At 39.2% G+C, this 57,671-nt stretch carries 50 protein-coding genes and 1 pseudogene (2 of these 51 cut by a window edge); 5 read left to right on the top strand and 46 right to left on the bottom strand.

Features of this window, described 5'->3' with window-relative positions:
• The 13 genes from MLOOGBEN_RS23155 to MLOOGBEN_RS23215 form a co-directional block, all read right to left on the bottom strand.
• A protein-coding gene (locus tag MLOOGBEN_RS23155) for a 3-hydroxyacyl-CoA dehydrogenase family protein (RefSeq protein ID WP_179160642.1) crosses the window boundary here: on the bottom strand, nt 1–730 show its 5' portion. 206 nt of this gene lie to the left of the window's left edge; the window shows 730 of its 936 coding nt (coding positions 1–730); the start codon lies at nt 728–730; its stop codon lies off the left edge, out of view.
• A gap of 107 nt (nt 731–837) precedes the next feature.
• Complete coding sequence (locus tag MLOOGBEN_RS23160; protein WP_256989236.1) at nt 838–1,296, bottom strand: hypothetical protein; 459 nt, start codon at nt 1,294–1,296, stop codon at nt 838–840.
• A gap of 731 nt (nt 1,297–2,027) precedes the next feature.
• Nucleotides 2,028–3,002, bottom strand: a complete 975-nt coding sequence (locus MLOOGBEN_RS23165; RefSeq protein ID WP_179160644.1) for a PfkB family carbohydrate kinase — start codon at nt 3,000–3,002, stop codon at nt 2,028–2,030.
• A gap of 174 nt (nt 3,003–3,176) precedes the next feature.
• Nucleotides 3,177–4,190 carry an SIS domain-containing protein gene (locus tag MLOOGBEN_RS23170; RefSeq protein ID WP_179160645.1) on the bottom strand — a complete coding sequence of 338 codons (1,014 nt, stop codon included), beginning with the start codon at nt 4,188–4,190 and terminating at the stop codon, nt 3,177–3,179.
• 13 nt (nt 4,191–4,203) lie between these two features.
• A complete protein-coding gene (locus MLOOGBEN_RS23175) occupies nt 4,204–5,217 on the bottom strand; it encodes an SIS domain-containing protein (protein WP_179160722.1) in 1,014 nt (337 codons plus the stop codon).
• A 96-nt stretch (nt 5,218–5,313) separates the two neighbouring features.
• Complete coding sequence (locus MLOOGBEN_RS23180; protein ID WP_179160646.1) at nt 5,314–6,279, bottom strand: SIS domain-containing protein; 966 nt, start codon at nt 6,277–6,279, stop codon at nt 5,314–5,316.
• Between the two features lie 3 nt (nt 6,280–6,282).
• Nucleotides 6,283–7,515 (bottom strand): MDR family MFS transporter, encoded by a 1,233-nt coding sequence (locus MLOOGBEN_RS23185; RefSeq protein ID WP_179160647.1) that lies wholly within the window; start codon nt 7,513–7,515, stop codon nt 6,283–6,285.
• Nucleotides 7,516–7,576: 61 nt separating this feature from the next.
• Nucleotides 7,577–8,410: a TIM barrel protein gene (locus MLOOGBEN_RS23190; RefSeq protein ID WP_179160648.1), complete on the bottom strand. Its 834-nt coding sequence runs from the start codon at nt 8,408–8,410 to the stop codon at nt 7,577–7,579.
• Between the two features lie 156 nt (nt 8,411–8,566).
• A complete protein-coding gene (locus MLOOGBEN_RS23195) occupies nt 8,567–9,466 on the bottom strand; it encodes a carbohydrate ABC transporter permease (protein ID WP_256989237.1) in 900 nt (299 codons plus the stop codon).
• A gap of 3 nt (nt 9,467–9,469) precedes the next feature.
• The gene (locus MLOOGBEN_RS23200; protein WP_179160649.1) at nt 9,470–10,357 is read right to left on the bottom strand and encodes a carbohydrate ABC transporter permease; all 888 of its coding nucleotides are present in this window, start codon (nt 10,355–10,357) and stop codon (nt 9,470–9,472) included.
• A 152-nt stretch (nt 10,358–10,509) separates the two neighbouring features.
• Nucleotides 10,510–11,802 carry an ABC transporter substrate-binding protein gene (locus MLOOGBEN_RS23205; protein WP_179160650.1) on the bottom strand — a complete coding sequence of 431 codons (1,293 nt, stop codon included), beginning with the start codon at nt 11,800–11,802 and terminating at the stop codon, nt 10,510–10,512.
• A gap of 105 nt (nt 11,803–11,907) precedes the next feature.
• A complete protein-coding gene (locus tag MLOOGBEN_RS23210; protein ID WP_179160651.1) occupies nt 11,908–12,750 on the bottom strand; it encodes a fructoselysine 6-kinase in 843 nt (280 codons plus the stop codon).
• 65 nt (nt 12,751–12,815) lie between these two features.
• Nucleotides 12,816–13,553: a GntR family transcriptional regulator gene (locus tag MLOOGBEN_RS23215; protein ID WP_256989238.1), complete on the bottom strand. Its 738-nt coding sequence runs from the start codon at nt 13,551–13,553 to the stop codon at nt 12,816–12,818.
• 633 nt (nt 13,554–14,186) lie between these two features.
• Between MLOOGBEN_RS23215 and MLOOGBEN_RS23220 the strand changes: the two genes are divergently transcribed.
• Nucleotides 14,187–15,026 (top strand): hypothetical protein, encoded by an 840-nt coding sequence (locus tag MLOOGBEN_RS23220; protein WP_179160652.1) that lies wholly within the window; start codon nt 14,187–14,189, stop codon nt 15,024–15,026.
• Nucleotides 15,027–15,100: 74 nt separating this feature from the next.
• On the opposite strand, the gene MLOOGBEN_RS23225 is transcribed toward MLOOGBEN_RS23220, so the two are convergent.
• The 22 genes from MLOOGBEN_RS23225 to MLOOGBEN_RS23330 form a co-directional block, all read right to left on the bottom strand.
• Nucleotides 15,101–15,667, bottom strand: a complete 567-nt coding sequence (locus tag MLOOGBEN_RS23225) for a Uma2 family endonuclease (protein WP_179160653.1) — start codon at nt 15,665–15,667, stop codon at nt 15,101–15,103.
• Between the two features lie 289 nt (nt 15,668–15,956).
• Nucleotides 15,957–16,931: a carbohydrate kinase family protein gene (locus tag MLOOGBEN_RS23230; RefSeq protein WP_179160654.1), complete on the bottom strand. Its 975-nt coding sequence runs from the start codon at nt 16,929–16,931 to the stop codon at nt 15,957–15,959.
• 26 nt (nt 16,932–16,957) lie between these two features.
• Nucleotides 16,958–18,433, bottom strand: coding sequence for a glycoside hydrolase family 32 protein (locus MLOOGBEN_RS23235; protein WP_179160655.1), 1,476 nt, complete (start codon nt 18,431–18,433; stop codon nt 16,958–16,960).
• 57 nt (nt 18,434–18,490) lie between these two features.
• Complete coding sequence (locus MLOOGBEN_RS23240) at nt 18,491–19,942, bottom strand: sucrose-specific PTS transporter subunit IIBC (protein WP_179160656.1); 1,452 nt, start codon at nt 19,940–19,942, stop codon at nt 18,491–18,493.
• Between the two features lie 183 nt (nt 19,943–20,125).
• Nucleotides 20,126–21,124: a LacI family DNA-binding transcriptional regulator gene (locus MLOOGBEN_RS23245; protein WP_179160657.1), complete on the bottom strand. Its 999-nt coding sequence runs from the start codon at nt 21,122–21,124 to the stop codon at nt 20,126–20,128.
• Between the two features lie 395 nt (nt 21,125–21,519).
• The gene (locus tag MLOOGBEN_RS23250) at nt 21,520–22,167 is read right to left on the bottom strand and encodes a ThuA domain-containing protein (protein ID WP_179160658.1); all 648 of its coding nucleotides are present in this window, start codon (nt 22,165–22,167) and stop codon (nt 21,520–21,522) included.
• Between the two features lie 19 nt (nt 22,168–22,186).
• The gene (locus MLOOGBEN_RS23255) at nt 22,187–22,882 is read right to left on the bottom strand and encodes an SDR family oxidoreductase (RefSeq protein WP_179160659.1); all 696 of its coding nucleotides are present in this window, start codon (nt 22,880–22,882) and stop codon (nt 22,187–22,189) included.
• Nucleotides 22,883–22,943: 61 nt separating this feature from the next.
• On the bottom strand, nt 22,944–23,402 hold the full coding sequence (locus MLOOGBEN_RS23260; protein ID WP_179160660.1) for a VOC family protein: 459 nt from the start codon (nt 23,400–23,402) through the stop codon (nt 22,944–22,946).
• A 93-nt stretch (nt 23,403–23,495) separates the two neighbouring features.
• Nucleotides 23,496–25,595 (bottom strand): alpha-glucuronidase family glycosyl hydrolase, encoded by a 2,100-nt coding sequence (locus MLOOGBEN_RS23265; protein WP_218781307.1) that lies wholly within the window; start codon nt 25,593–25,595, stop codon nt 23,496–23,498.
• A gap of 45 nt (nt 25,596–25,640) precedes the next feature.
• The gene (gene uxuA / locus MLOOGBEN_RS23270) at nt 25,641–26,696 is read right to left on the bottom strand and encodes a mannonate dehydratase (RefSeq protein ID WP_179160661.1); all 1,056 of its coding nucleotides are present in this window, start codon (nt 26,694–26,696) and stop codon (nt 25,641–25,643) included.
• 40 nt (nt 26,697–26,736) lie between these two features.
• Nucleotides 26,737–27,531 carry a Nif3-like dinuclear metal center hexameric protein gene (locus MLOOGBEN_RS23275; RefSeq protein ID WP_179160662.1) on the bottom strand — a complete coding sequence of 265 codons (795 nt, stop codon included), beginning with the start codon at nt 27,529–27,531 and terminating at the stop codon, nt 26,737–26,739.
• Nucleotides 27,532–27,623: 92 nt separating this feature from the next.
• Nucleotides 27,624–28,613: an endo-1,4-beta-xylanase gene (locus tag MLOOGBEN_RS23280; protein ID WP_179160663.1), complete on the bottom strand. Its 990-nt coding sequence runs from the start codon at nt 28,611–28,613 to the stop codon at nt 27,624–27,626.
• A 69-nt stretch (nt 28,614–28,682) separates the two neighbouring features.
• Nucleotides 28,683–29,612: a carbohydrate ABC transporter permease gene (locus tag MLOOGBEN_RS23285; protein WP_179160664.1), complete on the bottom strand. Its 930-nt coding sequence runs from the start codon at nt 29,610–29,612 to the stop codon at nt 28,683–28,685.
• Nucleotides 29,613–29,624: 12 nt separating this feature from the next.
• Nucleotides 29,625–30,602 (bottom strand): ABC transporter permease, encoded by a 978-nt coding sequence (locus MLOOGBEN_RS23290; protein ID WP_256989240.1) that lies wholly within the window; start codon nt 30,600–30,602, stop codon nt 29,625–29,627.
• 172 nt (nt 30,603–30,774) lie between these two features.
• On the bottom strand, nt 30,775–32,430 hold the full coding sequence (locus tag MLOOGBEN_RS23295) for an ABC transporter substrate-binding protein (RefSeq protein WP_179160665.1): 1,656 nt from the start codon (nt 32,428–32,430) through the stop codon (nt 30,775–30,777).
• Between the two features lie 121 nt (nt 32,431–32,551).
• A complete protein-coding gene (locus MLOOGBEN_RS23300) occupies nt 32,552–34,303 on the bottom strand; it encodes a sensor histidine kinase (protein WP_179160666.1) in 1,752 nt (583 codons plus the stop codon).
• The gene (locus MLOOGBEN_RS23305; RefSeq protein ID WP_179160667.1) at nt 34,300–35,901 is read right to left on the bottom strand and encodes a response regulator transcription factor; all 1,602 of its coding nucleotides are present in this window, start codon (nt 35,899–35,901) and stop codon (nt 34,300–34,302) included. The genes MLOOGBEN_RS23300 and MLOOGBEN_RS23305 overlap by 4 nt, the downstream gene beginning before the upstream one ends.
• A 305-nt stretch (nt 35,902–36,206) precedes the next feature.
• Nucleotides 36,207–37,010, bottom strand: coding sequence for a carbohydrate ABC transporter permease (locus tag MLOOGBEN_RS23310; RefSeq protein WP_256989254.1), 804 nt, complete (start codon nt 37,008–37,010; stop codon nt 36,207–36,209).
• A gap of 108 nt (nt 37,011–37,118) precedes the next feature.
• On the bottom strand, nt 37,119–37,994 hold the full coding sequence (locus tag MLOOGBEN_RS23315) for a carbohydrate ABC transporter permease (RefSeq protein ID WP_179160669.1): 876 nt from the start codon (nt 37,992–37,994) through the stop codon (nt 37,119–37,121).
• Nucleotides 37,995–38,086: 92 nt separating this feature from the next.
• Complete coding sequence (locus tag MLOOGBEN_RS23320; RefSeq protein ID WP_179160727.1) at nt 38,087–39,379, bottom strand: extracellular solute-binding protein; 1,293 nt, start codon at nt 39,377–39,379, stop codon at nt 38,087–38,089.
• Between the two features lie 137 nt (nt 39,380–39,516).
• Nucleotides 39,517–40,305, bottom strand: coding sequence for a response regulator transcription factor (locus MLOOGBEN_RS23325; RefSeq protein WP_483296400.1), 789 nt, complete (start codon nt 40,303–40,305; stop codon nt 39,517–39,519).
• Nucleotides 40,271–42,040 carry a sensor histidine kinase gene (locus MLOOGBEN_RS23330; RefSeq protein ID WP_179160670.1) on the bottom strand — a complete coding sequence of 590 codons (1,770 nt, stop codon included), beginning with the start codon at nt 42,038–42,040 and terminating at the stop codon, nt 40,271–40,273. Before MLOOGBEN_RS23330 ends, MLOOGBEN_RS23325 begins: the two co-directional genes overlap by 35 nt.
• A 312-nt stretch (nt 42,041–42,352) precedes the next feature.
• On the opposite strand from MLOOGBEN_RS23330, the gene MLOOGBEN_RS23335 reads away from it, so the two are divergent.
• Nucleotides 42,353–42,970: a YesL family protein gene (locus MLOOGBEN_RS23335; RefSeq protein ID WP_256989243.1), complete on the top strand. Its 618-nt coding sequence runs from the start codon at nt 42,353–42,355 to the stop codon at nt 42,968–42,970.
• Between the two features lie 16 nt (nt 42,971–42,986).
• Here the strand turns inward: MLOOGBEN_RS23335 and MLOOGBEN_RS23340 are convergent, their stop codons facing one another.
• The 4 genes from MLOOGBEN_RS23340 to xylA all read right to left on the bottom strand — a co-directional run bounded on the left by MLOOGBEN_RS23340 (nt 42,987) and on the right by xylA (nt 47,627).
• Nucleotides 42,987–43,589, bottom strand: a complete 603-nt coding sequence (locus tag MLOOGBEN_RS23340; RefSeq protein WP_179160671.1) for a polysaccharide deacetylase family protein — start codon at nt 43,587–43,589, stop codon at nt 42,987–42,989.
• 13 nt (nt 43,590–43,602) lie between these two features.
• Nucleotides 43,603–44,586, bottom strand: a complete 984-nt coding sequence (locus MLOOGBEN_RS23345; protein ID WP_179160672.1) for an aldo/keto reductase — start codon at nt 44,584–44,586, stop codon at nt 43,603–43,605.
• A 132-nt stretch (nt 44,587–44,718) separates the two neighbouring features.
• Nucleotides 44,719–46,218: a xylulokinase gene (xylB, locus tag MLOOGBEN_RS23350; protein WP_179160673.1), complete on the bottom strand. Its 1,500-nt coding sequence runs from the start codon at nt 46,216–46,218 to the stop codon at nt 44,719–44,721.
• Between the two features lie 77 nt (nt 46,219–46,295).
• Nucleotides 46,296–47,627 carry a xylose isomerase gene (gene xylA / locus MLOOGBEN_RS23355; protein ID WP_179160674.1) on the bottom strand — a complete coding sequence of 444 codons (1,332 nt, stop codon included), beginning with the start codon at nt 47,625–47,627 and terminating at the stop codon, nt 46,296–46,298.
• A gap of 345 nt (nt 47,628–47,972) precedes the next feature.
• Between xylA and MLOOGBEN_RS23360 the strand changes: the two genes are divergently transcribed.
• Together MLOOGBEN_RS23360 and MLOOGBEN_RS23365 are read left to right on the top strand one after the other, a co-directional pair.
• Nucleotides 47,973–49,133, top strand: a complete 1,161-nt coding sequence (locus MLOOGBEN_RS23360; protein ID WP_368737819.1) for an ROK family protein — start codon at nt 47,973–47,975, stop codon at nt 49,131–49,133.
• A 154-nt stretch (nt 49,134–49,287) separates the two neighbouring features.
• A complete protein-coding gene (locus MLOOGBEN_RS23365; RefSeq protein ID WP_179160675.1) occupies nt 49,288–50,274 on the top strand; it encodes a glycoside hydrolase family 43 protein in 987 nt (328 codons plus the stop codon).
• Between the two features lie 199 nt (nt 50,275–50,473).
• Here MLOOGBEN_RS23365 and larC read toward each other — a convergent pair whose 3' ends face one another.
• From larC to MLOOGBEN_RS23400, 7 genes and pseudogenes are all read right to left on the bottom strand, one after another.
• Nucleotides 50,474–51,382 (bottom strand): nickel pincer cofactor biosynthesis protein LarC, encoded by a 909-nt coding sequence (larC, locus tag MLOOGBEN_RS23370; RefSeq protein WP_179160676.1) that lies wholly within the window; start codon nt 51,380–51,382, stop codon nt 50,474–50,476.
• Nucleotides 51,379–52,137: a nickel pincer cofactor biosynthesis protein LarB gene (larB, locus tag MLOOGBEN_RS23375; RefSeq protein ID WP_179160677.1), complete on the bottom strand. Its 759-nt coding sequence runs from the start codon at nt 52,135–52,137 to the stop codon at nt 51,379–51,381. Before larB ends, larC begins: the two co-directional genes overlap by 4 nt.
• A 112-nt stretch (nt 52,138–52,249) precedes the next feature.
• Nucleotides 52,250–53,062: an ATP-dependent sacrificial sulfur transferase LarE gene (gene larE, locus MLOOGBEN_RS23380; protein ID WP_179160678.1), complete on the bottom strand. Its 813-nt coding sequence runs from the start codon at nt 53,060–53,062 to the stop codon at nt 52,250–52,252.
• Nucleotides 53,063–53,076: 14 nt separating this feature from the next.
• Nucleotides 53,077–53,181: pseudogene (locus MLOOGBEN_RS28990) on the bottom strand (4-hydroxythreonine-4-phosphate dehydrogenase PdxA); the annotation flags it as partial.
• Nucleotides 53,182–53,204: 23 nt separating this feature from the next.
• Complete coding sequence (gene larA, locus MLOOGBEN_RS23390; RefSeq protein WP_179160679.1) at nt 53,205–54,467, bottom strand: nickel-dependent lactate racemase; 1,263 nt, start codon at nt 54,465–54,467, stop codon at nt 53,205–53,207.
• A 106-nt stretch (nt 54,468–54,573) separates the two neighbouring features.
• Nucleotides 54,574–55,689, bottom strand: a complete 1,116-nt coding sequence (locus MLOOGBEN_RS23395; protein WP_179160680.1) for a 2-keto-3-deoxygluconate permease — start codon at nt 55,687–55,689, stop codon at nt 54,574–54,576.
• Nucleotide 55,690: 1 nt separating this feature from the next.
• Complete coding sequence (locus MLOOGBEN_RS23400; RefSeq protein WP_179160681.1) at nt 55,691–56,851, bottom strand: glycerate kinase; 1,161 nt, start codon at nt 56,849–56,851, stop codon at nt 55,691–55,693.
• Nucleotides 56,852–57,002: 151 nt separating this feature from the next.
• On the opposite strand from MLOOGBEN_RS23400, the gene MLOOGBEN_RS23405 reads away from it, so the two are divergent.
• Nucleotides 57,003–57,671: the 5' portion of a CdaR family transcriptional regulator gene (locus MLOOGBEN_RS23405; RefSeq protein WP_179160682.1), read on the top strand. Its footprint extends 432 nt past the window's final position; only the first 669 of its 1,101 coding nucleotides appear in the window; it begins with the start codon at nt 57,003–57,005; its stop codon lies beyond the right edge, outside the window.

Below are 57,671 nucleotides of genomic sequence, written 5' to 3' on the forward strand. Positions count from 1 at the left end.
AAATGTCAAGTCCCCCAAAATCAGCAGTTTCTAAAGGACCAATAAATGCCCATCTGAATCCTGGACCATCTGTAATGGCTAAATCAATATCCTCCGGAGAAGCAATCCCTTCATTTAATAAATAAAAAGCTTCACGGACTAGTGCTGCTTGCAAGCGATTGGCAATGAAACCAGGGATATCCTTTTTCAGAACTACTGGTTTTTTCCCTATACTTTTCAGTACTTCTACAGTTCGGTCAATCATTTCTTGTGCCGTATCAGGTCCCTTCACCACTTCCACTAACGGAACAATCTGTGCTGGATTAAAGAAGTGGGTGATAATTAATCGGTCTTTCTTCTGAAGTCCTTCTGATAATTGTCTTAGTGAAAATGTCGAAGTATTAGAGGCAATAACGGTATCTTCCTCGATTAATTCTTCCAATTGTTTGAACAAGCTAAATTTAATATCTAAATTCTCTGAAGCAGCTTCGGTAACAAAGGATGTATTCTTAACACCCTCTTCTAAATCAGTCGTTGTAAAAATATGGGACAGTGCGCTTTCTTTATCCTCTTCACCAATAATTCCCTCATCAATTAGCATATTTAAATTCGTTGAAATTCTGGTGACCGCATTAGATAAAAATTCAGCTTTTATATCATATAAAAAAACATCATATCCTGCCTGTGCATATAGTTGAGCAATTCCATGCCCCATTGTACCTGCACCTAATACAGTAACTTTTTCAGACATAAGTATCCCACCTTGGTCAATATTTTATTAATCTATTTTTTATTTTACTATAAATCTGTTAAACTCTATTAATTGCATAATGCATCATCCGACATCCGACATTTTCATCAAAATGGTAAGTCCTCATCTTCATAACGCCATTCAGAAACAACCGGCTTTTCTTGCGTATCGACTTTCCCCATTAATTCCCTGCTGAGGACGCGCTTAACTGGTAGAACCCTATCGAACTTCTTCTCATATAGATCCCGAATCCATACTTTTACAGGTGCTTTCCATTGCTGATTAGGTGCAGGGATATTTTTAATTAAACTCTTTGGTGTCATCCCCAACTCCTTAGCCATTTGTATATCAGTCTCATTCAACCGGCATCGTTTTTTTGCCTCTGCCCAAGCTTGTGAATTCTTTTTTGTTGCCATCGCCCTATCCTCCTGCTGTATTGCCGTTCTCAAATCAACAATCACTGAAATTTCCTCAATAACTCTTTCTTTTCCTCTTGTGTCTAATTTTAAAGCCTCCACTAAGACACACCGTTCTGGAAAATGCTTACGAACTTCAGACTGGTTCATTTTTACTTTTATATTTATTATATCATCGATACCTTTAAAAATTTTTCCACCATTTTTACTAGATTCTTTTTACGACAATATTCTTCCTACTAAGTAGAGATAATCACAGGTTTGACAGCATTTAAAGGTTTTCTAATCAATCGTTTGGTTAATACCAATTCAACTAATTAAACGTTTAATTAAATACCGACTAAACCCTTTTAACAAAAGAATTTTTGGCTGTTTTCAAGAGAATTTATTGTCGTATAAAAATTGTGGTTGTTAGGAATTAACTTAAAACCTGACAATAGAAACTAACGAAATACACTTTTTAACAAATAGAAACAAATTTTATACTAATTAATCGTTTAATTGAAAGTGCAGTAAACCCTTTCAGACCAGGATTCTTCCCGTTTTCAAGAAAAATTTTTTGTCGAGGAAAACACCTGTATTTCCCTATCGGTGAAACGATTGTGGAACTAATCTATGATCCAAAAATATCCGGGTGATGAGTAGGGACGCTATACGTCCTACCTACCAACCATCCTTATAATTCGTGCCTGTCACTCCCCGAATAATCTTGTTTCACACAAGGTTCCCTAGATTATGAAGAAATGTTTAATTTTGCCAAAAAAGCTCCTCGTATGTTCAATAAACTTATGAGAAGCTTCTTAATTATTTTAGGATTTATTACATCATGCCACCCGTAGCGCATCTCCCCAGTTCAGCAGCATCATTGGGGAGGAGACTTCCTAATTTTGATTCTCTATAAGTTCCTCAACTTCCTTCTTTGTCGGCAGAGCAGAGATCGCTCCTTTTCCTGTTGTAGTGAGAGCACCGCAAGCATTGGCAAATTGGAGGATAACGGCCTGGTGGTCTCGCAGTACTTCTTCAAGGTTTTCCGGATTTGCATGCAATTCTAGTATTTGATATAAAAATCTGCCAATGAACGCATCACCTACTCCGGTTATGTCCACAGGTTCAACAGAGTATCCGCTCGATTTAAACTTTTGATCTATTAAAATCAAATCTGCTCCAGCAGCTCCCTTTGTGTAGACAACTGCCTTCACGTTTCCAACGAACAAAGATTGTATCGAATCCGACTCCTCTTTTATTCCCGTAATAAAACTAAGCTCTTCATCGGAAACCTTTACGATATCTGCAGTCGGTAAAAATTCAAGAATTGCCCTACGGCAGTCCTCCGGATCTTCCCAAAGCGGAAGCCGCACATTTGGGTCAAAGCTGACCAAGCCATCCGCAGCTGAAACAGCGGCAATCGCTTTTTTATGAGCCTGTTTCATCGGGCTTTCCACCAGATCAACTGAGCAAAAGTGAAGTATATCCCCCGCTTGGAACCATGTTGGCTCGACCTCCTCCTCGCTTAACAGCAAATCAGCGGAAGGATTACGGTAAAATGAAAAGTCACGTTCCCCGTTTTCTTTTAACGAAACAAAAGCCAAGCCCGTATTCGCCTCCCTAGTCCGGTATACCTCGTCCGTCTCAACCCCGGCCTCGACTAGCCTTTCAACTAAAAAGTCGCCAAACGCATCCTTTCCTAATTTAGAAATCAACGCTGCTTTCTGCCCATATTTGGAAACGGCAGCTGCCACATTTGCCGGTGCTTCCCCAGGAGCTCTCTTAAAAGAGACAACATCCTTTAAAGCCACACCTTTTTGAAAAGGGATAAAATCAATTAACACTTCACCAATCGTAAAAAGCTTTCCCATTCTTTCACCTTGCCCAGCTAACTGATATGAAAAAGATCAGCTGCTAACTCAAAAGCTAAAGACTCTGTCCGTACTTTTCATATTACAGGCAACATAAAAGAAAAGGTCTCCCAAAAGTACTACAAAGAAGCGGCCAACACTATTGTGAAGGCCGCTCCCAAACCAATGATTCTATTAAAATGGTACTTTTTTATAATATCTTCTCGTTGTCAGCGGGTGATTCCTTTGCTCTTCCAAGTGGCAGCTTACTCTCTCAAGTAACGCCGCAAAGACAATCGGAGAAACGAGACTACGCAGACCTTCGGAAATGCCCTCTAATGGATATTCCTTCGTATCAAAAATGGTTACTTCCTTCGAGTAATGTTCAGCAAATCGCTCGACTCTCTCCACTAGCTGACGGTTTCGGTCTTCCCCTTTTAGCAGAATAATGCTCGTATCTTCTTCCACTAATTCCAAGGTACCATGGAAAAAATCAGAGGCATGAACCGGTCGTGTTTTAATCCACTGCATTTCTTCTAAAATACACATGCCATAATAATAGGTTTGACCCCAATCGATTCCTGCCCCTGAAAGGATGTGGTACGGTGTATCTTTATGTTTGCGTGCAAACTCCGCCGCCCGCGGTTCTACCGCTTCTTTCACGGTAAGGAGGGAATTAGGTAGATGTCTCATTTCCTCAACAAATTGCTGATAGACTGGAAATTCATTCCGCTTATACATCAAACGAAACGCTAGTAAATAAGACTGGATATAGAACGATTCACAGGAGGTATCATCAGCCGCATAATTAACAAAAGTATAATCGGTTCCAATCGCTAACGGTGTAGCCGCATGCCCCACTAAGCTGACCGTTACCGCCCCTTTTTCTTTACAAAACGCCGCTGCCTCCACTGTTTCTTTGGTTGTACCAGACAAAGAAGGCAAGATAACCAATGAATGTTCACCCAGGTGCTGATGATCCATTAACATCAATTCCGAAGAGATTTCAGTATAAACCGGCAGGCTGGAATGTGTTTTTAAAATATATTCAGCCGGGCGCATCAGGATGACCGCTCCTCCAGTTCCAACAAAGAAAACATTTTCCACCCCTTTTTCTATCACCGAATCAATGACCTGATCGAATTCATCCTTAAGAGATAAGGCACCATTTTGTATAGTTAAATATCTTTCCACATCAAAGTTAAACATGACTAGCCGCCTCCTAGTAAGCCATTTTACGGTAATATCTGCGAGTCTCTAACGGATGGTTTCTTTCACGCTCAAGATATACACTGATTCGGCCCGTTAATGCCCAGTTCAGGCAGATCGCAAAGTGTTTTCTAAATTCATCACTAACTCCTTCCAAGCGGTAATCCTTTGTATCGATAATGAACAATTCGTTGGTGATATTTTCTGCGAATCGTTCCACACGTTCCACCAATGGACGAGTTTCATCTTCGCCCTTGAATAAAATCACACTTGTATCCTCTTCAACCAGCTCAAGCGTGCCGTGGAAGAATTCAGCCGCATGGATGGATTTAGACTTGATCCACTGCATTTCTTCCAAGATACACATTGCGTAGGAATAAGTGTTCCCCCACAGATTTCCGGCCCCAACCAGCATATGGTAATCGGTATTTTTATGTTTAATCGCGAATTGCTCAGCTTGTGAGTCGAATTGCTCTAACGCATCGACGATACCTTGTGGCAAGAGGGAAATTTCCTTTGCAAACTGATCATATTGCGGAAACTCATCATTGTTATGAATAAAACGGAACGTAAGCAGCTGTAGGTGAATAAAGAAAGTGTCAAACGAATGCTTCTCATGACCAGTGGAGATGCAGTAATCAACAACCTCAGCCAATAGCGTGCCTTGTTCTGCAACTAGTCCAATCGTTGTCGCACCCTTGCTTTTACAGAACTCAGCAGCGGCTACTGTTTCTTTTGTCGTGCCAGTAACTGAAGCAAAGATACAAACAGAATCCTTGGTCAAGTGGCGATTATTCATCACCATAAGCTCAGCGGCAATTTCCGCATGTACCTCCAGAGTGGAATTAGACCTTAAGATATACTCATATGGATACATCATCGCAATCGTCCCGCCGGAACCGATTAGGAAAATATTTTTAAATCCTTTAGCCGAAATACTATCAACAACCTTCTCAATTTCCTCTCTCTTCGCGATGGCCTCTTTCCCAACCAATTGTAAAAATAACTCCGCATCAAATTTCAACATGTACACTACCTCCAAATTTTTATTAGAATTATTAGGACTACTTTTTTATGATTACTTTTTGGTGCCTGACACCAAAAAGTAACACCGCCAACATTTTTAATACGGTACTTTCCACATATATCTTCTTGTACTTAGTGGATGGTTTCGGGCTGTTGCTAGTTCTTCTGCATATTGGCGCAGAATGGTTTGCAGGACGAGTGGTGCTATGTAGCCTTTGACGCTTTCTGCTACACCTGTCAGATCAAAGTCCTTTGCATCCAGGACGACAACTCTTTCGCCATATCTTTGGGTGAATTCCAATGAGCGTTCTTCTAATGGCCTGGTCTCATCTAAACCTAACAGCTGAATTACTGGTACGTTTTGATCCAAGACTTCAAACGGCCCGTGGAAATATTCCCCGGCATGGAGAGCGTGGGAGTGAATCCACTGCATTTCCATCAGCAGGCAAATTGCAAACCAATAAGCAGTTCCATAATTCGCGCCACTCGCCATCGTGTAAATTACTTTTTCATCCTTATAGGATTGAGCAAATTCCTTAGCCTGGTCTAAATACTTTTCTTTCTCCTGTACCATTATTTGATCTAATTTCTCTAAGGAGGAAACGACTTCGGAAAACTTTTCATTCCCTTCTTTCGCAGCCAATAGTCCAAAAACAAGTTCCAACATCACGGCTGGTGACTCATTCACATACTTCGCTTCTTTCCCATCTTCATAAACAACCACATACTCAGATGCTTCCGCAAGCGGTGATCCCGGGTCAAAGGTTAACGAGACGGTCAGTGCACCTTTTTCCCGTGCAAAGCGGGCAGCCTCTACTGTCTCCGGTGTTTTTCCAAAGTGGGAGCACAAAATCACCAGCGATTTCTCGTTAAGTCTCCTCGGGTTACGATGCACGAACTCATTGGAACTATACAAGTCCGAGTCAATCGTTGCACTTTCTCGGTCTAATACGTATTTACTTGCATACATGAGTGATGAAGAGCCACCACAGCCTACGAAATAGACACGATCGAGGTCCCGTTCTTTAAAGGCATCCAATGCCTTTTGTAAGTTTGGTAACATTTTTTATCCTCCTTTATTTATTGACTTTGACAGATGAAACTCACTTTGCGTATATTGGAACCTTTGATAGGTACCAAAACAAACCAAGGCGAATCCACCAATTAAAATACATCCATACAGCAGTACCAATGGTCCAAATCCATCGTAGAGCAGCCCGCCTAGTAAAGGTCCAATTGTTCTCCCTACATTGGCAGCCCCACTTACTAAGCCTTGGTACATTCCTCTTCTATTTATGGGTGCCAGTCGATCCGCAATCGCTGGCACGGCCGGAAAAATAAGGATTTCTCCGATCGTCATAATCACCATTCCCGCAACAAACCCGCCATAGGAATGACTCTGTGACAAGAAGCCGAAGGTGGCCATAAAAAAGAGTACACCCGATAAAAGCTGCCATTTCATCGGTGCCTTCATGCGGGCCATAAACCATTGGATCAAAGGCTGACCCAATAAGATCAGCAACCCGTTGATGGTCCACAAAGCACTATAGGCTGACAACGTAAATCCTAACTGGTGCATATAGTTAGAAATACTCGTTTGCCATTGGATATAGGTAACCCAGCAAAACATAAATCCTAAACAAAGAACCAATAAGGAATTAAAGCTTTGTGCAGGACGCACCTCATGTTTCGGCTTCGGGACATGTTCATTCTTCACCTTAACAGCTTCACTAACTGGTTCAGGTTCTTCGAGAGCGAACCAAACAATGCAGATAAAGACGAGATAGGTGAATCCATTGACCCAAAAGACGTATTGAAAAGAGAATTGCGCCACTATGCCGCCTAAAGCGGTACCTACTGCCACACCGAAATTAAGAACCAGATAGATAAGATTAAAGCTTTTTCTGCCGCCTTCCTTCCAAACAATCCCCGCAAGGGCATAGATGGGAGGAAAAATGGTTCCAATAGCTAATCCAAGCAGGACCATCATTAGGATATAAATGGGCCATGATAGACCAATGGAAATAATGAAAATAGAACAGGCAGATGCTAGAACCGAAAGGAGAAGGGTTCGTTTCCCACGAATACGGTCATATAAGTAACCGCCAAGGAAACTGCCAACAATCTCAGCTCCTGAATGAAGCATTAGAACAAAACCGGCTTCTGACAGCGTTTTTCCCATCCCTTGTGTCATGTAGATGGTGTGTAAGGGCCAAAGAAAAGCCATACCGGTGGAATTGACCAACATTGCGATTAATAAAACTTTTAAGCTCTTGGGATAACTCCTCCATATCGACATAGGATAAAACTCCTTTATATCACTGAATTAGTCACCCTATTCGGAACAATCCCTCCGTCCGTTACTCTAGAAACAGTGCTAGACTTCGCAGGGACTTTTCAACCGCCTCATTGGGGTCAATCAAGTATTGTGAAGAAGTAAACTCCAACGTAAGGGCGCGATTGTAGTTGTAGTTTCCTAAGGTTTTTATATATGTTTCCATTGGCAGGCTGCCATCCCCCCATGCTAAATGTCCACCCGGGTTCCCATCGATAAAGTGGATATGGACCAAGTCATCCTGTAATTCCTCAAAATAGCTGGCCAGTTCCTCCCCTTCTACCGCAAGCGGAATGTTATCGACCATTCCTTTTAATTTAGGAGAAGCAATCGAAGCGAGGATTTCTTTTAACTCAGGCAAGGTCGTAATCAGATTGGACTCAATTTTTTGCAATGGCTCCAGGGCTAAAACAATTCCTTGTTTTTCTGCATAAACAGTTAGCTGCTCCAAAGAATCTTGGGTCCGACTCCACGCTTCCTGCCTGCTCTCATTGCGGTATCCCCAGCCGGCTGTAACTAACACCATCGGCGTCTCTAATTCAAGCGCAGCATCGATTGATTTTTTAAAATAAGCGACACTTCTTTCACGAATCGCTGACTCTTTTGCGGCAAGATTGATCGGGTACATACACTGTTCAGGAGTAAAGCAAACAATCTCCAATTCACGCCGGTCGATTTCTTTCTTAATGGCGCGGATTTCTACTAAGGAAAGATCCTCCACATACAGGTGCGGCGCAGCACCCCACAGCTCAATTTTTTCAAACTCATACTTCACCATCGCATCTAAAAAATAATCCAGCGGATAGTGCAGATAATGAAAGTTCATTCCTGTTATTTGCGAACGTTTGATTTTGTCCATCCAATCCCTCCTACTCCGTTCTCAACGTAGTTTTAATAAGTGACGTTTGGTATATACCATTCAAACCAATCATCTGAAACAAGAGTGATGGAGAGGGAAGAGGAAAGCGAACCAACCCTTTCCTTTTCATTCCCCTATGACCCTTTACAAGTTCCATTATCCTTTTACACTACCTGCGGCGAGACCGCGCACAAATTGCTTTTGGAAAATAATATACGCGATAATCATTGGCAGCGCAGAAATGGCTAATCCCGCCAATTGGATTCCGAAATTGGTATTCAACTGACTTCTCAAGTTCATCAGCCCCACTGGAATCGTCCTTAAGGCAGAATCCTCTACAAAAACTAACGCAAACATAAATTCATTCCACACGTTCATTCCCGTTAATAACGCACACGAGGCAATAATCGGTTTCCCCATCGGAACAATTATATGTCGGTACACCTTCCAACTATTACACCCATCAATAATCGCTGATTCCTCAAGCTCTTTTGGAATCGACAGAAAATAGGAACGCATTAAGAAAATTGAAAACGGCAGTTGAAATGCAACATATGGGAGAATTAACGCCCAATAAGTATTGTACAGTCCAATCGCCTGCAGTAATTTGTAAAGCGGAATTAAGCTGACCTGCGGCGCCAGCATTAGCCCGCTTAGGATAATAACAAGCAAAATATTCTGTCCTTTAAACTGGAAGCGGCTTAATCCAAAAGCGGCCATCGACCCCAGCAGTAATACCGTTACGACCGATACTGTCGTAATGAACACACTATTAAGGAAAAATTGGCCAATCCCGGCATCCCAAGCGGCACGGTAATTTTCCCACATCCATTCTTCCGGAAGCGACCAGGTATTTAAGAAAAAGTCAGCATTAGATTTTAGTCCGCTCAAGCCGAGCCAAAGGATCGGATAAATGATCACCAATGCAAAGAGACTAAACCATATAAGCACACCCGTTTGAAAAATTTTATTTTTCACCTTCAAAGAAAGCTTGGAACTTCCTTTCTTGATTTCTTTTATTTCATTTGTTTCAACTACCGTATTATTATTCGCCATTGCCTATGCCTCCTGTCCCGATTTGCCTATTTTTAGCTGAATTAAGGAAAGAGTAAGGGTGACGACAAAAATAATAGTCCCGATGGTGGAAGCATAGCCCATTTCATCATTTCGAAAGGCTGCCCGATAAAGCATCGTTCCTAACACTTCGGTTGAACGGCCGGGTCCCCCATTTGTCATTACATACACTTCATCAAATACTTTGAACGCACCGATTACCGTGATCACCGTACCGACCAGAATCATTTCTTTCATTTGCGGCAGGGTGATAAAAAAGAACGTTTTTATCTTAGAAGCTCCATCAATCATGGACGCTTCATAATATTCGGAAGGAATTTTTTGCATCGCAAGCAAGAATAACATCACCATATACCCGGTGTACTGCCATTGTGAAACAGCAACAACAGCATAAATCGCCGTCTTACTGTCACCCAGCCAAGATATTGCCCATTCCGATTGTCCGATTGCATTTAACACCCCGTTCACTAAACCCACTTCTGGATTATAAAGGAGCTGCCATAACAAACCGACAACCGCAATTGAAATAACAGATGGGATAAAAAAGACAGTCCGGAAAAATGGCTGAAACCTTCTAATCAATTTATCTTCTAATATGGCTGCAATGATTAAGCCCATACCTACCTGAAAAACCAATGAAATGACGGCGTACAGAGAATTATTTTTCAATGCAGTAAAAAAGATTGGATCTTTGAAAAGTCTTCCATAATACTCTAAGCCAACAAAAACTCTTCCAGCCTCAAAGGAATTCCACCGAAATAAACTGTTATATAGGTTTAATACAATCGGCAAAAATACAAAAAACATGATGAATAGGAGCGCTGGCAAAATAAAAAGTATCGCAGTTTGGCTGTTTTTAAATGTTTTTGTCATCCCCAACTTCCTCCTAGGAGGGGGTAAGCAGGTGTGCCCTGCCTACCCTTTCTCGTTTATAAAAAATGTAACATGTAGTAAAATTGATTCCTGTCTAGCTCCTGAAACTAGATGATCGTGGACTAGTCGCTAAATGGGTGCTTCCGCCTTTCTTATTCCACTTCACTTTGTACTTGCTTAGCTACATCTTGTACTTCTTTGATAATTTCCTTAGGAGATTTGGACCCATCAAGTAATAGCTGAATATTGGATAGATACACATCCGCTACCTTCGCATGGACATCTGTGTCGAGCCATTCAGCCATACCTTCAGCCTTCTTCATGACTTCCACACCTTCAGCCACTTCCTTCAAAGCTGTATCTTGGTTTGTAGCCCCATCAATCGGACTTGGCCAGCCAATTTGCTCCACAAGCTTTAAGGCGTTATCTTTACTTGTTAAATACTTCAAGAATTTAATCGCTTCTTTTGGATGTTTTGTTTTGGAAGAAACGATAAATCCATCCGGTGCTCCGGTAATGAAACTCTGACTGCCCTTACCATCTGCAATGGACGGCATTGGGAAGAAGCCCCAGTTTCCTTTCATATTATTCTCGATTGTTTGGAATTCTTCCAATTCGACATAGAAGATTGCTCCCTTACCGGCTGCAAATAATTGTTGCCCCATATCATGAGAACTAGAGTTAACATTCTTCATAAAATAACCCTTCTTATTCAAATCAGCTAACATCTGCATAGCTGTTACATAGCCTGGGTCTGTAAACTCACCTGATTTCGGATTATAGTCTTCCATTCTCACATCCTGAGCCACCATCTTTTGGTTTAGGCCTGTTAAGTAATGTATTGCTGCCCATGGACCTTGGTTTCCTAGAATAATCGGCGTTTCTCCGCCTTCTTTCAAGGTGTCTAGCACTTGTATAAATTCATCCCAAGTAGTTGGTGCCTGCAGTTGATATTTATCAAAAATCTTCTTGTTGTAAACAAAGAATTTTCCATTGAAACGAAGAGGGATCCCGTAATTTTTTTCATCTGATGTGAAAGGCTGAAGAGACGCCGGAATAAAACTGTCCTTCCAAGCTGTATCTTCATTTAAATAAGGAGTTAAATCTAAGGCTGCATCTGCACGGACGAATTTCCTGGCAAATTCACCTGACCACGAAAACATAATGTCTGGAACCTCGTTACCGCCTAGAATGACACGGAGCTTGTCTTTAATTGGTTCATCTGCAATCGCTTCCATTTTAATGGTGATATCTGGATTTTCCTTTTCAAAGGCTTCCACTACTTCTTCAAAATAAGGAGCGTATTCTGGCTGCGGCCACTTATGCAAAAACTTTAATACAACCTTCCCCGACTCTTCATTGCTGGAAGAAGAACTAGAGCATCCCGTCAGGACAAGAGCGAACACCATCAGTACTGCTAATACTACGTTTATTTTCCTTCTCATTTCATTAACCCTCCTTATTTTTATCAAATCAACCTACACAAAAGCGCTATTCCTTCCCCCCCAAACTTCTATTAATGGTTTTATATTTTAATTCCTTTAAGGAAATTAAAAAGGAATCCCATAACCAAATGCACCATCTACAAGACACGTCTTTGCCGCAAACTTAGCCCCTTCCTCCATACTGTTTTGGAGGAGGATGGCTTCCTGAATTTCAGGATTTTCTTTTTTTTCAGAGAGATAATGTAAGATAAATGCAGTAAAAAAGGAATCACCGGCACCCAGCGTATCCACCGGCTGTACAAAGTGCGGCTCCTGACGGTAAAAGGATTGGCCGTCATAGACAATCGAGCCTCGTGAGCCCATTGTGCCCAGTACTAATTTACTCCCATAAAAATTGGCACGTTTTAATAGATTCTCTACTTCCTCTTCGGCCAATTGCCCACAGGAGAGTAAGCTTATATCGATATGAGGGCAATTCTTCGCTAGCAATTCATCGTTATAATCACTCGAAAAATCATAGGATACCAGGATCCCGGATTCTTTTAATTTATGTAACTCTGAATCCATCTCACTGTAGATGCTGCTATGGGCAATATCAAAGCTTTTAATATATTCCAAGTCTTCTGAACTGAGGATAATCGGATGATCTATTTGAACACCGCCCCCATTTCCGCCGATGAACACCCGATCACCATCTACTAAATCAACTGCAGCATAGCCATTTTCCCCTTCATGTTGTCTGCAGTAAGAAATGTCCACATGTAAGCTTTTTAAGGTGGCAATAATATGCTCTGCGGCCCGATCATTGCCGAACACCCCGAGATAGGCTGCTTCATTCCCTAACTGCTTAGCATATACACTGAAATTCAAGGCATTTCCGCCTGGATACATCGTTTTTTTATAAACATATTTATCAACTACATTATCGCCAACACCAATTACCTTCATAAAAAAACCTCCAAATTCCACTATTGGTATATACCATTTAAACTAAGTTGAAATGATAGTAACCTTCATTTCAGCTTTAATTCAGAATAAAACTTGACGATATCACTTCTCGTTAAGGATGTGGAAAATTCTATTTCCTTTTCATTGGTATCAAAAGCAACTGCTTCTTGGAAGATACACGGACTTTCGGAACGTATTTTCAGCAGCTTGCTCTCACTTTCATCGGAAACCGTGACCTGCATATACTCCTTTGCCATGACAAGGACAATCCCGTACTTTCTTTCTAAAATTTCATATAAGGAATGATTGTCTGTAATAATTTCATCGAGCCCAGGACATAGCTTCTCCGGCAGGAATGATTCTTCAATCGAGATCGGAGTCTCGTTAACAAGCCGAAGCCGTTGAATAGCGATCATCATTTCTCCCAGGGGCAGTTTAAGCTTTTGAGCTAAATTAGGTGTGGCTTCCATTTTACGAATGGACAGAATCTGTGTGCTCGGTATTAATCCTTTACTCAGCATGTTCTTGGTAAAACTATTAAACGTAACAAAATCCATTTGGATTTTCTTATTGTTGACAAAGGTTCCCGACCCTACACGCCGCTCCACTACACCTTCCCGCTCCAAGATCGACAAGGTATGTCTTGCTGTCATCCGGCTGATTTGATACTGCTCAGCCAATTCCCGTTCAGAAGGAAGCTTATCACCATGCTTAAGCTTTCCGCTATCAATTTCATCGAGAATTTTATTTTTTAATTGTTTGTAAAAAGGAACATCCTCTTCATCTTTGTTCATTCTACTCATCTCTATTTCTCCCGTATATGCACATATTCAATCCATATACAAAGGATATAGTATTTTTTCTTCATTTGTAAATTCTTGTTTTTTATAAATGGTATATACCAATATATGGAAATTAATTTCTAAAAACGCTTACATTTGTTTTGCAATAAAAGCAGGCTCTAGGATGATGTTTACCGAGGAGATTTGGAGAATGAAGTTCATTTTTGTCAGTATCTGAAAAACAATTGAATATCTTTCGTATTGTCAGAATTGTTAATTAAGTTTAGGATAATTTAATTCTACCCCCTTGTCAATATATTATCTACTAAACAAATATCTACAAAATTAGTAAAATTGACTAGACTATGGATTGGTAATTTCATCTTGCCCCCTGTCAATACTAGAATTCCGCCTTTAGTCTTATAAGAATAATGTCGATATTTGTCCTGATTTTTCCCTAAAGCAGGTTCCGTATGCATTAAAAATGAGAGAGTAGATCATTAACAGGAATTAGAGATAATTCACAAAACTAACATATATTCCCCATTTATAAGATTTTGTAAACGATATAATACGAGTAGTCCCGGTAAAATTCTCCATTTCCCCTCTCTTTCTTTTCCAAAAAACAATTCACTATGAAAGCAGGTTGATTTGATGAAGAACAGCAACAATACAAAGGATATTTGTGACGATAAAGAACCGCAGATGAAAGTATTAATGAAGCATTTTGAAAATCCAAAAGAACGTGAAAATCTATTAAAAAATATGAAGATAAGTGCTGAATTTGACATGAGGCAACGAGGACATTTTTTATTTTATGGGAAGGATTTTATTGACTATAAACTTGAACGCCCCTACGACAAAGACCGCAATGAGTTTCTCCGTATCTTATCAAACTTCATGTCCTACGTTTTGGAAGATGACTGTCCATCCTCATGGAAAAAATGCAAGCGACCATTCTGGGAAGAACTGATATTCACCCACTTACCACATGTTATGAGAATTACCCCCGATCAAAATCAAGTTGAAACCTTCCTCTCCCAATTAAAAATGTTTGTCCAGTGGCTTGATAAGCGTAGTGGCACAACATGGTTTACAGTGGTTGATAAATATTCAAAAGAGGCAATTTCCGACCTAAAAGTATGTGAGAAAGTGCTGAATGCTATTTTTTTGAGAGACTTCCCACAACTTCATCAGAAAGGCTTTAGCCCCGAGCAGCAAATCGAAATAGCTAGCCAGAGTTTCAAGCAATGTACAAAAAGATGGGATAGCCTTTTTGAGGTTAAAAGTATCTTTGACCAGATTACTGTATTAAAAGAATTTAACACCAATATCACCTATTATGTAAAAGGCTTGCCCACTCATTTAATCGTCCCTGGACTCATTATGAATGGCTATATTGGCCGAAAGAGAGGAACCTTACTCTGGGAGTGGTTTCAAACCGATGGAATCTATCCGCAAAAGGGGAGGAAATACCTTAAACTAAATAGTTGAGAGACCAATAAAAGTGCAATGGCCAGCATTATAAAAAAGCCGTGAGCATATGAAGCCTGCCCGCGACTCTAAGGTTAATTCTTAAAAACATCCTCTATATCAACTCGAAAACCTTCAAACAATCTAGATGTAGCTTCACCTTTACTTTTTTGCATATCATGTTGTTCATACATATTTCCATCATTGAGGGCATATACCGTTACTGCGTTCAACATTGGATTAACAATCCAATACTCTTTGACACCATAATTCATATAGAGATTTAACTTTGTAATCAGGTCATGTGACTGATTGGAGGGGCTTAAGATTTCAACGATTAGGCTTGGAACACCAACATATCTAGCATCTGTAAAACCACTTTTATCACATATGATGCTGATATCTGGGATGACAATTTTGATTCCCTTCACTTTTTCATCTTTTAATTCAATATCATATGGCGCATGAAATAACTCACATGATTTACCCTCAATAAAATCCCCAAATTTGTTCTCAAGCTTTCTAGATATACGTTGATGTTTTGTCGATGGTGATGGTGACATATAAACAAATCCATCTATATATTCTAGTAACGCATCAGAGTTTTCACGGATTTGAAAATATTCATCAACAGACATGGGATCAGTACGGTATTGATTCATTTCACCTATCCCCTTTTCTTTAAAAATTACTAATTGTATTTTACCACGTTTTATTTACCGCTACTTACTTTCAAACGCATTATAATTCGTGCCTGTCACTCCCTGAATAATCTTGTTTCACACAAGGTTCCCTAGATTATGAAGACATGCTTAAATTTTGCCCAAAAAAAGAAGCTCCTCGTATGTTCAATAAACTTATGAGAAGCTTCTTAATTATTTAGGATTTATAACATCATGCCACCCGTAGCGCATCTCCCCTGTTCAGCAGCATCATTGGGGAGGAGACCTCCTAATTTTGATACTCTATAAGTTCCTCAACTTTCCTCTTTGTCGGCAGAGCAGTGATCGCTCCTTTTCCTGTTGTAGTGAGAGCACCGCTTGCATTGGCAAATTGGAGGATAGAGGCCTGGTGGTCTCGCAGTACTTCTTCAAGGTTTTCCGGATTTGCATGCAATTCTAGTAATTGATATAAAAAACCGCCAATGAATGCATCACCTGCTCCGGTTGTGTCCACCGGTTTAACAGTGTATCCGCTCGATTCAAACTTTTGATCTTTTAAAATCAAATCCGCTCCGGCAGCTCCCTTTGTGTAGACAACTGCCTTCACGTTTCCAACGAACAAAGATTGTATCGCATCCGACTCCTCTTTTATTCCCGTAATAAAACTAAGCTCTTCATCGGAAACCTTTACGATATCTGCAGTCGGTAAAAATTCAAGAATTGCCCTGCGGCAGTCCTCCGGATCTTCCCAAAGCGGAAGCCGCACATTTGGGTCAAAGCTAACTAAGCCATCCGCAGCTGAAACAGCGGCAATTGCTTTTTTATGAGCCTGTTTCATCGGGCTTTCCACCAGATCAACTGAGCAAAAGTGGAGAATATCTCCTGCTTCGAACCAACCTGTCTCAACCTCCTCCTCACTTAACAGCAAATCAGCGGAAGGATTACGGTAAAATGAAAAGTCACGTTCCCCGTTTGCTTTTAACGAAACAAAAGCTAAGCCCGTATTCGCCTCCCCAGTCCGGTATACCTTGTCCGTCTCAACCCCAGCCTCGACAAGCTTTTCAACTAAAAAGTCACCAAACGCATCTTTCCCTAATTTAGAAATCAACGCTGCTTTCTGCCCATATTTAGCAACGGCAGCTGCCACATTTGCCGGTGCTCCCCCAGGGGCTCTCTCAAAAGAGACAACATCCTTTAAAGCCACACCTTTTTGAAAAGGGATAAAATCAATTAACACTTCACCAATCGTAAAAAGCTTCCCCATTTTTCCACCTCTAATACTCTATAAATTTATTTGATTTCCCATTTTACAGCCTTCACTTTAGTTTGCCCCCCACGAGCAAACACTCGAATTCCATTACTATTTTCACCAGGAAAAATCCTACCTGTAAATACTTCAACCCCATTATTAACAAACACCTCAACAGAGGAAACATCAACAAAGATTCGGAATGAAATCTTTTCAGCGTCCAACGTACATTTCCGAATCGTACCAAACTCCTCAGCAAAGGATTCTCCCGACTCAGTTCGATCAAACACAACCTTCTTCGCAACACCATCATACTTAATCACAGTTTTCTCCATTTCTCCAACACGAAGTTCCAAACCGAACTCCTCAGCCGTACTATCAGAGAACTCTGCAAAAAGCTCATATGCGTTTCCCTCAAAGTCATCAAAACCAACACTTTCATTCTCAACCGTCCAGCTGATTTCCGCCTTTTTCCCGCGAAGCAATATCAGCTCAGAAACTGGCTGCTGAACCAGTTTCCCGTCTTTAATCGATAACTCACGAGGGAGTGTTAAACAGTGAGCCCATCCATTTTTATCTGTAGGATAGTTAATTTCCGGTAACCCCATCCAACCGACTAGAATCCGCCTTCCCTGGTGATCCACCGTTGTTTGCGGCGCGTAAAAATCAAAGCCCCGATCTAACTCATGAAATGCACCATGCTTTAATTCAATATTCTCTAAATCTATTGGACTTCCAACTACATACCCTGATTGATAAATATTTTGATAGCTGTCCCCTTCCGCTTTTAACCCTTGTGGGGAGAAAAGGAATACCCCTTGTCCATCCAGCTCAAAGTAATCCGGACATTCCCACATATAACCGAACGCTTCACCTAACCCTGTCTTCACTTCGCCCGCAAACTGCCAATCTTTTAAATCCTTGGATCGATATAAAACTACACTTCCAGTCTTATTTTCTCTTTGAGTACCAATCACCGCGTAGAAGTAATCCCCATTTTTCCAAACCTTTGGATCACGAAAATGATCGGTATAGCCGCTTGGAACTTCTGCAATCACTGGTTCATCCATTTTGACAATGCTTCCATCCGGACTCATCACAGCCAAACATTGATAGGGGTGTCGATTCCAATATTCATCGCGCGTATTGCCCGTGTACATGATATATAATTTCCCATCATGCTCAATTCCGCTTCCGGAATACGCCCCATGGCAATCAAACTCATTCGAAGGCTCAATGGCCATTCCAACATTATCCCAGTGAACCAGGTCTTTCGATTTCGTATGATACCAATGCTTCAACCCATGAACCGGCCCGAGCGGGAACCATTGATAGAATAAATGATATTCACCATTAAAATAACTAAATCCATTCGGGTCGTTTAACAATCCTGTTACCGGCTGAATATGAAAAGACTGGCGCCATGGGCATTGATTCACAAGATTGGCTAACCCTTGGATTTCATCTACAGATACCTCGTCCATGGTTCTGTATCGTCGCTCTTTTGTCCATTCCATGCTGATTCACTCCTAATACAGAAAGGAGAATCACAGGATTCTCCTTTTCACTTTTTATTATGCTGCTGCTTGGTCAGATGTTTGTTTAACAGCTTTTTTTTCGTCTCTTTTTGCTAAAACAAGCGTGACGATAAATGCGACGGCAAATGCGATGGCCATACCGACAATATAAGAAATAATCGTATCTGGGCGAATCGAGATAATTCCTGGTATACCTGCAGCCCCTAGTGCTGTCGCCTTAACCTTGAACATCGTAACAAAGCCTGATCCAACGGCAGAACCAATAATGGCACCAATAAATGGATAGCGTAATTTCAAATTAACCCCAAACATCGCTGGTTCGGTAATCCCTAGTAAGGCAGAGATCCCGGCTGCTGAAGCAGTTCCTTTGATCTTGGTATTTTTCGTTGTTTTTAGCACCGCAAGAGTCGCTCCTCCCTGTGCAATGTTTGACATCGCCGCAATGACGAAGATAAACGATCCACCCGTTTTCACAATATCGGCAAGTAATTGTGTTTCTACCGCAATAAAGCTATGGTGCATACCTGTAATAACTATTGGTGCATAAAGTAAACCGAAAAGGATCCCGCCAATTACACCTGTTGAATCATATAACCAAACGATTCCATCTGTTAATAGATTACCAGCTGAGCGTGTCAGCGGCCCTACCAAAGTAAACGTTAAAACCCCTGTAACAAAGATAGACAATAACGGTGTTACTAGATTGTCTAAAGCGGATGGAACAACCTTCCGTAAGGATGTTTCTATTTTTGCTAGAATAAAAGATGCGGCAAGAACAGGAAGTACGGTTCCCTGGTAGCCTACCTTTTCTATTTCTAGGCCAAAGAGATTCCAAACTGGGACCTCATTGTTCAGTAATGCGGCACCATAACCGTACCCATTTAATAAGTCTGGATGAACCATTAGCATTCCGAGAGTGGCTCCAAGGAAAGGATTCCCTCCAAACCGCTTCGTTGCTGAAAAGCCGATTAATATCGGTAAGAAAACAAAGGCTGCATTTGCAAATGTATTAATAAGTGCCGCTAAATCCGCCATTTCTGGATTTGCATCCACTAATGATTTTCCCTCAAGAAATAAATCTGGAGCTGTTAAAATATTGTTTATCCCCATTAATAAACCACCAGCTACAATCGCTGGAATAATCGGAACAAAAATGTCTGATAGCATTTTGACGAACTGCTGAATCGGATTTAGTTTCTTCGTCGCTGCGTCTTTTACATCACTCGTTGACATTTCTGTTTGACCTGACATCTTCGCCAAGTGTTTATAGACCTCGTTTACTGTTCCAGATCCTAAGATAATTTGAAACTGACCTCCTGTTGAAAAGGTTCCTTTTACAACATCCATGTTGTCCAACGCTGCTTGATCAACAACTGTTTCATCATGTAAAACAAGACGTAAGCGAGTGGCGCAATGCGCTGCAGCTGATACATTTTCCTGACCACCAATGGCATCTAGTACTTCCCGAGCAATTTTTTTATGATCCATCCTAATCCCTCTCTTTTCATCTGACTTCGGAACCGGTTCCATTCAAGAGTAAAAAAAATAAAAGCTCTCCACGATAGGAACCGGTTCCAATTTTAACTAAAAAAATTTGTTTAAGAGAAACCAAATCCATTTGTCGCCAATTGAATAGGTCCCTCTTAATTGGAACCGGTTTCGTTGTCTTTATTATAGGGGAGTGTTAAAGAGATTGTCAACGCTTTCCCGCTCAATAATTTCAAATTTAGAGACGGTTACTTTTTCCACAGGGCGTTCATTGACTAACTCAACAATGTGTCTTGCAGCCGTTTCCCCCGCTTCTTTGTAAAAGAACTTAGCTGTCGTTATGCCCGGATGAATGATTCCTGTCACATCATAGCCGCCAAAGCCCGTTACTGCTAAGTCCTGTGGAATCGTAATTCCCTCTGAATACGATGCCTTCAGAACCCCAAGAGCAATATTATCGGTTGCACATACAAAAATGGAAGGCTGAAATTCATGGATAATTTCCTTTGCACTAGCTTGTGCAGCTGGAATATTGAATAATGTCTCATAGAAGCGAACATCGCAATCGTCTACTTCTTGTATCACCTTTTTAAAACCTTGCTTTCGGTTCACGCCTACTGAAATATCCCTTTCCGTTACGCCAAGATAAGCAATTTTCCGATATCCTTTTTCAAGGACATACCTCCCCATCGCATAACCAGCATTAAAATCATCATGAATCAGACTATGAAAGTTCTCATGCTCTTGTCCAATTAATAGTACAGGAACCTTAACACTTTCAAATGCCTGAATATGCTGATCTGTAATTTCAGTGGCAAGCAAAATAATCCCCGCCATCTTTTGATTGGCGAAGCTATAAATACTTTCAATCTCTCGCTCCAGACTTTGACTTGTATTGGAGATAAGCATCTGATAGTTCATTTTCTTTAATTGTTCATCGATGCCAATTAACGTTTGTGAAGCAGCAAAAGAATCAAGCCGCGGGACAATCGTGCCAATAATATTCGTTTTCTTCGCTTTCAAACTCTGCGCAAATGGATTCGGAGAATACCCAGTTTCCTTGATTGCCCGTTCAATTTTCTTCTTCGTTGCTTCCCCAACTGAGCCGCCATTTAAAAACCGAGAAACCGTACTTTTCGCTACACCTGCAAGCTTGGCAATATCTAGTATTGTACTACTCATATTCCTCAACCTCGTAACATTTTATATTCATACCATTATAGTATCACAAAAAGGAATCCATAATGGAGCAAACCCCGAACATTAAAAAACATCCCAAAAACTGAGGAAAAATATTATTAAAAAGTAATGCTTTGTTAAATTTCTTTGTTAATTTTTAGTTTATCAGTATAAAAGATTAATGAAGGACTAATCAGGTGAGTTCTTAATGAGATTAGTCCTTCATAAGGATTTTTATGTGTAAAATCAACATCAAACTTTAACAAAGCTAAAAGCAAAAGAACCGTTCCCATATGGTTTGGAACGGTTCTTTTATCATTATTCTAGCTATTTACCACTCACTGTATATGGATAGCCTAGTATAATTTTTCATTGTTCGTGAGATAAATGCATTATTTTCATCTTGAAATAAGCCAGTTTACACAGCTTTTTATAATTTTTAAAAGTTCATGGTTCATCAATCCCTCTTTCGTATGGGCAGGTGTTACACAACATACCCTGCCAAATCCAAAACTGTGGGACCACCCTGCTGGAGCTTGTCCATCAATAGATTCAGATAAAAGGAATATATTTGTATTCTCTGTATCACAATGAACAAAATAATGCTCATCGATTAGTTCAAATGAAGTAGGTATTGGAAGTACTGAGTTCCCTTCAGATGAGTAGTAATGGACCATCTGATGCTTTTCGGGATGATACAAAAAATGTCCTTTTAACATTTTTATGTAAGAACCGTCGACCGGGAATGATGCTAAGCCTGAATGCCATGCAAGCCAGCCTCCGCCATTTTGTACATACTTTGTGATTTCTAATGCAATATCTTCCGTCATCCATTTTTCTATGTTTTCTTCAGCAGGATTGACTCTATTTTCTTTAAAATGAATCACAGCATCCGGCTTCTTCTCTAGTACCTCTTTTAATTGTTCAGGGGAGCAATATTCAATTTGAAGGTCTTCCTTATTACAGTTCAGTGCAGTTTCAAGTGATTGTTTCGCCCATTCACTCTGATGATAATAATCGCCAAGCACCGCTGCAAATTTAATCATTTTGTTCACCACCTTTTATTTATAATGGCATTGAATGTCCTTCATAGGTGATGAAAACATTCCTACTGTCAATCACTCGTTTTCTTTCTATAATATCGAATATTCCTTTGGCCGTGTCAAAAGGGTTCCCTGGTGCACTCTCGCCGCCCATGTCTGTCTTAATCCACCCCGGATGTATAGAGAAAACGTGGACATTATTACTCTGTACATACTGACTCAATTGCTGACTGAACATGTTCAATGCGGTTTTTGATGATGCATATGCATAATCACCGCCATATGCTTGGCTTATACTTCCTGCATCAGAGGAAATGTTGATGATGGATGATCGATCACCCATCAGTAAAAGAGGAAGGAAGTGTTTCACCACTCTAATTGGACCAAAGAAATTAACATCGAACGTAACTTTCACTTGGTCAAGATCCAAGTCCTCAATTTGTTTATCACGTTCCAACAATACACCCGCATTATTAATGATCACATCAATGGTTCCAAAGTTTTCTTTTACTGTATTCGCTGCTGCAAAAACTGACTCTTCATCTGTTACATCTAAGGGCAACAGTGAAATTGATTTATATATTTCAGATTGAGTTAAACCTTCTGTGCTTTTTTTGAGGTCTCTGACTCCAGCAAGAATTTGATGGCCTCTTTCTGCCCCGACCTTTGATAAAGCTAACCCTAGACCTCTATTTGCACCCGTTATCAAAATCCGCATTCTTTTATCCCACCTTATTATGGCAGAGGAGAACCAATTAAGAATCTCCTCCTGTTTCTATTTATCTATCATTTTCCAATAACTCCATGACAATTTTAAGATCTTTGAATGTGTCCATGTATGCGTATCTTCCACCGGTGTATTCACCTTTTTGAAGTAACGGCATTTGCTTTCTTTCCATTATTTCAATTTTCCCTTGCATTCCTTCTATGAAAAACGCAATATGGTGAGGACCTTCACCGTGCTCATCCAAATGCTTCCGCCAAGTACTTGGATGATGATCCGGTTCAATTAATTCTAATTGTAAAGAGCCCATATCAATGAATGCTAGTTTTGCCCGAGCCTCAGTTGGGTTGCCCTCAAACTCTGTTTGTGCACGGTCCAATGTATCTGTTAAACTCCATTCAGGTTTTTCTATACCAAAGAAATCAGCATAGTTCTGGCTGGTTTTTTCGATATCATTAACAAGAATACCTATTTGCGCAATCACGTTGGTTCCTAGTGCATTTTTTTGTGTCATTTGAATGAGACCTCCTCTTATTTACGTTCACGATAGGTAAAATAATCAAAATTATTTTTATAAATGTGTGATCTTCCCTATTAAACAGATATATTAATAGATCTTTCTATTTAGCTCATCCTTGATTCCTGATTTTCGATAAAAATAGGTATTGATAATATCCCGCCATTCTTTAGAATGGTTTGCTTGTTCTTGTAATCTGGTTAGGATATCATCAAATCGCTTTTGATCAATCCTATCCTTAAGCTGTAACCAAGTTTCAACTAATTCCTCAGCCTCTTCTACCCCTTCAAAGTGAGTATTGTAAATATGTTGAATCACGGTTTTACCTGATTTTAGCTTATGTGTATATGGGACATGATGGAAAAATAACAGCAATTCATCGGGGCATGTTTCAAGCCTTTCATACATATCGGCATTTTCTTTAAAATACTGAGAGGTGTAACCTGTTCCTGATTTTACAGTCCTGTCCACTCCCATTCCTTCACAATCGGCAAAGTGGTATGTACCCCAAACGGAATATTCATAACCATCCACATTTGGACCATAATGATGATTTGGATTTACCATCCAGCCAACACCAAGTGGTGATGTATATTTTTCATAGATATTCCATGATTTTAATAGCATCCTGCTTACCAACTCTTTAACCAGTGGATCATCACCAAAGGTTTGTCCGATCCATTCATCTGTAATTTTTTCAGCTGAAAGATCTGGGTTCCATGTCAAGCGTCCAAAGCCGTACAAATTAGCTTGTGCGAGCGTATGCCCGGTCCAATTATAATCATTTCCAATATTGGAAACAGCGGTAATTCCGCTAAACCTGTTCCGGAACAGGGAACCATCTACTACCTTTTTGACCTCTGAACCTTCCCCTTTTGCATATGTGTCAAAATCGAGGACTTCTTTCCACTGCGGAACGAGATAACAAAGATGTCTTTGTTGGCCTGTATACTCTTGAGTGATTTGGAATTCCAACATTTGATTTGTTTTTTCCATTGCTCCAAATAACGGTGAAACACCTTCTCGTACTTGGAAATCCATTGGACCATTCTTGATCTGTAAAATAACATTGGAATGGAATTGGCCGTCTAACGGTTTAAAATGGTCGTATGCAGCTCTTGCTCGATCAGTAGAGCGGTCACGCCAATCTTGAAGGCAGTTATAGACGAAACATCTCCATAGAACAATTCCATTAAAAGGCTGCAGAGCTTCTGCGAGCATGTTTGCTCCATCCGCATGATTTCGGCCATATGTAAATGGTCCAGGGCGGTGTTCTGAATCGGCTTTTACTAGGAATCCACCGAAGTCAGGAATATAGCTGTATATCTCTACTGCTTTATCCTTCCACCATTCTCGAACCTCAGAACCCAGCGGGTCTGCTGTTGGTAAATTTCCAATTTGGATCGTACTGGCATAATTCACGCTAAGGAACGTTGTGATCCCATAAGCCCTAAAAATACCGGCAACATCAGCCACTTTAGGCAGCAAGGAGCTTGTAATTAAATGGGACTCTGCCTGGTGAACGTTAACGTTGTTAATTGCAATTCCATTAATACCAACTGAAGCAAGCAGTCTTGCATAATCTTCAATTCTATTAAGTTCATCTGAGAATTGATGATTTTTATAGAAAATGGAGTTTCCTGCATAACCACGTTCAATACTGCCATCCATATTGTCCCACTGATTCAGCATTCGTAATTGGTCTTTTGGGTTTTCAACGATATCCAGCTGTTGTAAATTTTCCCTGTTTTGCATGAGGCGTAATAAGTGAAAGGTACCATATAAGACACCTTTATCTTTTTTTCCCACAAGGAAAATCGTAGTTCTTTGACCAAAAGTAACGGTTTTAATTACGTATCCATCATCATTAAGTTGATTAAAATCGACATCTACTAAATTACCAATAGAATCCCTATCAGCTAACACAAGACCAGATTGCTGCGGTTCTGAACTGATACTAGGTTGAATTCCTAACATAGAAGAAATACCGAGGATCAGTTCTCTCTTAGCAGATTCAATGACCACCGATTCTCCTAAAACAGTAAATCCTCCGCACCATTGGGTATATTCTTCTGACCATGCTTGACTTTCAATTTTTTTATATTGCAGCCAAGCAGAATAGCTTTCTTTATGTTCTTCCTTGTATAAATCTGTACGACTCTTTGATATATTTTCAAAAGCACTTTTCAATATTTATCCTCCTCAATGGATGATTGAGTCCTAAGCTAAAGGCAGCTACCTAATTAATGAATCCCAAATACCTAAAAGGTACATAATCCCAAGGGCCCGATCATATAAGCCATATCCTGGCCGGCATTTTTCGTCCCAAATATGTCTTCCGTGATCTGGTCTTATATAGCCAATAAATCCATTTTCATGATAAGCTTTCATGATCCCAACTATATCAACTGTCCCATCCTGGCCCCGATGGGAGGTCTCGATAAAATCACCATTTTCATAGACTTTAATGTTACGAACATGGGCGAATGGAATGCGGTCAGCAAATTCTCTGACCATATCGACAATATTATTACTAGGATTGGAACCTAATGAACCACTGCAAAGAGTTACCCCATTATAAGGACTGTCAACAACCTTTAACACTCGTCTAATATTTTCCTGATTTGTCATAATACGAGGTAATCCGAATATTGCCCATGGCGGATCGTCAGGATGGATAGCCATTTTAATGTCGTTCTCTTCACATACCGGAATTATCGCTTCTAGAAAATAGCTCAAATGTTGAAATAAATCTTCTTCTGTAACATTCTTATAGGCATCGAAGAACTTTGTCAGATTTTCTAACCGCTTAGGTTCCCAGCCAGGCATGGTATAGTCGGGATTGTTCGCAATCTTATTGACCAACTCAATTGGATCGATATTCTCGGCCTTAGACTTTTCATAAAATAGGGCAGTGGAACCATCTTCAAGCTCTTTATATACATCAGTCCTGATCCAGTCAAATACAGGCATAAAGTTATAACAGATAACCTTTACACCTGCTTTAGCCAATTTTTCAATGGTTCTTTTATAGTTTTCTATATATTGATCTCTTGAAGGAAGCCCCAGTTTAATATCTTCATGTACATTTACACTTTCAACCACATCAATAGTAAAACCATATTGTTCAGCTTGCTGTTTTACTTCAAGGATTTTCTCCATCGGCCATTCTTCTCCAGCCTGCCTATCATGAAGGGCCCAAACAATCGTTTCCACACCTGGAATTTGTTTAATTTGCTTTAAGCTTACGGAATCATTTCCTTCCCCATACCATCGAAATCCCATTTTCAACCTTTATCACCGCCTGTCAATTTGATTAAGGTAGTACCAGCTATATAACTTGTAAGGCATGATTGACCGGAATAAAATAGGTTGGAATACTTGGAAACATGGTTTGAATACATTGTGCTAAATAACTCATTCCAGGTTCTTCACTTTCCGCATGCCCAAGAACAATCAGATTCCTTTGCTTTCCTTGATCATTCGTATCTCTCACATATTCCGGAGTTTCCCATTCTGGACCTTCTCCATAAATAATAAGATCTAAATTTTCCTGTTCATATAGCGGGATACATAAACTTCCCCCGCCACGATAACCAGCTAATAGCCCAATGCGGGTACATTTCATCGACAAATCTCCTGCAAATCGTAAAAACTGAATCCCTAACCGCCCCTTAATATGCTCGGAAATCTCAGCTAATGTCATGGAAGGAATACTTAGAATCGTTGCAGCAGGCTGATTTTCTACGATATAAGATTGCCAGTCGAGCGCCTTAATTAAGCCAGCCATAATCCCATCCGGTTTATACCGGTGCAAATAATCATGGAAACGATAGATTGCAAGTCCTGACTCCGTAATTAACCTGCGTTTTTCATTATATACAGGATCTTTTTCCAAGAATTCGGTATGGTCATGATGGCTGAAGTATATCCCTTCATGGGTAATCAATAAGTTTGCACCCAACGCGATTGTTTGTTCAATTACCTTGTGTGTAGCCATAAAGGCTGTGGCAATCCCCTTTACTTGAGTAGTTGGGTGACCCGACTTAAGGGTATCCACAGTATTTTGCAAGTGTTCTACAGGTTCCATTAATTTATCAAGTACATTTTGTACAGTAATTGGCATTGTTTTCACCGTTTCACAGGAATTACAAAGGTATCACAACGCCATTTATTTAGCTGATACCTAGTTTATAGCGAATGACTGATCAGCCATTGCTAATATTGGACAACCTTCCAAAAGGATTCTTTTGGCTGATGATTTTCGTCAAAAAGAAATGGCCAGTTTTCTCTTCCTATAACAGGAAAATCGCTTAACCATGTATAATCATCGGCTGCGCCCCAGAAGGTTACTGAAGTAATGTGATTTTGATATTGTCGAAGCAATTGAAATACTCGCTGGTATCTTTCAGCCTGTAACTCTAACATTTCATGGGTTGGCTGCTTAAGGTCAGTCCGCTTATCTTCAAAATTAAAAACAGATATATCCAATTCTGTCAGGTGCAGCTTCAACCCCAGGGATGCGTATCGTTCAATCGCTGTACGAATATCTTCAAGACTAGGATTGACTAAATTCCAATGTGCTTGGAGACCGACTCCGCGAATGGGAACACCCTTATCTATTAAAGATTTAACAAGTTTATAGATTTTTTCACGTTTCTCCGGATTGGATTCATTATAGTCATTGTAAAAAAGCAGGGCGTCCGGGTCTGCCTCGTGTGCAAATTCAAATGCTTTTTCAATATAATCCTCTCCGATTATTTCTAACCATTTTGTTAGCCGGTACAATTCTGGTCCCTCATCGGTTACCGCTTCGTTTACCACATCCCAACAGAAAATCGTCCCTTTATATCTTTTCATTACTGAAGTGATGTGGTCCTTCATTCGTTGTAAAAGCGTTTCTCTATCCGCATCTTGAAATACCCAGTCAGGAGTCTGATTATGCCAGACTAATGTATGTCCACGCATTTTCATTCCATTTTCCTTTGCAAAAGCAGCCAATCGATCGGCATTTTCAAACATAAACTGTCCCTCAGCAGGCTGAATCTCAATGAATTTCATATCATTTTCAGCTGTAATACTATTAAAATGTTTTCTTAATAAATCCTTTTGTGACTCTAAGGTATTTAAATTAACTGCGGCACCAATGTTAAAGTATTCTTCATACACTTTTGATAAAGAAGGAACTTCTACTGTCGTTTTCACCATTATTTATCTCTCCTTAAACCTATGATTTTATTAAAAAAATCAGATGAGTGATCCCATCTGATTCTTTTTTCAACCCTTTACTCCTCCTAAAGTTAATCCCTTAACAAAATATTTTTGCAGGAATGGATAGACCATGATAATTGGCAGACTCGCTACAATGGTCATTGTAGCCCTGATGGATGTTGGCGAAACCATGTTGGCACTTGCATTGGCATTGGCAAAGGCGTCTGCAGCGGTTTTACCAGACATCGATGCGTTAGAATTTTGCAAGATCTTCATTAACTCATATTGAAGGGTAGATAAATTTGCACTTGATGAATTATATAAGAACACATCAAACCATGAATTCCATTGGTAAACCGCGACAAACAATGATACAGTCGCTAATACCGGCATGGAAAGTGGCAGAACAATCTTTATGAAAATAGTAAAATCCCCTGCGCCATCAATTTTTGCAGATTCAAATAAACTTTCTGGGATTCCTTCAATAAAGGAACGAATTACGATTAAATTAAATACTCCAATAATTCCCGGAACAATATAAACCCAAAAACTATCTAATAAATTTAATTCTTTTACTAGTAAATAGTTCGGAATCAATCCACCGTTAAAATACATCGTCAAAACGAATGCGATCGTCACAAATTTCTTCAGAACGAAATCTTTCCGGCTAATGGTATAAGCCACCATTGCCGTACCCAACACGGATGTTAATGTTCCGATGATGGTTCTAAGAACAGAAATGAAGAAAGAATTTACGATACTTGCTTCACCAAAAACATGTTCATAATTTGCCCAAGTAAATTCTCGCGGCCAGAGATAAATACCTCCCCTTAAAGAATCACTGGCTTCATTGAGTGAAACAGCTAATTGATTTAGAAATGGATATAACATGACCACGCAAAGGAAAACTAAAAAAGTATAATTGAAGATATCAAATAAATAATCGCCTACACCGGAGTGATGTCGAGTAGCCTTGAAAATTCGTTTCTGTGCCATATAGTTCCCCCCCTAGAAAAGCCTTGGCTGACCAAATCGTTTGGCAATATGGTTTGCCGTAAATAAAAAGATGAAACTCACTACTGTTTTAAAGATACCGGCAGCGGTTGCAAGTGAGAAGTTCCCCATTGACATACCGTATTTTAATACATAAATATCAAGGTTTTCTGAGTAAGCTAGGTTCATAGGATTTCCTAATAAATACTGTGCTTCAAAGCCTGATTCTAAAATGTACCCTAAGTTCATGATAAGCAGGATGATAATCGTTGGCTTTAAAGATGGGAGTGTAATATGTCTAATCCGTTGGAATCTAGATGCTCCATCAATATCAGCAGCCTCATATTGTTCTGGATCAATCATGGTAATAGCTGCTAAATAAATTATCGTATTCCAGCCGACATTCTTCCAAACCTCTGTTAGTCCGTTGATGACCCAGAACCATTTTTCCTTACCCAGCCATAGAATCGGTTCATCAATAATACCCAAGTTTACTAATACGATATTAACGATTCCGTTTTCTAGTGAAAGGCTGTAGGAGACAATACTAGCTGCTACTACCCATGATATAAAGTGCGGCAGATAACTGATGGTTTGTACTGACTTCTTGAATCTTATATGCCTAATTTCATTAATCAGAAGGGCAAGACAAATTGCTGTAACGAAACCTAATACTAGGTTAATCGTGCTCATGCCGAGTGTATTCCGAAGCACGCGCCAAAAATTATCGTCGGTAAATAAAAACTTGAAATGTTCTAACCCAATCCATTCCTGGTCAGTTAAGCTTCTTGCCGGCTTAAAATCCTGAAAGGCAATCGACCAACCCCACAATGGAATATACTTAAAAACAAATAACCAAATCAAGAATGGCAGACTCATGGCCAATAGTGCTTTTTGTGACATCATCCTCTGAAAGAATGATTTTTTTTTGTGTGCAGCGATGGAAACTGAAGGATTTATTACCTCTTTTATCGCTTTGGAACCAATCTGCATCCTTACCCCTCCTCTTTCTCGAAAAATCTATATCCTAAAATCATAAGCTGCCCCCTTAGATGCTCCCGAATGAAGGGGGCGGCTTATGATTTCAAGATAACGAACGTAAAGCAAAAGGCCGATAAAGCCAATTGGGCGATATCGGCCTGCTTTTCTTCATTCTGTTAAACTATTATTTTGCAGCGGCTTTAATACGGTCCTCTACGACCTTATCCATAAATTTTTCTAAAGCTTTAACATCTAAAGTATTAAATTCTTTGATATATTCATCCCAAACTTTATCAAATTCACCCGGCTTAGCTAGAACTAACTTAGGGAAGTAAACCTTTGTTAAGTCCGTTTTCCTTTGACCAAAGATTTGTTCGTCAGAGCCTTGTTCAATAACGGCACTCCATGTTGGATACCATGGACGATCGTCTGGATCTGCAAATAAATCAGAGAATACCTCTGCGTCATAAGCTTCTAGAATCGCCTTATCACCATCCGTGTAGGAAACTTGAGCAACTTCAGGCTGTTTTCCTGGAACCCATGCGTTTCCGTCGCTATAAAGCATGTCTCCCATTGGCCAGTAATACTCAAATGTATTTAAGCCAGACTTATGGCGATAATCCTCATCACTAGTTTTTGTATATTGCTCTTCGGTTTGGTAGAATTTACCCTTTTCATCTGCACTATAAGTCTCGTCTTTAATACCCCAGAACATTAACTTTTGGTTCTCTTCTTTAGCCATGTTATCGAAGTACTTAATAATGCGTACTGGATCTTTCGCACTTACTGTAATACCAACACCACGGTTATTAATGAATGCCGGCGGATCAATATATTGATCTTTTTCTCCATCAAATGTAATTGGCAGAGGCATATAACGTAAATCGTCATTACCAGCTGCTTTTAGATTATCTAGAGCTTGTTGAACCTGCCAGCCGTAATCAAAGAATCCTAATACTCGGCCAGATGCTATTTTTGCAAGATATTCATCGTAGTTAGCAACGAATGACTCTTTATCAAATAAGCCTTTGCTGTTAAGTTCATTTAGCTCTTTCATATAACGTTTTGTAATATTGTTATCAGCGTATACATCGGTTTTATGTGTCTTCATATCTACAATTACTTCACCATCATTTGGGTAGCCTGCTAAATGGTTAGGAACATTAGATAGTGCAAAGAAGCGCCAGTCATACGTTAAAGTTGTAAATCCAATAGTAGAAGATCCATTGATTTCAGGATGTTTATTTTGATAATCTTCAATTAAAGCAAGATATTCATCTAGTGTTTTAATTTTAGGATAGCCGGCTTCTTTTAAAATGCCGCGTTGAATCCAGAATGCACCTTGAGTGATATTTGGGTCTTTAATATAGCCATGCTTAGCTGCGAATGGAAGGAAGTTAATCTTTCCATCCTTATCTTTCATTTGCTCCCAATGCGGTGCGTATAATTTTTTAAGATTAGGACCATGTTCTTCAATCAATTCAGTAAGGTCAATAAATGCACCTGCGTCTAGTACTTTATCAATTGCAATATCCGGTACAAGAACATCTGGGTACTTTCCACTTGCAATCATTGTCCCGATTTTGGTGTTAATGTCACCGACTAGATATTCTGTTTTAAAGTTAACTCCCGTTTGGTCTTCAAATATTTTCCCTATAGTTGTCTCATTTGTGTTTCCGTCTTTACCTGGGGAAGCTGCGTTAAAATAAGTAAAGGTTACTTTTTCTTTCGAATCACCAGATCCGTCTGCATTGCCGCTTGTTTCTTTATCCTTTTCACAGCCCGTAACTGCGATTAGCAAGATAAGCATTAAGAGTACAGGAAGAAACTTTTTTGTCATTTTCGAACCCCCTTTTATTTTTGAAAGCACTTTCATTTTATAATTTAAGGGTTTGCTGCACCATTTAAAAAGTATAGGTGTTACTTAATAAAGTAAAGATACTTTCTGAATTATTAATAATTTATCTTTCGTTATGAGAAGGCAATTGAATCGTAATGGTTGTACCGTAATCTAGTTGGCTATCAATATTAAAGTAAAACTGATCAGGATAGTAGAGTTTTAATCGATAATAAACATTTTTAATGCCGACATTCTCTCCAATATCTTCTTCATTTTCTAAAGATGATAGTAATTGCGTTCTCTTTCCTACTGATATTCCAGCCCCATTATCCTTCACAATACAGGTTACAATACTAGCATGTAAGGAGATGGATACGGTAATTTTCCCATTTTCCTTTAGTGGTTCAATACCATGTATGCTGGCATTTTCAATAAACGGTAAGAGTGTCATGTTGGGAATCAAACATTCTTTTGCATCTTCACTCACTGTAATCTCGTAATCTAATTTATCTCCAAATCGATATTTTTGAATTTCCAAAAAGCTAGTTATAAGATTAATTTCATCTCTAATAGGAACGATGTCCTTGCCCCATGTAAGCGAGTTACGAAATATTTTAGCCATGTTATGAATGATTTTCGCTGTTTCTATCTCATCCTTCATCAAGCTTCTCATTCGAATCGTTTCTAACGCATTGAATAAGAAATGGGGGTTGATTTGGCTTTGCAGTGCACTCAACTGTGCGCGGTTACGTTTTATTTCTAGATCCTTGTTTTGGATAGTAACTAATAAGACATCATTAATTAAATCCTTAATTTTTTTGGTCATCCGATTAAATTCACTAGTTAGTTGACCGATTTCATCTTGATACTCCTGATCATGGATTAACTCAAAATCCTGGTTCTTCATCCGCTTTACATGGCGTAACACCCTTTGTAAACGAGTCAAAAAAGATCGAGAAATAATAACAATAATGATGGTGGGAGCTAAAAAATTTATCAGGGCCAGCAAGATAATAAAGAGTGTAGATTTATTAACAGTTTTAAGCATGGTTCCCTCAGATATGGTTCCAACAACGGACCAGTCACTTAAATATGATCCATTATTAAGATTGGCAGAGATGATAACTAGATTGTTCTCTTTTTCTATTTGATTAAAATTAATTGTCTTATCCAACTGTTTAATCGAAGGATTGGTCGTGTATTCAATCCCCCCTTTTTCATTAATTAGATATACATCTCCTTTAAATGTTACATTGTTAAAAATATCTTCTATGGCTGAAGGATTAATTTCAACCTTTACAAACTTTTGTTTACCGGTATAAAAATAATCTAAATTCCGGATAATACTAAAGGTTTCGAAATTCTGATTAGAAGGTGTATCGATGAGAATTTGCGAACCATTACTATTCTTTAATGCATTCTTGAAGTGTTTTAATTCCTGTTGAAGGCTGTCGATCGAATACACCCCGCCTGAATAAATGATGGATGTATTATCGGTATAAAAGCGAATGGAGTTAATAGATGGGTTTATTGGTCTGGACTGATTAAAACTTCTTAAAAGACTATTATGATTTTCGATGTATTCAATATCAGAGACATAATCCTTCTCTAACAATAGGTTTAGGTTTAAATTGGTATATAACGAGGAGGATATCCCTACGGCTTCGTTTATAATCGTTTTAAATTCCCTATTAATCTGTTGTAACGCCAAAGTGGAATCTTGCATTTGCTGTTTTTTTACATTTTCAATGGTTACGATGTAAAAGATTACATTTGTTAAAACGATTGGAATAAATACTGCAAAAAAGTACATGATCAGCATTTTATTTTTTAAGCGAATATTATGAAAACTAAGGCTACTGTTTGTCCTCATTTTCCTATCACTTTGCTCTCGTTGATTAATTTATTCCGATACTCAGAGGGCTTCATATTTTCTAACTTGCCAAATATCGTGACAAAGTAATCCGTATTATTAAATCCTACGCTTTCTGCAATTTCATAAATTCTTTTTTCAGACTGGCGAAGCTGCTTTTTAGCTTCATTAATTCTTACTTGAAGTAAATAGTCCTTAAAGTAGATTCCATAGGTTTTCTTAAACAATTGCCCTAAATACACTGGGTTCATAAAAAACTTAGCAGCAATCGTTTTTAAACTAATATTCTTATGGTAATACAGGTCAATATATTGTTTAATCTTGTAGGCTTCGCCGTTAGCAGCCTGCTTTCTTAAATTGCATATTTCATCTTTACACTCTACTACAAAACTTATAATAAGTTCCTTTAATTGATCGATAGTCACGTTGTAATGATGTAAGATATTAATTATCTTATAGGTTTGTAAACTTGAAGGGTCTCCTCCCATTTTCTTGATAATTTTCAGAAGGGAATGTACAAAACTAGTCAGAGAAGAATGAACAGTATCTTTAGATAGTTTATTTGTGACCAGAGATATAAACAGTACCTCTAAAGTATTGACAATCGACACAGTTGTATCTTCTTCGATTTTTTCAATTAATAATTGAAAAACTGATTCATCCAACTCATCAGAAGTAATGGGTTTATTGACAATGTCTACAAAGAAAATGATTTCATTTTCGTTATTTGCATATTTATGTTGTTGTGCCCATTCCACGGAGGTATAGGATTCTTTAAACGAAGTTAGACTTGGAACCGCTTTGCCGACATACATCGTAATATCATCAGAAATCCTCTTAGTAAGTTCTTTATTTACCCAATTGATAAACCTCCTTAGATTCATTTGAAACCTCGCTAAGTGATTAGAGGTGACCAAACCACCAATCGTACTAGGTGATATTTCTTGTAACCATATTCTTTCTTCTTTGTTACAGATTTCGTTCATAACATCTTCTAATGTAAATTTGATCTGTCTTATCCTTTTCTCATTATTTAAGTTAGACTCATCAGGTATTCCATTTACTTCAATTAATATGTAAAAGTACTCTTGAGGGTTACCAAGGGAAAGGAGATTTAAAAGATCTATGGAATCATCATTCTCTTCTACCATTCCTAATAGCAGATGATTAAACACTATTTTGGCTTGTTCTTCTAGCATTTGTTCTTGAAGCTGTTTTTGTTCGGCTAGTGTCTTAGAAAGTAATTTAAGTGTTTGTTCAATTTCATCCTGGTCGATTGGCTTTAAAACAAAATCATGAACACCATACCTTAAAGCTTGTTGTGCATATTTAAAATCACTATGTCCGCTAATGATAATAAATTTAGATTGAACTGCCTCTATTTCTATCGCTTCTTTAATGAGTCCAATTCCATCAAGCACAGGCATACGGATATCAGTAATAATAAGATCAGGTTTTACATCATGGATCATCTTTAATGCATCTTCTCCATTAGCAGCTTCTCCTACTACCTTAAAGCCGCAATCTTCCCAATTTATTAGGTTTCTTAATCCTTTGCGGAAATACATTTCATCATCGACTAATATTACTTTGTTCATTTCCGGCCCACTCCTGTTCCCAATAGTTAGCATCGATCAATAAAACATTTCATTAAACAATTCCATTATAGATAAGGCCCACAAATCATATCCTTGCGGGCCCTGCTTACTATATAGCTGCTCTTTAGGTATCCAGATTGCTGTTAAATATGTAAAATGTGCTGGTAAAAAAATCGCCAGCACATTTATATTTTTTGGTAACGCTTACATACAGTAAGAAAGCTACTATTCGAAGGACTACTTTAATTTATTATAACAAGAGGAACTTTGTTCGTCCACAAGACAAACAAAGTTCCTCTTATCTTTTAACCTTTCACTGATCCTGCTGCAATACCTTCGACAATGCGATCACTTAAAATAAAGTAAGCTATCAATACCGGGATAATACTAATCATCAAGGTGGCACCAATTGCTCCCCAATCAGTCAAATACTGTCCAACGAAGTTGTTTACCCCAACCGTAATCGTTTTCCACTTGTCAGAGCTCAGGAATGTGTTTACGAATACAAATTCATTCCAGTTATAAATCATGTTAATAATGACTGTTGTTGACAGTACAGGTACCGTCATTGGAAGCGTAATTTGGAAGAAGATCCGATGGACGGAACAGCCATCCACAACAGCTGCTTCTTCAATCTCCCGTGGGATTGTTCTATAAAATCCTGATAGGATCATAATCGTAATCGGCAGGTTAAACGCTACGTACGATAAGATAACGGATAATGGATTATCTATCATATTTGCCGTTTTAAAGAAATTGAACAATGGAATTAATGTTGAATGAAGCGGGATCATATATCCGGCCATAAACAAACCAAGAACTAATCCACTTAACTTCCATTCCATTCTGGTAATCGCAAACGTTACAAAGCTTGCAAGGATAACGGTAAGTACAACCGCCGCGACCGTGTACAAAACACTGTTAAAGAAATAAACATCGATGTGACCTGTTGTCCAAGCCTTCGCATAGTTGCCCCACTGGGGATCTTGCGGAAGCGCAAACGGGGACATTCCGAAAACTTCCTGATTTGTTTTTAAGGAGAACAGGAATAACCAAACTAGCGGGTAAACCTGTACGATTGCAATAACTCCCAGGATAAAATAAAGCATTCCATATCCAATTTTGTTTCCAAGTGTTTTACTAGTTTTATAAGAAGCTGATAGGGTCGTTTTGTGTGTTTCTAATGCAATCTTACTCATATTTTTCACTCCCCTTTATTAATAGTCAACATCTTTAGTATTAAGTAATTTTTGAATTACCCATGTTGCTACAATACAGATAATCAATAAGCCAAATCCAATGGCACTTCCGTATCCGAAGTTATATTTGCTGAACGCTTCTTTATACATGTAAGAGGCCATAACCTCGGATGCACCGTTAGGTCCGCCGCCTGTTAGGACGAAAATCAAATCAAAGTATTTTAATGAACCAACAATCGCCAGGATGACCATGACTTTGATTACACCCGCGATTAGAGGAACCTTAATTTTATAAGCAATTTGAATAGGAGTCGCTCCATCAATTTTTGCAGCCTCGATCAGTTCTTCAGGAACATTTTTTAATGCTGCATAGAAAATAATGATATAGAAACCTGCATATTGCCAAACGATTGGAAAGAAGAGTGCGTATAATACGATATTAGAATCCGCTAACCATAGCGGAGGATTTTCAACGCCAATCAACACTAGCAATCTGTTAAGCATACCGTTCGTAGGGTCAAAAATTTTCGCCCAAAGCTGTCCGATTGCTACAGAAGATAATAACATTGGAATTAAGTAAATTTTTCTTAAAAAGTTAGCACCTTTAATCTTACTTGCAAGAATTAGCGATAAAATTAAATAACCAACCAAGCTTAAAGTGGAAAAGAGACCTAGTAATAGGGAATGCCATGCACTTTGCCAAAACTTTGTGTCCTTTGCTAGTTCAATGTAATTCTCTAAACCGATGAACTTCATCTTGCCGATGCCGTTCCAGTCCATTAGACCGTAATATCCAGTTAAGACAATTGGGATATAGATTAATAGCAGAATAAGAAGTAACGATGGAAGTACGTAAAGGCTGATTACCCATTTGTTTGACATTACACTTTTCATGTTTATACTCCCTTCTTATTTGAAAAAGCGGGCTAAAAGGATAGAGGGCATAACCTGTATGCCCTCTACACTGAGATTTTGATTAGGCCATTTTACTTTTTCTCTTCAGCAAGTTCATCTTTATGCTGTTTCACAAAATCTTCCGGTGTCACTTGTTTTCCAAAGAGAGCAGTTACTAAATCATGATGTAATTCAGATACAGCCGGGCTGGATTGAGTATCAAAATAAGTTGTTACGTTTGATGCTTCACTCAAATCTTTTAAGATTTCAATATACATTGGAGCAAGATCAAGGCTTGCTGTGTCTACCTTCGTTGCAGGAATAACACCAGCATCGATTACTGACTTTTCTCCCCATCTCTTCACAAGGAATCCAACAAAGTCTTTTGCTTCTTCTTGAACTTTAGAACCTTTTGCTACGAACAAACCAACACCAGGACCGCCTACGTAGCTGTCGATGCTATCCCCTTTTCCGCCTTCATAAGTTGGGAACTTGAAATAGCCAATCTTATCTTTGAATTCCTTTGTAACATCAGGGCTTGTTGTGTAGTTTGGTAATTCCCAAGTAGCTGTTAAGAACATTGCTGCTTGTTCGTTCATGAAGTAACCTTTTGCATCGTCGTTTGATAATGCACTTGCACCTTTCACGAAACCGCCAATATCAACTAGGTTTTGTACTTCCTCAGCTGCTTTTACAATCGCTGGGTCGTCCATTTTCGCTTTACCTTTAATAACGTCTGTTAGAATCGTAGACCCGCCAATACGATCTGCTAGATACATGAACCAGAATGACGCCGGCCAGCCGTCTTTCGCTCCAACAGTTGCAGGAACAACACCATTGTCAGCTAACGTTTTTACTACTTTTTTATACTCTTCGAAAGTCTGTGGAACTTCTAGATTATATTTCTCAAAAATTTCTTTGTTGTAGAATACGTAAGAGATGTTTAACTCTAGTGGAAGACCATATGTTTTTCCATCTACTGCATATGATTCTTTTACACCAGGAATGAATGCATCTTTAAGGTCTGCATCGTTTTCAACGATATCGTCTAGTGGAGCTAACATGTCACCTTCAACGTAAGGCTGGATGAAGCCATCTGACCAAGTCATACCGATATCAGGCAGTTCATTAGATGAAGCTAATACTTTCAGCTTTTCACGGTATTGATCTGGGTTTAAGATTTCAGTTTCAATTTTAATATCCTTATGCTCTTTTTCATACTCTGTAATCACATCTTTAACAATGGAGAACTGAGCATTCGAGCTGCCTTCCGGCCATAAATGCATAAATTTAATAACCTTTTTACCATCTGCACTGCTCTCTTCTGAAGAACTTGATGAAGAACATCCTGCAAGTGCTAGAGAAAGGAGCATGATAAATGACATGAAGATTGCAACCGTTTTTTTATTGAACAAGTGTGATTCCCCCTATGACCTTTTCTATGATTTCGCCTACATTTATATCTTACATTCAGATAGTTCTGAAAAATAGGTCACAACCATTAGGAAAAATGCCACTATTTTTAGAAAGCCCTTTCATTATTAATTTTTCGGTAGGCGCTCGGTGTCACACCTTCTAATTCCCTGAAAATCTTTATAAAGTATTTCGCTGTTTTATAGCCGGATTCTTCGGCAATATCGTTAATGGGAAGATTCGTCGTCATCAATAATTCCTTTGCCCGCTGGATTCTCCGGCGGGTTACATATTCACTGAAGGTTAATTTCACATGTTCTTTAAAAAGGGAACTTAAATAGCTGGGGTTTAAATGAACATGGTCTGCCACTTCTTTCTGGGTCAACTCATTTTGAAGATTATGGTTGATATAGTCAATGGCTTCTCTAATTGGTTCACGATTCGATGGATTTTGAGTATTTGCTTCCACGAGCTTCGTATCCACTACTTTTTCAATCAAGCCCGCACGTTCTTTTCTCTCAACCTCATTAAGCGCTTCTTCTACAGCCTCAATCAAAGCCTTTTTACTGATGGGTTTTAAGAGGTAATTTATCACCCCTAAACGCAGGGCTTCCTGGGCATACTCAAACTCGGAGTATGCCGATATTACTAAAATGACAGGAAAAATACGAAGTTCTTTTGCCATTTTTAATAGTTCTAATCCGGTTATTTCCGGCATCCGGATGTCTGTGATGAGGATATGGACTTTATACTGCTTCAATAGTTGGATGGCTTCTTCTCCATTAGAAGCGGTGATAATTTGATAATTCCCATTCGCCCATGTATCTAAGTTTTTTTTCAGTCCTTGGCGGGTTCTTGGTTCATCATCCACGATCAAAATCGTCTTTGTATTCAACATGGTTTTCCTCCCCCTTCACAGGTATGACAAACGAAACCTTTGTCCCTCTCTTTTCTTCACTTTTAATAGTCAAACCACTTTTTTGATAGTATAATTCCAGGCGTTTGTGTACATTTGAGATTGCCATTCCATTCCCCTTTTTTGAGATGACCCTGCCTGACTGTATTGCTTGTTTAATAGAATCTAATTTTTGTTGATTCATCCCCGGTCCATCATCTTCAACGACTATTTCAAGGTATTCCTGAGCTTCCGCAGGTTGTATCGAAACCGTTATGGTACATGGCTGTAATGTATTCCCAGCCCCATGCAGAACGGCATTTTCAACTAACGGCTGAATCAACAGTTTAGGGATCCTGACATGCCCTAGTTCACATGGCAGGTCTAGATTCCACGTTAAGTGATCGCCAAAGCGCATTTTCATAATTTCCATATAGTCTTCAATGTGTTTGATTTCAGCCTTGAGCGCAACCCAATCGCCATCACTTTGCTTAGTGATCGTATAACGGAATAAGTTGGACATTGCCACCACAAGCTCCGCTAGTTCATCCTCATCTTTATCTTCCAGCGACCATTTAAGCGCATCCAATGTATTAAAAAGAAAATGAGGATTAATTTGCGCTTGTAAGGCTTTTAATTCACTCCGGCTGCGGGTTATTTCCTTTTGATAGACCATCTGAATCAAATGATTTGTTTCTTTTACTAGTTGGTTATAGGTACTATTTAACTCATTAATTTCATTAACAGCGGTAACACTAGGGTTCAAGGTTAAGGAACCTGCGCTTGCCTGCTGCATCGTTTCTGTTAACTTGATAATCGGTCTTGTAATAAAGGTCGATAGACCCAGCGTACTAATTAAAAAGATAATAAACCCAATAATCCCAGCGATAATAATCCCTGATCGTAAGACATTAATCCCTTCCGTAAGCGCTTTAATCGGAGTTAAGATGATCAGTGTCCACCCGGTTTCATTCGATGTTTGTCTTGTCATCATATACTCCTGGCTGCCCAATGTTAATGTAGGATCATTATTTAAAATAATGGGTTCAAGGGGTTGATGATAGTTTGATTGAATAGGCTCCGAATATTGGTCAAGTAAAATCGAATATTGATTTTTAATTTTTGTTTTATCTAGATCCATAAACTCAAGATAATTTCGATAAATACTAATGAGCAGGTAACCGCCATCCTCAAAACCGCGGTTTAATAGATTGACGCGCCTGAGCGCGAGGATGTTATCTGAGTTCCGTGGGTCGTCCCCGATCCATACAAGGCTTCCATTTGCATAATCTGCCTGTTGAATCCACTTCCCGTCAATTCTCGTAAGTAAATTCGTATCATCCAGGGGGAGTAAACGATCCATCGTGTCTGTATAGAGTTCAAACGAAAAAATGCCATCTGTATTTGCTTGTATCGTGGTCACAATGCCGTCTAATTGCTGCCGCTCAGCAAAACTTATCGTATGTCCTTGATATGCTTTTGTTAGGGTTCTTTGAATCGCATCATTTGTCATGACTAGTTTAGAGGAGGTGCTAATTTGTTTATATAAAGATTCTAATCTACCATTTGCCTCTACCGCCGTCTGGTGAATTTGTTTTTCAGCATTATTTTTCAAGAGGGTTGACACTCTGTTAAAAGTGATTAGGCTGACAATAAATAAAACAATCAGCATCACTACTAAAAATACGACAAGAATTTGATTTCGTAATGTGTTCCATTTGTGTAATCTCGAGAACATAAAGTCGCCCTTCTACGATAGTTTTTTTCTACTATAACGCATTTTGTCGAATTACGTAATATTATTTCCAAATATCAAAAAACTGTCAATTTTAAAAATTGGCTGTGTTATTATTTTAATGTTGATTTTCGTGTAGGGCTGATCATTCAATATGGGGATTTCCCAATTTAGACGGAAATTCTCCGCTTATTTCCAAACACAGTAAAATCAACATTCAGCTTTAACACAGCCTAAAAATTAACCATATTCAATATGTACACAATGGTCTATAATGTGTTTAAAAAAGAAAGTACCATAATAAGGGGAATGATTATGAATAAGCTATCAATGAATGGCCTATATACTCTTACTGAGTGGATTACTAGGTTTGCCTATGTAAATATCTTATGGATTGGCTTTTCGCTTCTTGGTCTTGTGGTCTTTGGAATCAGCCCCGCAACCGTGGCGATGTTTACGATTATACGTAAATGGATCATGGGTGAAAGTGATATTCCCGTATTTCAAACTTTCTGGAATTCCTATAAAAAAGAGTTTCTTAGGGGTAATGGATTAGGAATCGTCATAGCTTTATTGGCCTATATTATTTATATTGATTTGAACTATTTAAAACTCGATTCCGTTATTCAAATTCCTTTATACCTCATTATTTTTGCAATTGTTATGACAATTTTGTATATATTTCCTGTTTACGTTCACTATAACGTAACCCTCTTTCAGCTGTTTAAAAACTCCTTCTTTATTATGATGGTGAATCCAGTTTCAAGTATCATGATGCTGCTAGGGTTTGTGGCTTTATTCTTTGTAATGAAGTTTTTACCAGCACTGTTATTTTTCTTCGGCGGCAGCCTCTCGGCAGGAATTATCATGTCATCGTGTTATCTAGCGTTCCAAAAAGTAGAGAAGAAACAAAAGGAAGCACAGGCTGTATAATTGTGCTTCCTTCTTTTTATGCTAAAGCTAATAGTTCGCTGACCGTTACAAGTTGATAGCCTTGTGACGTTAATTCGGAAACAAGCATACGAACGGCTTCTATGGTTTGTGAGCGGTCGCCATAGCCATCATGGAAAATTAAAATACTGCCATTCTTTACAGCTTCTCTTGATTTTCGTACGATATGCTCAACTCCGGGCTGTTCCCAGTCCTGAGCCTCTAAATTTAATGCACCAATCATAGGGTATCTCTTATTTTGAAGTAACGACACCGTGTCCTGATTATAATCAAGGTATGGAGGACGAAAGACAACAGGTTTTCTTCCCGCCATTTTCTCTATTAATTTTTCCGTTTCCTCAATTTCCTTTAAACAATCTTGTATGCTTAACTGTGATAGTTTTGGGTGGGTGAAAGTATGATTCCCAATTTCATGTCCCTGGTCAGCAACCTGCTTTACAACCTCAGGATACTTTCCCATCTGCTCACCGATCATAAAGAAAGTTGCTTTTCCCTTTGCTTCCGAGAAAATTTCTAAAACTTGCGGGGTGTAAACCGGATTTGGCCCGTCATCAAATGTAATAGCAACTGCCCTTTGCGCTGTAGAAACTTCGTTAATCATCGTGACCGCCCCCTTAATAAGGACCTCTTACAAAATCCCTTACCTTTTCTTGATAGAAACGTTGAATTTCTTTCTGTTCTTCTACTGAGAATGACTTCGTATCTAAAGTAGAGAGATTGTCCTCTACCTGTTTAACATTTTTAAAACCAGGAATAATACACGTTATTTCTTTTTGATCTAGTATCCAGCGCAATGCTGCACTAGCCATTGATTTACGGCCTTCTGCAATCCACTTTAATTCGTCAGCTAATTCGACACCCTTACGGAATCCAAGACCTGCGAAGGTTTCCCCTACATTAAAAGCCTCTCCATTTTCATTAAAGCGGCGATGGTCATCGGCTTCAAAAACATGATCAGTGTTAAATTTACCCGTTAATAGCCCGCTCGCCAGCGGCAGCCGAACAAGCAGACCTACCCCTTTTTGAAAAGCCTCAGGTATTAATTTTTCTAAGGGCTTCTGGCGGAACATATTAAAAATGATTTGCAGACTCTTAACATTTGGATATTCCAAACAAATGAGCCCCTCTTCAACGGTTTCCACACTGACACCGTAATGACGAATTTTCCCTTCCTTCTTCAGCCGGTCAAGTACTTCGAAGACACTTCCATCTTTCAAAATCTCTGTTGCAGGGCAATGAATTTGATACAAATCAATGGCTTCCCTGTTTAGACGGCGCAGACTGTCTTCACAATAAGAGCTTACTTTTTCATAGCTGTAATTTTTCGGATCAAAAATATCGCCCTGACGGCAGAATTTGGTTGCGATATGGATCTGGTCTTCCTTGCCTTTCGTGGCTTTGGCCAATAACTCTTCACTATGACCATCACCATATACATCGGCAGTATCAAAAAAGTTAACACCTTGTTCCATCGCATATTCTAAAGATTTCAGTGCTTCTGAATCACTCGTCCTGCCCCATGAACCGCCTATTGCCCATGTTCCAAAGCTGACCTCACTAATCATGATTCCTGTATTGCCCAACTCACGATAATTCATCTTAACAACTCCTTTTTTTATCCAACTCACTAGCTTAAGAGTGGTCCCATTCAGGCAGAGGTTGTAACCTCATTTTGTATCAAGACTTTCTTAAATCCTGGCAATCCATAGATTAAGATGGTTACTATAATTTTATTTTCTAAACTCTCTTAATTGCTCATTCAATTCCTTGGTTTGCGAATAAATTTGCTGGTAGATCTTAAATAGTTTCTGATAGGCTTCCACATTTTCCTGAATAGGGTAATAGGTCTTTGCAGTTTGTATAAATACCTCTGCACATTCTTTAAGTGATGGGTACCAGCCACAGCCGTATGCCGCTAACATTGCAGCACCCATTCCTGGACCTTGTTCGCTCGTAAGCTTTTCAATTTTTGCATTAAAAACGTCTGCCTGCATTTGCAGCCATGTGTCATTCTTAGCGCCTCCGCCGATTGAGATAATGGAGTCAATGACCTTTCCACTGCTTCTAAAAATCTCAATGGATTCATTTAATGAAAAGGTTATTCCCTCGAGAACAGCACGAGCGAAGTGCTTACGTTCGTGTGCAGCATCGATACCAATAAAGCTGCCACGAATATTTGAGTCCGCATGCGGCGTTCTTTCGCCTACTAGATATGGTGTAAATAATAATCCGTTACTTCCTGCAGGTACTTCATCAATACCTGCTAAAAATTGGCCAAAGGCTTCTTTTTCTGCGAACGTATCTTTAAACCAGCTTAAACTATAGCCAGCAGCAAGGGTTACTCCCATTGTATAATAAGCATTTTCTTCACTATGATTGAAATAGTGAACCTTTCCTTCAAAATCTAGGTCATTTCGTTCTTCATAGGAAAGAACAACGCCGGAAGTCCCGATACTTGCTAATGTTTTTCCTTCTGCTAAAATTCCAGAACCAATCGCACCGCATGCATTGTCCGCACCGCCAGCAAACACCCTTGTTGTTTCCGATAATCCAGTTTCTAGAGCAAATTCTGCCGTAACAGTTCCTACAAACCCATGTGATTCGACTAACGGAGGACAGAATTCTGGTGACAAACCAAATCGTTCTAAAATTTCACTGCTCCACTCACGCTTTGCTATATTCAGTAATAACGTTCCTGCGGCATCAGAGTAATCCATATGGATATTTCCTGTTAATCGGTAGCGTAGATAATCCTTTGGAAGCAAAAACACACTCGCACGTTCAAAGATTTCCGGTTCATTTTCTTTTACCCAAAGAATTTTTGGCAACGTAAATCCTTCTAACGCTGGGTTTTTCGTTACTTCTAATAAACGTTTTTTGCCAACAACGTCGTAGATTTCCTGACATTGTTTCGTGGTTCTCGTGTCATTCCACAAAATCGCATTTCTTAATACTTGATGGTTTTTATCTATTAAAACAAGGCCATGCATTTGCCCGGAGAAGCTGATGCCTTCGATGTCGTTTACATCTCCATCGAACTGCTGGACCAGTTCCGCTAAACCAGCTGTTGTTTTTTTCACCCATTCTTCCGGATTTTGTTCACTGTAACCTGATTTTTCGATTATTAGAGGATATGATTTTGAAACTTCCTTACAAACTTCCCCATTTTGATTCACAAGTAGGATTTTTACGGCACTAGTTCCAAGATCAACCCCGATTACATACTTCATTCAAATCATCCTTTTCTAAAAAAAGTGCTGGAGTAATAGGCTGCCAGCACTTTTTTTATGTTTATATTGAGTATAGATTAAACTGTGACACTTGAAAGTGTTTCAAGAAGATATTGATTGATTACTCCTTTTAGGCGTTCTGTTCTGCCTGATGTATTCTTGATTCCTGTTAATTGAAGGGCATACTTTTCAAGCTCGTGGAAGTTTGTTTTTCCTTCTACGATTTCTAAGCCGATTCCCTTTGTATAGCTGCTGTAGCGCTCATCGATAAAGCTATCAAGCACTTTATCTTCGATTAATTTGTTTGCAACCTTTAAGCCGATTGCAAATGCATCCATACCCGCGATATGTGCGTGGAATAGATCTTCTGGTTCGAATGAACCGCGGCGTACTTTTGCGTCAAAGTTCAAGCCGCCTTTGCCTAAGCCGCCATTTTTCAAGATTTCGTACATCGCTAATGTATTCGTGTACAAGTCAGTTGGGAATTCATCTGTATCCCATCCAAGTAAGTTATCACCCTGGTTAGCATCGACAGAACCAAGCATTCCATTGATACGAGCTGTTCTTAACTCATGCTCAAATGTGTGGCCGGCTAAAGTAGCGTGGTTCGCTTCGATGTTAAACTTGAAGTAGTCAGTTAGGTCATATTTTTGTAAGAATGCTAGACCAGTAGCTACATCGAAGTCGTATTGGTGTTTAGTTGGCTCTTTTGGTTTTGGCTCGATTAAGAATGGAACGTTTAAGCCGATTTCTTTTGCATAATCTACTGCCATATGGAAGAAGCGGGCTAAGTTATCCTGTTCAAGCTTCATGTCCGTATTGAGAAGTGTTTCGTAACCTTCACGGCCTCCCCAGAATACATAGTTTTCCGCGCCAAGTTCTTTCGCTACTTCTAACGCTTTTTTCACTTTCGCTGCAGAGTAAGCAAACACATCTGCATTAGGTGAAGTTGCAGCGCCATGAACATAACGTGGATTTGTGAACATGTTAGCTGTGTTCCAAAGTAATTTCGTTTTGCTTGTTTTCATGTATTCTTTGATCATGCCGACGATAACATCTTGGTTTTCGTTTGTTTCTTTTAATGTGCTTCCTTCTGGAGCAATATCAACATCGTGGAAAGCAAAGAAAGGAACATTTAATTTTTCAAATAGTTCAAATGCCGCTTCCACACGTGCTTTTGCTAAATCTAAGCCAGTGAAACGATCCCAAGGACGGATTGCTGTACCGACACCAAATGGGTCTGAACCATCAGCGGCGAATGTGTGCCAATAAGCAACAGAGAAACGAAGAAGTTCCTCCATTGTTTTGCCGTTTATTTTTTCTTCTGGATTATAATACTTAAATGCAAAAGGATTTTTTGATGTTGCACCTTCAAATTGAATTTTGTTAACCGTATCGAAATAAGCCATGAGTGATTCCTCCTGAGTAGTTTTATAGTTTAACAACAACTATGTAAATGCTTACAAAAGGTTCTTGGAATCTCTTAACCTTTGTTACTCAAAGTATAGCATCTCTCACTTTGTTTGTCCATTGGATAAACAAAGATTTTAAAAAATTATCTTATAGGCAATGATGGCAGTTATTACCCGCGTTCTTATAACGCCCCAACGGACTCTTCTCAAAAGGATCATTCCTTCCATGATTATTTAAAGTCCTAATTGAGTTCGGCATAGCACTAATCCATAACTTTGTATGTCTAACAAACAAAGATTGTGATAAAATAATGATAATTGCGAATAAGGAGTTTTTATAAAGTGGAAACCATTATATGGAACCAACAGGTCGTCAAAAAGAACAACAAAGCACTTGTATTACAATTAATTATGGAAAAAGAGCCTATTTCTAGAGCGGACATTTCTCAAGTTTCCGGTTTACACAAAACAACTGTTTCTTCTTTAGTAAATGAACTAATAGAAGAAGAACTTATTTACGAATCCGGACCAGGGGAATCCAGCGGCGGCCGTCGCCCCGTTATTCTTCATTTTAATAAAATTGCCGGATATGCGGTTGGCGTTGATATCGGGGTTAACTATGTATTATGTGTCTTGACGGATTTAAAAGGGAATATACTGATTGAAAAAAATGAATCGGTTAACAGGACCCCTTACCCAGCCATCATGAGCAAAGTTCAGACTATGATTAGATCCATCATGGAAGAGATGCCTCAGAGCAGATATGGAATTGTCGGGATTGGAGTAGGTGTCCCAGGAATTGTAAACAAACAAGGTTCTATCCTTCTTGCTCCAAACTTAGGCTGGACCAACATTCAGTTAAAAAAGGACCTGGAGGAATTATTCCAAATTCCAGTCATTATTGAAAACGAAGCAAATGCCGGTGCTTTTGGAGAGCAGCAATTTGGTGCAGGTCAAGAATTTCAAAATATGATATATGTTAGTGCTGGGATTGGAATCGGAGTCGGCATTATTTTAAACAATGAATTATATCAAGGCAAAAATGGATACTCTGGCGAAATGGGACATATGATCATTGATCTCAATGGTAAGCCATGCAGTTGTGGCAGCAGAGGATGTTGGGAAGCATATGCTTCTGAAAATGCACTTCTAGAAACAGCTGACACAGATTCACTTGAGTCATTGATGAATATGGCAGAGAAGCATGATGAAACTGCTCAAAGACTTTTTGGAGAAATTGGAACTTACCTTGGGTTTGGGATTAATAACATTATTAACACCTTTAATCCCGACCAGGTTATCATTGGCAACCGATTAGCACTTGCAAAAGAATGGATTGAACAGTCAATCGAGAAAACCATTGAAAGCCATACACTTGCGAACCATCAAAAAGACATGCACTTGAATTTTTCAAAACTTGGAAAATACTCAACAGCACTTGGTGTCTCTGCCTTTGTTGTGGAGAGCTTTATAAAAGAAGAAGTTAGAACTTCTAGAAATTGAAGTCAATAAATAATCCATGCTTTTTAAAAAAGCTGGGTTATTTATTTTGTATACCCTTTGTTATTTAACAAAACTTAGTTGCATGAATATACAAAGTACCGTTCTTCAGTTATAATAAATTTGTAATGATCTAAACTATTAAAAGGGAGCTAGTATGATGAAAAATTCAAAGCCTAATGATCCTTTAGTTACGCATATTTTTACTGCAGACCCTTCCGCACATGTTTTTGAAGGGAGGCTTTATATTTATCCATCACATGACCTTGATCATAATGAACCTTCAAATGATAATGGTGACCAATACAAGATGGAAGATTACCATATCTTATCCATGGACGATGTAACCGCTCCATGTGTGGACCATGGCGAAGCACTCCATTTAAGAGATATCCCTTGGGCAAGCAAGCAGCTTTGGGCACCCGATGCGGCTTATAAAAACAAGACGTATTATTTATTCTTCCCAGCACGTGATAAAGATGGGATTTTCAGAATTGGCGTAGCAACAAGCCCTAATCCAGCAGGACCTTTTATACCAGAAGAAAATTACATACCGGGCAGCTTCAGCATTGACCCAGCTGTTTTAGTAGATGAAGATGAAAAAGCGTATGTTTACTTTGGCGGGCTTTGGGGAGGACAGTTGGAAAAATGGCAGACAGGAACATATATCCCAGATGCTGAAGGTCCAGCAGCTACAGCACCTGCTATAGGTCCGAGAGTAGCGGAATTAAACGACGATATGCTGACTTTTAAAAACGATCCGCAGGAAATTTCCATTGTGGATGAAAACGGCAATCCGATTCTTGCAGGTGACGAAGACCGAAGATATTTCGAGGGTCCATGGGTTCATAAATACAATGGTCTTTACTATCTTTCCTATTCTACCGGTACAACGCATAAAATTGTTTATGCAGTAAGTGAAAATCCACAGGGGCCATTTGTGTTCAAAGGGACGATCCTTACCCCAGTAAGCGGCTGGACCACACACCATTCGATTGTCGAATTTAATGATAAATGGTATCTGTTCTATCATGATTGCTCGTTATCAGATGGTGTGAATCATAAGCGCTCTGTAAAATATACTGAATTAAAATATAACGAAGACGGAACAATTCAAACGATAGACCCTTATGGGGATAAATAATAAAGTTGAAGGCTGGCCTCATGTTGAGGCCAGCCTTTTTGGTAATCCCGTCAGGCTGGATTACTCAAGTTGCTGAAGCGGAAACGAACGAAGGTATTCCAGTTCTTCTTTACCATCGAATAGTTGATAGTCCCTCCAATGAATGGACAGACACTAGCGTGGAAATGTTTGAACAGACTTTAAAGTATAAATCCATGGCTTATCCACCAATGATTACTCGAAGGACATTGGGACGGTCTTTAAAGTCTTTTGTACCTGCGCCATACCCAATTGATTTTACTTCCATTGATGGAATCGTGCAAAATTCTTCTGCCAGCACTGCTATGATCGCTGCGCCTGTTGGTGTTGTAAGTTCAAATCTCACATTGCTCTGTTCAATCGGTACACCTTTTAAAATTTCTAGAGTAGCTGGCGCAGGTACTGGATAAATACCATGATCGATATGTATTCTTCCTGTACCTACAGGAATCGCTGAAGACTTTATTTTCTTTATGTCTAATTGATGGAGTAGAATGGCAGCTCCGACAATATCAATAATCGAATCGACTGCACCCACTTCATGAAAGTGAACTTTTTCTAATGGGACTCCGTGTATATGCCCCTCTGCTTCACCTATTTTTCGAAAGATTTTTAATGAAGTAGCTTTCACTTCGGCTACTAATTCGGATGATTCAATCATTTTTACAATATCACTGTAGGAACGGTGATGGTGATGGTGATGGTGTTCATGATGATGATCATGCCCATGTTGGTGATCATGCCCATGATGATGATCGTGCTCATGATAATGATCATGCTCATGATGATGATCATGCCCATGATGATGAGTATGCTCTTGATGGTGATCATGCCCATAATGATGAGTATGCTCTTGATGGTGATCATGCCCATGATGGTGATCATCAGCTTGAGTCAATAACACATCAAACTTTGTACTTGTGATCCCATTCTTCACGATTTTCTTCCATTTCAATTGATATTCATCTTCGAAATGAAGCTTTTTTAATTCTTCCACTAAAACAGTTGGATTGGCACCTGCATCCAGCAGACTTCCAATGAACATATCACCGCTGATTCCAGAAAAACAATCGATATAAAGTGTTTTCATTGCTGCTTTGCTCCTTTTTTTGCTAGGTTATCAATCAATACTGCGTTGTATGCCCCACCAAATCCATTGTCGATATTCACCACGCTGATACCGGAGGCGCATGAATTTAACATTGTCAGTAATGCTGACAAACCATAGAAATTTGCACCATAACCAATACTTGTAGGAACGGCTATGACCGGATGTGAAACTAGACCGCCAACTACACTTGGAAGAGCACCTTCCATTCCAGCTACTACTACAGAAACAGTCGCTTGTTGTATTTGTTCAATATTATCAAATAAGCGATGAATCCCAGCTACACCTACATCATAAAAGCGGCGAACTTGACTTCCTAATGCTTCAGCTGTAACCGCTGCTTCTTCCGCTACTTTAAGGTCTGAAGTACCTGCACAAACGATTGCAATGTACCCTTGATCAGGTTCATTACTGTATGTGTCCTTTTTCCAAAACAGAATCTGTGCAACATCGTTATAAATTAATTCAGGATTCACCTGAAGGATGTAATCCGCTTTATCCTTTGAAATTCTGGTCACTAATACATTATTTCCCTTTGATTTGATTGCATCTATGATGGAAAGGATTTGTTCTTTTGTTTTCCCTTCTCCATAAATCACCTCTGGGAACCCTTGGCGATTGTTGCGGTGATGATCGACTTTGGCAAACCCTAAATTCTCATATGTGGCTAACTTTTCTTTCGCCTCTGAAACGCTTAATTTTCCCTCTTGAACTTGTGACAATATTTCTTCCAACAATGTTTTCACACACCTTAAACGATCTTGTTTCGATTGAATGTAAGGTCATGACCTCTACTCCCATGCTGCCACCATGTAATTGGAACTAGAGGTCCCTCTCTCCATTTTGTTTCTACTTCTCAGCCTGCTGCAAAACCTTATTCATGCTGCCGCTTTTGTAGCCAACAAGATCCATTGTAATATAGCTATATCCAAATTCTTGAAGTTTTGCTGTGATTTCTTGATAATGTTCCAATAAGCACTGCATCTCTTGTGGTTCTACTTCAATTCTAGCAATCTCACCATGCGTACGTACCCTTACTTGCCGAATTCCAATGGCTCGAATCGCTTGTTCCGATTGATCTATCCTTTTCAGTTTTTCTATTGTAATGTGCTCTCCATAAGCGATCCTTGATGAAAGACATGCAAAGGAAGGCTTATCCCATGTTGGCAGACCCATTTGTTGGGAAAGCTCACGAATCTCACTCTTATAAAGATCAGCTTCCTGCAGCGGTCCCCTTACGTTATATTCTTTCGCCGCCTTTGTACCTGGTCTGTGTTCCCCGAGATCATCTGCGATTAACCCGAAAGCTACATTATTGTAGTTATGCTCCTCCATGATGGGTACAAGATGCTGGAACAAGCTTTTTTTACAAAAATAGCACCTGTTTGATGTGTTTTCAGAATAACCTGGAATATTTAATTCCGATGTCTGAATAACCTCATGTTTTGCTCCTAGCTGTTCAACGAGTTTAATGGCTTCTTGTAATTCCTCAAAAGGGTAGGTTTCACTATCCGCTGTTACAGCCAATACATTTTCCCTGCCAAGGGTGTCGAGTGCAGCCTTCAATAAAAATGTACTGTCCACACCACCAGAAAAGGCGATGACGACAGTTTCCATTTCCTTTAATATTTCTTGAAGTTTGTTATATTTTAATTCCAGCATGACAATCTCCTTTATTAACGTTTTGGCGCTATTTCAATTGCATGTCTAATCGCCTCAACAAAGCTTTCTTCACTTGCGATTCCTTTTCCGGCAACATCAAAAGCGGTACCGTGATCGACTAATCCCACTCCATTATCCCCTATTACTCTTCCACGTAAGGAATTGTTAGTGGACCTAATGGTAAAACAGCGATAGACATATTTTCTCCGTAGGTTTGCTTTAATTCCTCCAATGTCTGTTCAATATTATGGGTAGGTTTTAACATAGTACTAAGTACTTGTTCATCTGTTAGCTTGGAGTAAACATAGATATCTGCCCAAACTTGGGTGACGGCCTGCTTCTGAACCTGCCATTGATCGAACATCTTAAAATTTGAATCATTGATAAGGTCTAATAAAGCTTGAGGGCTATCAGCGAGTTCAAAAATCTTAGAGTAGTTTCCGTGACTTGGAAGTCCATCCGAGCATTCAGAAGCGACAATAATCGTTCCGCCTTCTTTAACAATTTTATGTGCCGCACTCATCCCTTTAACGGCTTGATAAAGATTTTGGTCGAGTGGGTAACCCGAATTGGATGTAATAACGACATCAAATCGATCCTCACACTTGATCATGGCATGTTCTTTTACAAATTCACACCCTTTATCGTGAGCCTCATACAATTCTCCGGCAAATACTGATGTGATTTCCTTTTCTCTATTTAATGTTACATTAAACATGAAATTAGGCTTACACATCCGATTGATTTCACGAGTCATCTCTTGAACAGGATTATCATCCATATTTCCCCATGTTGAACGAGCATCCCCAATCATTCTTGCATTGTGGAAGGTCATGATGGTTTCAATACCCGCAATTCCAGGCATAATCCCTTTTGGTCCCCCAGAAAATCCAGCAAAAAAATGTGGTTCAATAAAGCCTGTGACAATGCGAAAATCAGCTTCAACGTATTCTTTATTTAAATAGACATCACAACCAAACTTGCTTTTTCCAACATTCGACAATGTTTCTTTATCATGGCATTGATTGTTGATGATTCTTATATTATCTACAACCCAATCTCCAAGCATTTGAACAAATTCTTCCCTTGTTTGATCACGATGGGTACCTGTTCCGTTAATAATAACAAAATTTTCAAATGGAACATGACCAAGTTCTTCAATTAGTACGGGTACCATCTTGTGATTGGGTGTTGGTCTCGTAATGTCACTGATAACAATGGCCACTTTATCCGTTGCTTTCACCATTTCTTTTAAAGACGCTGTGCCAATTGGATTTCTTAATGCCTCTTTTAGTGCTTCCATATCATTTTCTAAACCTGGTAAATGATTAGGTTCTACAATAAACGCATCATTAGGTAACTGAAGAGTAAGGCCAGTTTTTCCATATAGTAAGGTTGTTTCCATTACAAATCCCCCGCTTTTTTGTTTTTGTTCATTCATGCCGTATTCTGTTTTCTAAAAGGATGAAATAACCACACCCCTGAGAGAGTACTCAGGGGTGTTAATTTAATTACGCAATATTTTGAGCACCTTGCTTCTTATTTACTATTTCACTTTCTAAAGTACCATCAATTCCTTTTCTTTTTTGATACTTATCAACTAAGATAACAGCAATTGGACATAAAACAGCTGTTGTAAGGACGGCAATAGAAATTTGCGCTGTTGCCAGGTTGGCAATTTCAGCATAGCTAGCTGCTTCCGCTTTACTCATCATCCCTGAACTTGCCGCAACAGCAGCTGCCGCTGCTATGGCTGCTGGAGTACCAACTGCATTACCTGCCGTAGAGGCTTCCGCCCATGGTGCAATTTGGCTTTTCTCTCTAAATAATTTAAATACTAACATACCAGTAGTCCCTGTTAGAAGAGTCGTAAGAATTCCGAGTGTTAAACCTGCTGCTACAACAGAAGGATTGAAGAAATTAGCAAAGTTCATGCCAGCACCTAAAGCGAAAGCAAAGAATGGTACCGGTAAAATTTCTCCTGGCTTTAGGAATTCACGGATCTCAGGATCTAAGTTTCCTATTATCATTCCAATACCAATTGGTAATAAAACGGCGATAAAGGCGATAACCGGGAATTTGGAGCCTAATAAACCTAAAGACATTAGTGTAAAGAATGGACCGTCATTTAGCGATAAAACCGCAACTGCTCCTACATCGGAACGGTTTCCATATTGGCCAGTTAAGGCTGCATACATTCCACCATTTCCGTTTGTCATTGCCGCAATAATGGCAATCGTAGAAAGACCAAACAATCCTGCCATAGGGTCAAAAAAGTATCCAAAGAGAACACCAATCCCTAATCCTGTTAAATATTTAGAACTTGTAAGTAAGACACCTTTTTTTAAGGCTGTTCCCCCTACTCTTAAATTCATTTGACTACCTGCACAGAAAAGGAATAATGCAATAAGAACTAATGCACCATTTTTAAAAAGGGCTTCAGAAAATCCGCCTATTCTTAACATTTCATAATTGCCTTCAGCTGTTTGAGCTACACCTAGAGATTTTAAAAAGTCCATAATAACCGGCAAATGTAGTTGATCAATCGTATTTAGTAAAGCTCCTAACATAAGAGGGACAACCATCAGACCTCCAGGGACCTTTTCAATCGCTTGTTTAATTTTCATGTTACCTAACCACCTTTCCAGAATTTAATGTTTGATGGTAAAAAAAGGATCTAACTACTTGTTCTGCACTCTCAGCTAATAATTCTGCCGCATTCTTGATGGCTTCATTTAATGTCATAGGCTTGTTTATAATACTGCTAACGCTTACAATTCCGTGTTGATATAACACATCAATACCTGTACCAATAGAGCCAGCAACAATAACAGTTGGAATATTCTGTATCTTTGCCGCCTGAGCTACCCCCATCGGAGTCTTGCCTGAGGCAGTTTGGAAATCCACTTGACCTTCTCCTGTAATAACAAGGTCAGCTCCTTCAAGAGCCGTATGAAGTCCTGTATGTTCAATAACTACATCAATACCTCGTTTCATTTGGGAAGGAAAAAAGGCTTGAAATGCCCCGCCTATTCCACCAGCTGCTCCGGCTCCTGGTAAATCGTGAAGATGGACACCGGTTACTTTTTCAACTTCATCTGCCCAATGAGCTAGACTAGCATCTAATATTTTAACCATCTGAGGGGTTGCTCCCTTTTGGGGACCAAACACATGGGATGCTCCATGTGGTCCAATTAAAGGATTTTCTACATCCGAAGCAATAAGAAACTTGCAATATGGTATTCTCTCGTCAAACTCGCTTAAATCAATCGAACTGATTTTTGTGAGCTCGGCACCACCAGTGCAAATTTTGTTTCCCTGTTCATCTAATAGTGATAAACCAAGAGCCTGAAGCATTCCAGCCCCGCCATCATTGGTAGCTGAACCTCCCAGTGCTAAGATAAATGATGCAAAACCATCATCTAAAGCCTGTTTAATAAGTTCCCCTGTTCCAAAGGTAGTCGCTTTTAAGGGATTAAGCTCCTCCCGGGGAATCAGTGGTATTCCAGAGGCCTTTGCCATTTCGATGACACAGGTCTTTCCATCACCCAATATGCCATATTCAGCCTCAACCTTTTGACCTATCGGTCCGGTAACATTAACCGGGACTTTTTTTCCATTGGTGGCAGCTACTAAAGTCTCTAACGTCCCTTCTCCACCGTCAGCAACAGGAATGCATAGAGTTTTCGCATCTGGAAATGCCTTTTTAATGCCTCCTTCTATTGCTCTAGCTGCCTCAATTGCACTTAAACTCCCCTTAAACGAATCAGGGGCTATCACAATCTTCATAAATTCTCCACCTACTTTTCGAAAGTGCTATCATTACTTCTTTTTCATTATACTAAGCTTGATTAAAGAATACATCGTGTGTACTATATAAAGAAAGAGACTATTTTTTCTGATTTTTTGTACGATTTAACTAACTTTTCGGGGGAAAATGATGTTAACAAGAGAAATTGCCCAAACCATTGTAATAGAAACCTCGCTTCGCCTTAATAGAAATATAAACATAATGGATGAAAAGGGAATTATTATTGCCTCCGGCGATCCTTCTAGGATAGACGATATTCATGAGGGGGCACTTGAAGTTTTAAAAAGCGGAGAAACACTTATTATTCCTTTCAATGAAAAGGAAGTTTGGAGAGGAGCTCATCCCGGCATCAACCTGCCTATTGTTTTTCAGGATAGGATTGTCGGAGTGATTGGGATTACTGGAAATCCCGAAGAATTACGGGAGCTAGGCGGCATCGTAAAAATGACTACTGAGCTCATGATTCAAGAAAAATTTATCGCTTCTCAATTGGAATGGAAACAGAGAACGAAAGAAATGCTTATCGAAGAACTTTTGAAAAATTCTCCCTCCTATAGTAATATTGAACGCTGGCTAAACCTAGTTGGCCTGAACCTTCGGGAACCATTTATCACAACTGTCATTCAAATGACGGATCGCATCATCGCGAATCAATCGTTAATCAATAAAATAGAAGGATTAATTGGTGAAAAACACTGCCTTGTAGGTTTTATCAATATTAATCGAATGTTTATTGCTTTTTCCGGTTGCAGTGAGCAAGAATCAGACAAAAAGCTAAACAGTATTTACGTGGAATTG

This window comes from Bacillus sp. EB106-08-02-XG196 (assembly GCF_013396335.1).
GTDB lineage: Bacteria > Bacillota > Bacilli > Bacillales > Cytobacillaceae > Neobacillus.

Bases quoted from the DNA above. Each gene is read 5' to 3' on its own strand.
- MLOOGBEN_RS23215 (WP_256989238.1), bottom strand. From the start codon at position 13,553: ATGAGTAGAATGAACAAAGATGAAGAGGATGTTCCTTTTTACAAACAA.
- MLOOGBEN_RS23340 (WP_179160671.1), bottom strand. From the start codon at position 43,589: ATGATTAACGAAGTTTCTACAGCGCAAAGGGCAGTTGCTATTACATTT.
- MLOOGBEN_RS23395 (WP_179160680.1), bottom strand. From the start codon at position 55,689: ATGAAAATTAAACAAGCGATTGAAAAGGTCCCTGGAGGTCTGATGGTT.
- MLOOGBEN_RS23280 (WP_179160663.1), bottom strand. From the start codon at position 28,613: ATGGTGAAAACGACAGTAGAAGTTCCTTCTTTATCAAAAGTGTATGAA.
- MLOOGBEN_RS23200 (WP_179160649.1), bottom strand. From the start codon at position 10,357: ATGACAAAAACATTTAAAAACAGCCAAACTGCGATACTTTTTATTTTG.
- MLOOGBEN_RS23365 (WP_179160675.1), top strand. From the start codon at position 49,288: ATGATGAAAAATTCAAAGCCTAATGATCCTTTAGTTACGCATATTTTT.
- MLOOGBEN_RS23195 (WP_256989237.1), bottom strand. From the start codon at position 9,466: ATGGCGAATAATAATACGGTAGTTGAAACAAATGAAATAAAAGAAATC.
- MLOOGBEN_RS23240 (WP_179160656.1), bottom strand. From the start codon at position 19,942: ATGGATCATAAAAAAATTGCTCGGGAAGTACTAGATGCCATTGGTGGT.
- MLOOGBEN_RS23250 (WP_179160658.1), bottom strand. From the start codon at position 22,167: ATGATTAAATTTGCAGCGGTGCTTGGCGATTATTATCATCAGAGTGAA.
- larC (WP_179160676.1), bottom strand. From the start codon at position 51,382: ATGAAAACACTTTATATCGATTGTTTTTCTGGAATCAGCGGTGATATG.
- MLOOGBEN_RS23245 (WP_179160657.1), bottom strand. From the start codon at position 21,124: ATGAGTAGTACAATACTAGATATTGCCAAGCTTGCAGGTGTAGCGAAA.
- larA (WP_179160679.1), bottom strand. From the start codon at position 54,467: ATGGAAACAACCTTACTATATGGAAAAACTGGCCTTACTCTTCAGTTA.
- larE (WP_179160678.1), bottom strand. From the start codon at position 53,062: ATGCTGGAATTAAAATATAACAAACTTCAAGAAATATTAAAGGAAATG.
- MLOOGBEN_RS23335 (WP_256989243.1), top strand. From the start codon at position 42,353: ATGAATAAGCTATCAATGAATGGCCTATATACTCTTACTGAGTGGATT.
- MLOOGBEN_RS23400 (WP_179160681.1), bottom strand. From the start codon at position 56,851: ATGAAGATTGTGATAGCCCCTGATTCGTTTAAGGGGAGTTTAAGTGCA.
- MLOOGBEN_RS23170 (WP_179160645.1), bottom strand. From the start codon at position 4,190: ATGTTTAACTTTGATGTGGAAAGATATTTAACTATACAAAATGGTGCC.
- MLOOGBEN_RS23210 (WP_179160651.1), bottom strand. From the start codon at position 12,750: ATGAAGGTAATTGGTGTTGGCGATAATGTAGTTGATAAATATGTTTAT.
- xylB (WP_179160673.1), bottom strand. From the start codon at position 46,218: ATGAAGTATGTAATCGGGGTTGATCTTGGAACTAGTGCCGTAAAAATC.
- MLOOGBEN_RS23235 (WP_179160655.1), bottom strand. From the start codon at position 18,433: ATGGAATGGACAAAAGAGCGACGATACAGAACCATGGACGAGGTATCT.
- MLOOGBEN_RS23180 (WP_179160646.1), bottom strand. From the start codon at position 6,279: ATGTTACCAAACTTACAAAAGGCATTGGATGCCTTTAAAGAACGGGAC.
- MLOOGBEN_RS23190 (WP_179160648.1), bottom strand. From the start codon at position 8,410: ATGGACAAAATCAAACGTTCGCAAATAACAGGAATGAACTTTCATTAT.
- MLOOGBEN_RS23165 (WP_179160644.1), bottom strand. From the start codon at position 3,002: ATGGGAAAGCTTTTTACGATTGGTGAAGTGTTAATTGATTTTATCCCT.
- MLOOGBEN_RS23255 (WP_179160659.1), bottom strand. From the start codon at position 22,882: ATGCGGATTTTGATAACGGGTGCAAATAGAGGTCTAGGGTTAGCTTTA.
- xylA (WP_179160674.1), bottom strand. From the start codon at position 47,627: ATGGCTTATTTCGATACGGTTAACAAAATTCAATTTGAAGGTGCAACA.
- MLOOGBEN_RS23295 (WP_179160665.1), bottom strand. From the start codon at position 32,430: ATGACAAAAAAGTTTCTTCCTGTACTCTTAATGCTTATCTTGCTAATC.
- MLOOGBEN_RS23325 (WP_483296400.1), bottom strand. From the start codon at position 40,305: ATGTTGAATACAAAGACGATTTTGATCGTGGATGATGAACCAAGAACC.
- MLOOGBEN_RS23345 (WP_179160672.1), bottom strand. From the start codon at position 44,586: ATGAATTATCGTGAGTTGGGCAATACAGGAATCATGATTAGTGAGGTC.
- MLOOGBEN_RS23300 (WP_179160666.1), bottom strand. From the start codon at position 34,303: ATGAGGACAAACAGTAGCCTTAGTTTTCATAATATTCGCTTAAAAAAT.
- MLOOGBEN_RS23205 (WP_179160650.1), bottom strand. From the start codon at position 11,802: ATGAGAAGGAAAATAAACGTAGTATTAGCAGTACTGATGGTGTTCGCT.
- MLOOGBEN_RS23185 (WP_179160647.1), bottom strand. From the start codon at position 7,515: ATGTCGATATGGAGGAGTTATCCCAAGAGCTTAAAAGTTTTATTAATC.
- MLOOGBEN_RS23275 (WP_179160662.1), bottom strand. From the start codon at position 27,531: ATGCCAATTACTGTACAAAATGTACTTGATAAATTAATGGAACCTGTA.
- MLOOGBEN_RS23285 (WP_179160664.1), bottom strand. From the start codon at position 29,612: ATGGCACAGAAACGAATTTTCAAGGCTACTCGACATCACTCCGGTGTA.
- MLOOGBEN_RS23305 (WP_179160667.1), bottom strand. From the start codon at position 35,901: ATGAACAAAGTAATATTAGTCGATGATGAAATGTATTTCCGCAAAGGA.
- MLOOGBEN_RS23290 (WP_256989240.1), bottom strand. From the start codon at position 30,602: ATGCAGATTGGTTCCAAAGCGATAAAAGAGGTAATAAATCCTTCAGTT.
- MLOOGBEN_RS23315 (WP_179160669.1), bottom strand. From the start codon at position 37,994: ATGAAAAGTGTAATGTCAAACAAATGGGTAATCAGCCTTTACGTACTT.
- MLOOGBEN_RS23160 (WP_256989236.1), bottom strand. From the start codon at position 1,296: ATGAACCAGTCTGAAGTTCGTAAGCATTTTCCAGAACGGTGTGTCTTA.
- MLOOGBEN_RS23330 (WP_179160670.1), bottom strand. From the start codon at position 42,040: ATGTTCTCGAGATTACACAAATGGAACACATTACGAAATCAAATTCTT.
- MLOOGBEN_RS23310 (WP_256989254.1), bottom strand. From the start codon at position 37,010: ATGCTTTATTTTATCCTGGGAGTTATTGCAATCGTACAGGTTTACCCG.
- MLOOGBEN_RS23230 (WP_179160654.1), bottom strand. From the start codon at position 16,931: ATGGGGAAGCTTTTTACGATTGGTGAAGTGTTAATTGATTTTATCCCT.
- MLOOGBEN_RS23220 (WP_179160652.1), top strand. From the start codon at position 14,187: ATGAAGAACAGCAACAATACAAAGGATATTTGTGACGATAAAGAACCG.
- MLOOGBEN_RS23320 (WP_179160727.1), bottom strand. From the start codon at position 39,379: ATGTCATTTATCATGCTCCTTTCTCTAGCACTTGCAGGATGTTCTTCA.
- MLOOGBEN_RS23175 (WP_179160722.1), bottom strand. From the start codon at position 5,217: ATGTTGAAATTTGATGCGGAGTTATTTTTACAATTGGTTGGGAAAGAG.
- MLOOGBEN_RS23225 (WP_179160653.1), bottom strand. From the start codon at position 15,667: ATGAATCAATACCGTACTGATCCCATGTCTGTTGATGAATATTTTCAA.
- MLOOGBEN_RS23260 (WP_179160660.1), bottom strand. From the start codon at position 23,402: ATGACACAAAAAAATGCACTAGGAACCAACGTGATTGCGCAAATAGGT.